Annotated in this window: 44 protein-coding genes and 1 pseudogene (1 of these 45 running past the window's edge); 22 read left to right on the forward strand and 23 right to left on the reverse strand. The window is 69.6% G+C overall.

Going from position 1 to position 57,671, the window contains the following annotated elements; all coding sequences use genetic code 11:
* The first annotated feature begins 169 nt into the window (after positions 1-169).
* From IZR01_RS03485 to IZR01_RS03505, 5 genes are all read left to right on the forward strand, one after another.
* Complete coding sequence (locus IZR01_RS03485) at positions 170-1,879, forward strand: ABC transporter substrate-binding protein (RefSeq protein WP_194891628.1); 1,710 nt, start codon at positions 170-172, stop codon at positions 1,877-1,879.
* 137 nt (positions 1,880-2,016) lie between these two features.
* Complete coding sequence (locus IZR01_RS03490) at positions 2,017-3,480, forward strand: GH1 family beta-glucosidase (protein ID WP_194891627.1); 1,464 nt, start codon at positions 2,017-2,019, stop codon at positions 3,478-3,480.
* A 54-nt stretch (positions 3,481-3,534) separates the two neighbouring features.
* Complete coding sequence (locus IZR01_RS03495) at positions 3,535-4,593, forward strand: LacI family DNA-binding transcriptional regulator (RefSeq protein ID WP_194891626.1); 1,059 nt, start codon at positions 3,535-3,537, stop codon at positions 4,591-4,593.
* 98 nt (positions 4,594-4,691) lie between these two features.
* Complete coding sequence (locus IZR01_RS03500) at positions 4,692-5,276, forward strand: hypothetical protein (protein ID WP_194922857.1); 585 nt, start codon at positions 4,692-4,694, stop codon at positions 5,274-5,276.
* A gap of 96 nt (positions 5,277-5,372) precedes the next feature.
* Complete coding sequence (locus tag IZR01_RS03505; RefSeq protein WP_194922858.1) at positions 5,373-7,088, forward strand: IlvD/Edd family dehydratase; 1,716 nt, start codon at positions 5,373-5,375, stop codon at positions 7,086-7,088.
* Between the two features lie 126 nt (positions 7,089-7,214).
* Here IZR01_RS03505 and IZR01_RS03510 read toward each other — a convergent pair whose 3' ends face one another.
* Complete coding sequence (locus tag IZR01_RS03510; RefSeq protein ID WP_194922859.1) at positions 7,215-9,260, reverse strand: hypothetical protein; 2,046 nt, start codon at positions 9,258-9,260, stop codon at positions 7,215-7,217.
* 228 nt (positions 9,261-9,488) lie between these two features.
* Here IZR01_RS03510 and IZR01_RS03515 point away from each other — a divergent pair, with 228 nt between their 5' ends.
* Positions 9,489-10,592 carry a DUF8094 domain-containing protein gene (locus IZR01_RS03515; protein WP_194891623.1) on the forward strand — a complete coding sequence of 368 codons (1,104 nt, stop codon included), beginning with the start codon at positions 9,489-9,491 and terminating at the stop codon, positions 10,590-10,592.
* A gap of 66 nt (positions 10,593-10,658) precedes the next feature.
* On the opposite strand, the gene IZR01_RS03520 is transcribed toward IZR01_RS03515, so the two are convergent.
* From IZR01_RS03520 to IZR01_RS03530, 3 genes are all read right to left on the reverse strand, one after another.
* Entirely contained in the window at positions 10,659-12,131 is a 1,473-nt protein-coding gene (locus tag IZR01_RS03520; protein WP_194891622.1) for a hypothetical protein, read from the reverse strand.
* Positions 12,124-12,714, reverse strand: coding sequence for a SigE family RNA polymerase sigma factor (locus IZR01_RS03525; protein ID WP_323746898.1), 591 nt, complete (start codon positions 12,712-12,714; stop codon positions 12,124-12,126). The genes IZR01_RS03520 and IZR01_RS03525 overlap by 8 nt, the downstream gene beginning before the upstream one ends.
* 149 nt (positions 12,715-12,863) lie before the next feature.
* Positions 12,864-13,670 carry a hypothetical protein gene (locus tag IZR01_RS03530; protein ID WP_194922860.1) on the reverse strand — a complete coding sequence of 269 codons (807 nt, stop codon included), beginning with the start codon at positions 13,668-13,670 and terminating at the stop codon, positions 12,864-12,866.
* Positions 13,671-13,840: 170 nt separating this feature from the next.
* On the opposite strand from IZR01_RS03530, the gene IZR01_RS03535 reads away from it, so the two are divergent.
* Positions 13,841-14,977, forward strand: coding sequence for a hypothetical protein (locus IZR01_RS03535; protein ID WP_194922861.1), 1,137 nt, complete (start codon positions 13,841-13,843; stop codon positions 14,975-14,977).
* Positions 14,978-14,986: 9 nt separating this feature from the next.
* Here the strand turns inward: IZR01_RS03535 and IZR01_RS03540 are convergent, their stop codons facing one another.
* On the reverse strand, positions 14,987-15,883 hold the full coding sequence (locus IZR01_RS03540; RefSeq protein ID WP_194922862.1) for an LLM class flavin-dependent oxidoreductase: 897 nt from the start codon (positions 15,881-15,883) through the stop codon (positions 14,987-14,989).
* Positions 15,884-16,083: 200 nt separating this feature from the next.
* Here IZR01_RS03540 and IZR01_RS03545 point away from each other — a divergent pair, with 200 nt between their 5' ends.
* Positions 16,084-17,352 (forward strand): ATP-grasp domain-containing protein, encoded by a 1,269-nt coding sequence (locus IZR01_RS03545; RefSeq protein ID WP_194922863.1) that lies wholly within the window; start codon positions 16,084-16,086, stop codon positions 17,350-17,352.
* A gap of 71 nt (positions 17,353-17,423) precedes the next feature.
* Here IZR01_RS03545 and IZR01_RS03550 read toward each other — a convergent pair whose 3' ends face one another.
* The 4 genes from IZR01_RS03550 to IZR01_RS03565 all read right to left on the reverse strand — a co-directional run bounded on the left by IZR01_RS03550 (position 17,424) and on the right by IZR01_RS03565 (position 22,658).
* The gene (locus tag IZR01_RS03550) at positions 17,424-19,958 is read right to left on the reverse strand and encodes a bifunctional lysylphosphatidylglycerol flippase/synthetase MprF (RefSeq protein ID WP_194922864.1); all 2,535 of its coding nucleotides are present in this window, start codon (positions 19,956-19,958) and stop codon (positions 17,424-17,426) included.
* Positions 19,955-21,265 carry an alpha/beta hydrolase gene (locus IZR01_RS52955; RefSeq protein WP_194922865.1) on the reverse strand — a complete coding sequence of 437 codons (1,311 nt, stop codon included), beginning with the start codon at positions 21,263-21,265 and terminating at the stop codon, positions 19,955-19,957. The genes IZR01_RS03550 and IZR01_RS52955 overlap by 4 nt, the downstream gene beginning before the upstream one ends.
* Positions 21,266-21,476: 211 nt before the next feature.
* Entirely contained in the window at positions 21,477-22,103 is a 627-nt protein-coding gene (locus tag IZR01_RS03560; protein ID WP_194891615.1) for a nuclear transport factor 2 family protein, read from the reverse strand.
* Positions 22,104-22,157: 54 nt separating this feature from the next.
* Positions 22,158-22,658: a winged helix-turn-helix transcriptional regulator gene (locus tag IZR01_RS03565; protein ID WP_228558882.1), complete on the reverse strand. Its 501-nt coding sequence runs from the start codon at positions 22,656-22,658 to the stop codon at positions 22,158-22,160.
* 125 nt (positions 22,659-22,783) lie between these two features.
* On the opposite strand from IZR01_RS03565, the gene IZR01_RS03570 reads away from it, so the two are divergent.
* The 4 genes and pseudogenes from IZR01_RS03570 to IZR01_RS03580 all read left to right on the forward strand — a co-directional run bounded on the left by IZR01_RS03570 (position 22,784) and on the right by IZR01_RS03580 (position 25,572).
* Entirely contained in the window at positions 22,784-23,392 is a 609-nt protein-coding gene (locus IZR01_RS03570; protein WP_194922866.1) for an NAD(P)-dependent oxidoreductase, read from the forward strand.
* Between the two features lie 133 nt (positions 23,393-23,525).
* A complete protein-coding gene (locus IZR01_RS03575; protein WP_194891613.1) occupies positions 23,526-24,356 on the forward strand; it encodes a MerR family transcriptional regulator in 831 nt (276 codons plus the stop codon).
* 193 nt (positions 24,357-24,549) lie between these two features.
* Positions 24,550-24,870 (forward strand): annotated as a pseudogene (locus IZR01_RS54045) (gamma-glutamylcyclotransferase family protein); the annotation flags it as partial.
* 6 nt (positions 24,871-24,876) lie between these two features.
* A complete protein-coding gene (locus tag IZR01_RS03580) occupies positions 24,877-25,572 on the forward strand; it encodes a M24 family metallopeptidase (RefSeq protein ID WP_438939687.1) in 696 nt (231 codons plus the stop codon).
* A gap of 1,552 nt (positions 25,573-27,124) precedes the next feature.
* On the opposite strand, the gene IZR01_RS03585 is transcribed toward IZR01_RS03580, so the two are convergent.
* Together IZR01_RS03585 and IZR01_RS03590 are read right to left on the reverse strand one after the other, a co-directional pair.
* Positions 27,125-27,928, reverse strand: coding sequence for an alpha-ketoglutarate-dependent dioxygenase AlkB (locus IZR01_RS03585; protein ID WP_194891611.1), 804 nt, complete (start codon positions 27,926-27,928; stop codon positions 27,125-27,127).
* Positions 27,912-29,165 (reverse strand): hypothetical protein, encoded by a 1,254-nt coding sequence (locus IZR01_RS03590; protein ID WP_194891610.1) that lies wholly within the window; start codon positions 29,163-29,165, stop codon positions 27,912-27,914. The genes IZR01_RS03585 and IZR01_RS03590 overlap by 17 nt, the downstream gene beginning before the upstream one ends.
* A gap of 239 nt (positions 29,166-29,404) precedes the next feature.
* Here IZR01_RS03590 and IZR01_RS03595 point away from each other — a divergent pair, with 239 nt between their 5' ends.
* A complete protein-coding gene (locus tag IZR01_RS03595; RefSeq protein ID WP_323746084.1) occupies positions 29,405-30,589 on the forward strand; it encodes an alpha/beta hydrolase in 1,185 nt (394 codons plus the stop codon).
* A gap of 168 nt (positions 30,590-30,757) precedes the next feature.
* Positions 30,758-31,474: a hypothetical protein gene (locus IZR01_RS03600; RefSeq protein ID WP_194922868.1), complete on the forward strand. Its 717-nt coding sequence runs from the start codon at positions 30,758-30,760 to the stop codon at positions 31,472-31,474.
* A gap of 229 nt (positions 31,475-31,703) precedes the next feature.
* Here IZR01_RS03600 and IZR01_RS03605 read toward each other — a convergent pair whose 3' ends face one another.
* From IZR01_RS03605 to IZR01_RS03615, 3 genes are read right to left on the reverse strand one after another with little or no spacing between them, the layout of a single operon-like run.
* A complete protein-coding gene (locus IZR01_RS03605) occupies positions 31,704-32,183 on the reverse strand; it encodes a hypothetical protein (RefSeq protein ID WP_194922869.1) in 480 nt (159 codons plus the stop codon).
* The gene (locus IZR01_RS03610; protein ID WP_228558883.1) at positions 32,180-33,157 is read right to left on the reverse strand and encodes a metallophosphoesterase family protein; all 978 of its coding nucleotides are present in this window, start codon (positions 33,155-33,157) and stop codon (positions 32,180-32,182) included. Before IZR01_RS03610 ends, IZR01_RS03605 begins: the two co-directional genes overlap by 4 nt.
* A complete protein-coding gene (locus IZR01_RS03615) occupies positions 33,154-33,654 on the reverse strand; it encodes a cupredoxin domain-containing protein (RefSeq protein ID WP_228553832.1) in 501 nt (166 codons plus the stop codon). The genes IZR01_RS03610 and IZR01_RS03615 overlap by 4 nt, the downstream gene beginning before the upstream one ends.
* A gap of 258 nt (positions 33,655-33,912) precedes the next feature.
* On the opposite strand from IZR01_RS03615, the gene IZR01_RS03620 reads away from it, so the two are divergent.
* Positions 33,913-34,464 (forward strand): RNA polymerase sigma factor, encoded by a 552-nt coding sequence (locus IZR01_RS03620; protein ID WP_194922870.1) that lies wholly within the window; start codon positions 33,913-33,915, stop codon positions 34,462-34,464.
* A complete protein-coding gene (locus IZR01_RS52960; protein WP_194891605.1) occupies positions 34,461-35,225 on the forward strand; it encodes a Rieske (2Fe-2S) protein in 765 nt (254 codons plus the stop codon). Before IZR01_RS03620 ends, IZR01_RS52960 begins: the two co-directional genes overlap by 4 nt.
* Positions 35,226-35,400: 175 nt before the next feature.
* On the opposite strand, the gene IZR01_RS03630 is transcribed toward IZR01_RS52960, so the two are convergent.
* The 9 genes from IZR01_RS03630 to IZR01_RS03670 form a co-directional block, all read right to left on the reverse strand.
* Complete coding sequence (locus IZR01_RS03630) at positions 35,401-37,161, reverse strand: NAD(P)/FAD-dependent oxidoreductase (RefSeq protein WP_194922871.1); 1,761 nt, start codon at positions 37,159-37,161, stop codon at positions 35,401-35,403.
* A 16-nt stretch (positions 37,162-37,177) separates the two neighbouring features.
* Positions 37,178-39,013 carry a non-ribosomal peptide synthetase gene (locus tag IZR01_RS03635; RefSeq protein ID WP_194922872.1) on the reverse strand — a complete coding sequence of 612 codons (1,836 nt, stop codon included), beginning with the start codon at positions 39,011-39,013 and terminating at the stop codon, positions 37,178-37,180.
* Positions 39,014-39,025: 12 nt separating this feature from the next.
* A complete protein-coding gene (locus IZR01_RS03640) occupies positions 39,026-39,802 on the reverse strand; it encodes a thioesterase II family protein (RefSeq protein WP_194891602.1) in 777 nt (258 codons plus the stop codon).
* A gap of 96 nt (positions 39,803-39,898) precedes the next feature.
* On the reverse strand, positions 39,899-41,488 hold the full coding sequence (locus tag IZR01_RS03645; protein ID WP_194922873.1) for an MBL fold metallo-hydrolase: 1,590 nt from the start codon (positions 41,486-41,488) through the stop codon (positions 39,899-39,901).
* Positions 41,485-43,302 carry an AMP-binding protein gene (locus IZR01_RS03650; RefSeq protein ID WP_194922874.1) on the reverse strand — a complete coding sequence of 606 codons (1,818 nt, stop codon included), beginning with the start codon at positions 43,300-43,302 and terminating at the stop codon, positions 41,485-41,487. The genes IZR01_RS03645 and IZR01_RS03650 overlap by 4 nt, the downstream gene beginning before the upstream one ends.
* The gene (locus IZR01_RS03655) at positions 43,299-44,420 is read right to left on the reverse strand and encodes a thioesterase domain-containing protein (RefSeq protein WP_194891599.1); all 1,122 of its coding nucleotides are present in this window, start codon (positions 44,418-44,420) and stop codon (positions 43,299-43,301) included. Before IZR01_RS03655 ends, IZR01_RS03650 begins: the two co-directional genes overlap by 4 nt.
* An 18-nt stretch (positions 44,421-44,438) precedes the next feature.
* Positions 44,439-46,304 (reverse strand): B12-binding domain-containing radical SAM protein, encoded by a 1,866-nt coding sequence (locus IZR01_RS03660; RefSeq protein WP_194891598.1) that lies wholly within the window; start codon positions 46,302-46,304, stop codon positions 44,439-44,441.
* The gene (locus IZR01_RS03665; protein WP_194922875.1) at positions 46,298-47,077 is read right to left on the reverse strand and encodes a hypothetical protein; all 780 of its coding nucleotides are present in this window, start codon (positions 47,075-47,077) and stop codon (positions 46,298-46,300) included. The genes IZR01_RS03660 and IZR01_RS03665 overlap by 7 nt, the downstream gene beginning before the upstream one ends.
* A gap of 61 nt (positions 47,078-47,138) precedes the next feature.
* Entirely contained in the window at positions 47,139-48,614 is a 1,476-nt protein-coding gene (locus IZR01_RS03670; RefSeq protein WP_228558884.1) for a B12-binding domain-containing radical SAM protein, read from the reverse strand.
* 369 nt (positions 48,615-48,983) lie between these two features.
* On the opposite strand from IZR01_RS03670, the gene IZR01_RS03675 reads away from it, so the two are divergent.
* The 6 genes in view from IZR01_RS03675 to IZR01_RS03700 are tightly spaced (at most 3 nt apart) and all read left to right on the forward strand, a layout consistent with a single transcriptional unit that may run on beyond the window.
* Positions 48,984-50,426 (forward strand): MFS transporter, encoded by a 1,443-nt coding sequence (locus tag IZR01_RS03675; protein ID WP_194891596.1) that lies wholly within the window; start codon positions 48,984-48,986, stop codon positions 50,424-50,426.
* A gap of 2 nt (positions 50,427-50,428) precedes the next feature.
* Positions 50,429-52,387, forward strand: coding sequence for a non-ribosomal peptide synthetase (locus IZR01_RS03680; RefSeq protein WP_194922876.1), 1,959 nt, complete (start codon positions 50,429-50,431; stop codon positions 52,385-52,387).
* Between the two features lie 3 nt (positions 52,388-52,390).
* On the forward strand, positions 52,391-52,657 hold the full coding sequence (locus IZR01_RS03685) for a hypothetical protein (RefSeq protein ID WP_194891594.1): 267 nt from the start codon (positions 52,391-52,393) through the stop codon (positions 52,655-52,657).
* A complete protein-coding gene (locus tag IZR01_RS03690; RefSeq protein WP_194922877.1) occupies positions 52,644-53,618 on the forward strand; it encodes a TauD/TfdA family dioxygenase in 975 nt (324 codons plus the stop codon). Before IZR01_RS03685 ends, IZR01_RS03690 begins: the two co-directional genes overlap by 14 nt.
* A complete protein-coding gene (locus IZR01_RS03695) occupies positions 53,615-55,321 on the forward strand; it encodes a condensation domain-containing protein (protein WP_194922878.1) in 1,707 nt (568 codons plus the stop codon). Before IZR01_RS03690 ends, IZR01_RS03695 begins: the two co-directional genes overlap by 4 nt.
* Positions 55,321-57,671, forward strand: partial view of a non-ribosomal peptide synthetase gene (locus tag IZR01_RS03700; protein ID WP_194922879.1) — the beginning only. 3,631 nt of this gene lie beyond the right edge of the window; the window shows 2,351 of its 5,982 coding nt (coding positions 1-2,351); the start codon lies at positions 55,321-55,323; its stop codon lies beyond the right edge, outside the window. Before IZR01_RS03695 ends, IZR01_RS03700 begins: the two co-directional genes overlap by 1 nt.

Raw genomic sequence — 57,671 nt, forward strand, 5'->3', positions numbered from 1 at the left:
CCCGCCCCCCCGCCAGGGGACGGGCGGCCAGGCTTCGCTCGAGGGGCAACTCGCGCGAAGGGGAAGTCAGACCCGTTCCAGATCCCGTACAGCCACAGTCATCACCCATGTCCGAGAACAGGACAGGCCGGCCTCATCGCCGGTCCGGATCTTTAGGGAAGTGTACGCAATGCGTCGTACAGCTATCAAAGGGCTAGCCCTGGTCGCGGCCGTCGGCCTCAGCCTGGCGGCCTGTAGCAGCAGCAAGAGTCATCCGTCGGACAAGACCAGCAGCTCCGGCAAGGTCCGCACGCTGGTGGTCGAGGACAAGCCGGTCGCCTCGTTCACCGACGACTTCAACCCGTTCGACGGCAACTCCTTCCTCAGCCAGGAGAACGCGCGCTCGCTGTTCTACGAGCCGCTGTACCAGTTCAACACCCTGAACTCGGCCCAGGCCCCGATGCCGTGGCTGGCGTCGAACTACACCTGGTCCAACGCGAACAAGACGCTCACCTTCACCTTGAAGCCGGGCGTCAAGTGGAGCGACGGGCAGGCGTTCACCTCCGACGACGTCGCCTTCACCTTCACCATGCTGAAGAACTTCAAGGCGGCCAACACCGACGGCACGCCGATCCCGGACAGCGTCTCCACCCCGGACCCGAACACCGTGGTCCTGAACTACTCCAGCCCGCAGGCCGCCAACTTCGAGGGCATCGCCAACCAGATCATCGTGCCCAAGCACAAGTGGTCGGCGATCACCAACCCGGACAAGGCCGTCGTCACCGGCGCCGACTCGGTCGGGACCGGGCCGTATCTGCTGGACAAGTTCACCCCGCAGAACATCACGCTCAAGGCGAACCCCGGCTTCCGCGACGGCGCGCCGGCGGTGAAGAAGATCTCGTTCCCGGCCTACGCCGACAACAACGCCGCGACCCTCGCCCTGGCCAACGGCGACATCGACCTGACCGGCAACGACATCAACGACGTGCTGAACACGTTCGTGGCCAAGAGCAAGGACAACCACCTGTTCCAGACCACGGCGCCGTACTTCCCGGCGTCCAACACGGTGGCCCTGCTCATGAACGAGAAGAGCCCCAGCGCCCCGGCCCTGGCCGACGTCGCGGTGCGCAAGGCGATCAGCGCCGCGATGGACCGCACCTCGATGGCGACCCAGTGCGAGACGAACTACGAGCTGCCGGCCACCTCCTCCGGCGGGCTGACCCTGCCGATCGACCAGAAGTCGCTGGCCCCGGCCCAGACCAACGACCTGAAGCCGGGCCCGGACCCGGACGCCGTCAGCTCCGCGCTGACCGCCGACGGCTACGCCAAGAACGCCGCCGGCAAGTGGGCCAAGAACGGGGCCACGATCAAGTTCACGATCATCGACCCCAACTCCTTCACCGACTACTGGTGTGACGCCGAGGCCCTGGTCAAGCAGCTGAACGGGGTGGGCTTCGACGTCAAGGACAACGGCGCCTTCGACTACAACAGCTGGAACAGCGCGGTCACCACCGGCAGCTATGACGCCACCCTGCACTGGGGTCAGGGCACCACGCCGTTCCAGCGCCTGCAGTTCGTCCTGGACTCCACCCTGGCCTCCCCGGCCGGGCAGACCTCCGCCGGTGACTACGGGCACTACCAGAGCTCGGCGGCGGACGCGGCGGTCGCCGCCTACGAGGGCGCGACCTCCCCGGCCGACCAGGCCGCGGCGCTCAACACGCTGCAAGGCGTGGTCTCCTCGGACGTGCCGGCCGTCCCGGTGCTCTACGGCGCCGCCTGGTACGAGTTCAGCACGGCGAACTTCACCGGCTGGCCCACCAGCGACAACCCGTTCATCAACCCCTCGCCGCGCAGCCAGGACTACGAGTACCTGATCCTGAAGCTCACTCCGAAGCCCTGATCACCGGCGGAAGACCGTGAGCGTCCCGGTCGGCCCGGCCCCGTCGGGCCGGGCCGGCCGGGACGCTCGGGCGAGCAGGACATCACCACCGCGGCCCGGTAGGGCGGCCCAGGTTTATCGCAAGGAGTTGTCTGACAATGAGAACAGGTACGCGGGCTGTGAGCGGTGACACGGCGTCCGCGGGCAGCCGGAGGGCCCGCACCAGGGCGTTCCCGACCGACTTCGTCTGGGGCGCGGCCACCGCCGCCTACCAGGTCGAGGGTGCGGCCTTCGACGGCGGGCGCACCGCCTCGATCTGGGACACCTTCAGCCGGGTCCCCGGCAAGGTCGTCAACAGCGACAACGGCGACATCGCCGCCGACCACTACCACCGGTTCCGTGACGACGTCGCGCTCATGGCGGGCCTGGGCCTGGGCGCCTACCGCTTCTCCCTGTCGTGGAGCCGGGTCCGGCCCGGAGGACAGGGCACGCCGAATCCCGCCGGGCTCGACTTCTACTCCCGCCTGGTGGACGAGCTGCTGGCCAAAGGCGTGCAGCCGGTGGTGACGCTCTACCACTGGGACCTTCCGCAGGAACTCGAGGACGCCGGCGGGTGGGGGAACCGGGCCACCAGCGAACGGTTCGCCGAGTACGCGGCCATCGCCGCGGACCGCCTCGGTGACCGGGTCGAGCTGTGGACCACGCTGAACGAGCCCTGGTGCTCGGCGTTCCTGGGCTACGCCTCCGGTGTGCACGCCCCCGGGCGGCACGAGCCCGAGGTGGCCCTGCGCGCCGCGCACCACCTCAACCTGGCGCACGGACTCGGGACCCAGGCGCTGCGCGCGTCCCTGCCGGCCGGCGCGCGCGTCGCGCTGACCGTCAACCCCGCCGAAGTCAGGCCCCTGAGCCAGGAGCCGGCGGACCTGGACGCCGCGCGGCGGGTGGACGCGTTGCAGAACCGGATCTTCCTGGACCCGGTCCTGCGCGGCTCCTACCCCGAGGACCTGATCCAGGACACCGCGCACCTCACGGACTGGTCGTTCGTCCAGGACGGCGACCTGGAGTCGATCCACGTCCCGGTGGACCTGCTCGGGGTGAACTACTACAACCCGGTGGTCGTGGGCGCGCCGGTGGCCGGCGACGCCCCCGAGCCCGGCGTGGACGGCCACGGGGCCAGCGACTTCTCGCCCTGGGTCGGCAGCGAATCGGTGCGTTTCGTCCGGATGCCGGGCGAGCCGACCGCGATGGGCTGGCCGATCGACGCCTCCGGGCTGCACGACCTGCTGCTGCGCATCCACCGCGACTACGGTCCGATCCCGCTGGCGATCACTGAGAACGGCGCCGCGTTCCACGACTACGTCGGCCCCGACGGCGAGGTGCGCGACCCGCAGCGGGTGGAGTACCTGCGCAGTCATCTGGTCGCCGTGCACGAGGCCGTCGAGGCCGGTGTCGACGTCCGGGGCTACTTCTGCTGGTCCCTGCTGGACAACTTCGAGTGGTCCTACGGCTACTCCAAGCGCTTCGGGGTGGTCCATGTCGACTTCGCGACCCAGCGGCGTACGGTGAAGGCCAGCGGGAACTGGTACGCCGACGTCATCGAGGCCAACGCCGTACAAGGCTGACGCCGGCGGTATCGGCGTGCCGTCGGCATGACGTGCAAGGAGCACTACGAACACATGACAGGCAAGGACGGGGGAAACCCGGAAGCGGTGGTGCCCGGGCCGGAGCCGGCGTCGGCCTCGGCGCCCACCCTGGAGACCGTGGCCGCCGAGGCGGGGGTCTCCAGGGCCACCGTCTCCCGGGTCGTCAACGGCTCACCCAAGGTCTCCGAGGAGGTGCGCGCCGCGGTCCAGGCCGCGGTGGCCCGGCTGGGCTACGTGCCCAACCGGGCCGCCCGCTCGCTGGTGACCCGCCGGACCGGTTCGGTGGCCCTGGTGGTCAGCGAGGCGGAGATGAAGGTCTTCACCGATCCGCTGCTGGCCGCCATGGTGCGGTCGATGGGCGTGGCGCTGTCGGCGCGGGACGTCCAGCTGGTCCTGATGATGGTCCGCGCCGACAACGAACGGCAGCGCCTGACCGGGTACCTGCTCGGCGGGCACGTCGACGGCGTGTTCCTGATGTCGCTGCACGAAGGGGATCCGCTGCCGCGCATCCTGCACGACTCCGGTGTCCCCGTGGTCCAGATGGCGCGGCCGCTCGGCGACGTCAAGCTGCCGTATGTGGACGTCGACAACGTCCACGGCGCGCGGCTGGCGGTCCGGCACCTGGTGGCCATCGGGCGGCAGCGGATCGCCACCATCGCCGGGCCCCCCGACATGGTGGCCGGCGTCGACCGCCTCGACGGCTTCCGCGAAGAACTCCTGGGCGCCCGGATGGCCGACCACCGGGTCGCCTTCGGCGACTTCAGCCAGTCCTCCGGCGAGCAGGCGATGCTGGCGCTGCTGGCCGACCACCCCGACCTGGACGCCGTGTTCTGCGCCAGCGACCTGATGGCCGCCGGGGCGCTGCGGGCCCTGCGCCGGCACGAGCGCCGGGTCCCGGAGGACGTCGCCGTCGTCGGGTACGACGACCTGGACGTCGCGCTGCTCACCGAGCCCCCGCTGTCCACGGTGAGCCAGCCGGTCGAGGCGATGGCGGCCACGATGGTGGACATGCTGCTGGCCCAGGTCGCCGGCCGTCCCCTGCCGAGCCCGGCGATCCTGCCGACCCGGTTGGTGCTGCGGGCTTCGGGGTGAGGCTGGGCGGCGTCGGGGTTGGGGTTGGGGTCGGCGTTAGCGTTGGCGTCGGTTAACTGGATGGACGCGAGGACGAGTCTGCGCGGAGGATGACTTTCGTGTCACAGCAACAGGCGAGTCCTCAAGCCAGCCTCGACCGGGTCTTGCACAAACTCGACCGCGCGGTCCGCGTCGGGTATCTGGTGCGGATCAGCCGCTCGTTCCGCGACGCCGACAAGATCGACGGCTTCGTGATCGGTGCCACTGAGGCGTGGACTCTGCTCGCATCCTGTGCCGACTTCGATCTCGACGGCTTCGTGGCGATCCGCACGGCCGACATCTCCCGTGTCCAGCGGCGTGGCGACGACAAGTCGATGACCGTGCGGGTGCTGCGACGCCGAGGTCAGTGGCCTGTGCAGCGGCCGATCGGCGGCGTGCATCTGGACGGCCTGTCAGACGTGGTGACCGCGGCGGCTGAAGGCTACGGGTTCGTCATCGTGCACGTCGAGGGCTGGGAACCGGATTCCTGCTGGATCGGGACCGTCGTCGGCCTCGGGCGCAAGAAACTCCGGCTGCACGAGGTCGACCCGGAGGCGCGCTGGCACGATGAGCCGACGAAGTTCTCGATGAAGGCCATCACGCAGATCGGCTTCGGCGACCGGTATTCCACGACGCTCCGCGAGTTCGCCGGGAGCCCCCGCTGACCGGCGGGATGCCGGCCACCGAGGACGCTCCGTCCGGCGGGTGGGTACGCTCCGTCCTGGCGACTAGATCATCGTCCCGACCATGGGAGTGAGCCGATGGGGAAGCTTCGTAGTGCGCAGTGGTACGCGGGCCAGGACCGCAATGCCTATATCCACCGGGCCTGGATGCGCAGAGGTGTTCCGGACGATGCTTTCGAGGGGCGGCCGCAGATCGCCATCGCGAACACCGCCTCCGACCTGACTCCGTGCAACGCGCACCTGGGCGAGGTGGCGGCGTCGGTGCGAAACGGCGTATACGAGGCCGGCGGTATTCCGCTGGAGATGCCCGTGGTCTCCCTCGGGGAGACCAACGTCCGGCCCACCGCCATGCTCTGGCGGAACATGGCGGCGATGGCCACCGAGGAGATGCTGCGGGCCAACCCGATCGACGGCGTGGTGTTGCTCGGCGGCTGTGACAAGACGATTCCATCCCTGCTCATGGCGGCCGCCTCGGTGGACCTGCCCGCGGTCGTGGTGCCGGGCGGACCGATGCTCACCGGTACTTTCCGCGGGAATCCGTTGGGATGCGGCACCGATGTCTGGCGACTCTCGGAGGAGGTGCGCGCCGGCACCCTGTCCCAGGAACAGTTCGTCCGCTCGGAATCGTCGATGATCCGCAGCCGCGGCCACTGCAACACCATGGGGACCGCGTCCACCATGGCTCTGGTGGCGGAGGCCCTGGGCATGGTCGTGCCCGGGGTGGCCGGCACGCCCGCGCCGGACAGCCGTCTGCTCCAGGCCGCCCACGGCACCGGGCGGCTGGCCGTGGACATGGTCACCGCCGAACGACGGCCGAGCACGTTCCTGACCAAGGCCTCGTTCCACAACGCGATCGTGGCGCTGGCCGCCGTCGGCGGTTCGACCAACGCGGTCGTCCACCTCCTGGCCATCGCCGGACGCCTGGGCATCGACCTGACCCTGGACGACTTCGACCGCATCGGGTCGCGGGTTCCGGTGCTGGTGGATCTCCAGCCGGCCGGCCGCTTCCTCATGGAGGACTTCCACCGGGCCGGCGGCCTGCTCGCGGTGCTACGCGAAGTCAGGGAACTGTTGGACCCCGAGGCCACGACGGTCACCGGACAACGGCTGGTCGACTCCCTCGATGACGCCTCGATCTGGGACGCCGAGGTGATCCGGACCCGCGCCCAGCCGTTGGTCGCGCAGGGCGGCATAGCAGTCCTGCGGGGAAGCCTCGCGCCCGACGGTGCCGTGATCAAGCCGGCGGCGGCCTCGCCGCATCTGCTGCGCCACCGGGGCCCGGCGGTCGTGTTCGACAGCGTCGAGGACTTCCACGCGCGCATCGACGACCCCGGCCTGGACGTCGACGCCGATTCCGTGCTCGTCCTGCGCGGCTGCGGACCGAAGGGCTATCCGGGCATGCCGGAGGTCTCCAACATGCCGCTGCCGAAGAAGCTCCTGGAGGCGGGCGTTCGGGACATGGTGCGCATCTGCGACGGCCGGATGAGCGGCACGGCCTACGGCACGGTCGTGCTGCACGTCGCGCCCGAAGCAGCCGCCGGCGGTCCCCTCGCGTTCGTGCGCACCGGCGACATCATCACCTTGGACGTCGAGGCCCGCAGCATCGACGTGGAGGTACCCGCCGACGAACTGCTGGCTCGCGGGCCGAACTCGGCTGCCGTCGCAGGGTACGCCGATCCGCGCCGAGGCTGGGAGCGGCTGTACATAGACCATGTGCAGCAGGCCGACACCGGCGCCGATCTGGACTTCCTCGTCGGATCCAGCGGCTCGGAGGTGGCCCGGGAGTCGCACTGAAGCGCACTGAAGCGGCGGCGGGAGGCAGGCTGGATTGGTCGCGTTTCGGTGCCCCTGATTGGCTCTTCCCCGCAGACCAATCGGATCCTAGCCGATCGATTCCTAGGGGTTCCGGCTAGCAGGACCTCAGCCGACGGTGTAGGCGTTGTCGACGGTCTGACTGATCGACCCGCCGAGCGCATCAGTCGCGGTCACCTTCAACCACGGCGTCACACCCTTGGCCGCGCCGTTCTTCCACAACGCCACGAACTGGTTCTGACCGGCCGGAACCACCGAGGCCGCGGTCCAGGTCGCACCCTTGTCAAAGGACACTGACACCGTCGCGCTGGTGGCTGCGGCCTGCGAGCCGGTCGCGCCGTAGGACTGGTGCCCGACGGTCAGCAGCAGCGAGGCCATCGGCCCGTGGGCGGTGTTCGTGTCGTCACTGGCCAGCTGGTAGTTCAGGTCCAGCACCGGCAGGACCGAGCACGCCGTGGTGCTGCTGCCCTGCGCGTCGCAGGAGTTGTCGGCCGGCAGCGTCCACTTCGCGTCCGCCGTCGGGTCGTAGGGCACTGTGATGTCGGTGTGCGTCACCGTGGACTGGGTGATCGGGGGCCCGGTGAGGTCTTCGTCGTACACCAGGCGGTAGGTGCCGGGCTGCTGCGACTGGTCGTTGAGGACGGCTCCTGTGTATCCGTCCTGCGAGAGGATCTGGGTGCCGTCGCGGTAGACGGTCACGTGGCTGACGTTCTGGTAGGAGAACCCGCCGTCGGTGTCCGGGTTGCTGTCCTGGTTCCCGTTCACTCCGAGGACCACCGTGCCGCCGTCGGCGCAGGCCCGGCACCAGGTGGCGGCCTGGTACCGGCCGACCTGGGGCGTGAGCGGGCCGTGGCCCCAGGTCCGCCAGGTCACGGTCGGACCGGCGTAGGCCGGGGCGTCGGTCATGAAGATCATGTACTGGGAAGCGCGGGACGGCGGTTCCATGGCGACGGCGGCCGAGATGCTCACGCCGTCGAGCGGTGCGCTGTAGTAACTGGTCAGGTGCTCCGGGGTGGTGATGACGTGACCGAGGCCGAAGCCGCCGATCGCCGGCCCGGAGAAGCTGATCATGTAAAAGCCCTGATGACCGGTGTTGCCGGGGTCGGTGTCGACGGTGTTGTGGATCGTGGCCAGTTTCGAGGCCTCGACCGGGTAGGTCTGGTTCGCGTCGATGTGGTCGGCCGGCGGGTACATCAGGTCGTAGCGGTAGGGATCCGTGCTCCCGTGATCTGTACTCCGGTGATCCGTGCTCCCGGCCGGGCTCGAACCACCCCAGTCGAGCAGCTGGTACGTGAACCCGCCGACCTGCGCCGGCGCCGTGGGGCTGACGTAGGTCGGTCCGCTGGAGTTCGCCATCAGGCCGGTGACCCGACCCGTGAGGTCGGTGCGCGTGAACATCATGAGGTCGCTGTCGTTGACCGTGGGCCGCGGGGTGTCCGCCAGCACCGGCACGGTCGCCAGGCGCTCGTCGGCGGTCACGGTGGTCACGCCGGTGTCGGCGACTGTGATGTCCGTGTTCACCACGATGTGCTGCGACGTGATGTTGTCCCCCGTCGCGTCGAACGTGGAGTAGAAGGTGGTGGCCGAGTAGTGGCCGGCCGGCACCGCGATCCGCGCCACGCCGTTGGTCAGCGGCATCGGGGGGATGAAGACCCGGTGGGCGTCGTCCACGTTGTTCAGGAAGGTCAGGCCACTGGCACCGGCCCCGTCCGAGTCCACACCGTTGATCTGCAGGATGTACAGGGGGTAGTGAGGAATCGCTGAGGGGGCGGCGATTGCCACCTCCAGTGCCGGGATCTCGTATTGCGACGCCACGAACTGCGCCGGCGCGGCCATCGCCGAGTCGGGGATGACGTAAACGTGCTGTGCGTCCGGCGCGTAACGCACGGCCGGGGCGGTCCCGCCGTTCGGATCCAGCACCATGACGGTCGCGGCCGGGCCGGAGCCGGTGACGAGTACCCGGTCACCGTTCGGCAGGATGCTGATCTGCGGGGCTGTGGCCATGTGGGCCGGGAACGCAGGGGTCCCGGAGGCCGGTGGCGGCGCGGTCGCCGCGGCACCGCCGACAGTGGCCGCTGAGGCCGCCGAGGCCGCGGTCAGGCCCAGAGCCATGGCCGCCGCCAGGATCGGGACACGACGGATACGTGCTAGCACAAGTGGTTCCTCCAGATCGTCGGATCGGCTCCGGGGTGGAACGTGTCCACCGGCGGAGCCTTGTGCTCTGTCGAACTACCGACGACATGGAGGCCGGAAATGTTATACGGGCATTCATCTCAGCTGGTGGATTCTCGGATTCCACAGCTATGATTGACGGCGCATAACCAAGCGCTGTCAATCGGGGGAGGGGCCGTGCAAGACACTGTCCGGGGTTTCAGTCGATCGGTGGCGGTCAGCGCCGTGCTGGCGGCGACGATGGCGGCGGCGGTCGCGTGCTCCACGAGCGGGACTGTCGTGACTGGCGGGGCCGTCGGAGGCGCGAATCCCTTGCCCAGCACCGCCTCCGGCGCCGCGACCTCCGGGAGCGGGCCGGCGCCGGCCAACCAGTCGCTCGTCTCGGGCCGGCCGGGCTCGCCGACCACGTCGGCCTCCGCGCCGGACGTCACCGTGACCCAGGGCGAGGCCGTGGCGGCGCTGGAGGCGTATCAGAGTGCGAACAACGCGGTCAACGCCGCTCTGGACATCCCGGGGGAGGCGAAGATCGAGAGCGGTTCGCTGCTGACCCTAGACCAGGGCAGCCTGCTCTATTACCAGGGGATCGGCGGCGCCAAGGCCGCCCAGTCCAAAGTGCCGGTCTCCTTCGCCGACCCGGTGTTCTACATCGCGCGCTCGGTCGCATACCCGCGCGGGTTCTACGTCACGGTGGACACGGTCCAGCCAGGCGCGCCCGGCTCCGGCACGCTCCTGCACTTCGCCCAGGAACAAGCCGGCGCGCCCTGGTTGGTGGACACCACGCTGAGCCTGACCGCGGGCCGGCAGTGGCCGGCCTTCGCCGTCGGTGCCGACGGGCTGTTGGACTACACCGCGACCCAGCTGACCCGACTACCTCTCAACACGACCGACCTGGCCGTGGCCGACCGGACCCTGCTCACCGCCGACAACGCCGGCACACCCGGCTCGCCGTTCGCGAGCGACGACGTGACCACCACCGAGCGGAAGTGGATCCAGGACGACACCTCCGGCGTCTCCCCGGCGACCGTGACGCTGACGGTGTCCACGACCACCGACCCGCTGCCAACCTACCTGCCGCTCAAGGACGGCGGCGAGCTGGCGATCTACGGTACGCGCGTCTCCTTGCGAGCCACCCAGGCCGGCCGCACCTTCACCTTCGCCGACCAGGGCTGGGCGAAGGTCGCCGGCGCCCAGACCGCCGAGGGCGGCTTCACCACGGATTCGGTGTGGATGGTCGCCGCCATCGACCCGCCGGAGAAGTCGGGGAAGATCCAGAAGATCGCTTACAACGGGGGTCTGGTGTCCGTGGAGCACTGAGGATCTTCCATCCTGATTCCGCAGGTGTTGCGGCCTGGTGTTACAGCCCGGCGCTCCGGCCCGGTGTCAGGGCAGATGCGCCGCCATGGTGGCCACGAATGCCGGGTCCCCGCTGGTGTCCTCGCCGGTGCTCGAACTCATCTCGATGCTGGTCACGGCGACCTGCCTGCCCTTGAACGCGACATAGATGTGGGAGTAGAGGCCGGTGCCGCCGGTGGTCTGGTGGACCACCAGGGAGAACCCGGTCGCGGTCACCGGTCCCGGCTTGACGGTCGAAGTGACCGGCTTGCCGTTCTGTTCGGTCTGGCAGGTGGTGAGCGCGGTGGCCTTCTGGCTCGCGCTGAAGGCCGAGGCCGCGCCCGAGGCGGTGGTGAAGACGTGGTCTGTCTCGGTCGCCGAGGAGTACAGCTCTGTCGCCGAGTACGGGGGTTTCACGATGGCGTCGTTGCCGTGCCACCACTGGCTGTAGGAGACGGAGTCGGTCCCGTTCACGAGGTCTGGTCCGAGGGCTTCGCACAGGTCCGGGTCCGGCGCGGAGCCGGGCGTCGACGGACCCCACAGGGACATCGGCACCCAGCCGTTGGAGCCGTCGGCCATGGGGTAGGGGAGCTGGTCCTCGGTGACGAAGCCCGGGGTCGCCGGCGTGGTCGTGACCGGTGGATCGACGGGCGGGTGTCCGGCGAGGCGGTCGGCCATGGCCTGGAGCGCGGCCTTGTCGTCGGCGGCGCTGTTCGCCGAGCCCTTGTCCAGTCCGCCGACGAATTTCGCGACGGTGTTTCCGTGTTGGACGATCAGCAGGAGCCGGTTCGCCGGAAACGTGGGGGAGTCGGGCGAGCGTGGATCGTCGGGTGTGCTTGTACCGTCCTCGAACCAGGCGAAGCCGTTGGGAACCGCAGCGGTCTGCTTGGCGGTGAGTGAGGTATAGCCGTAGGGTTTGGGGTTGTTCTCGCAGCTCGTGACCGACGGGGTGAGTCTGCGGTATTCCGCGTTCGCGGCGGCTTCGGAGTCGTAGTGGTAGATGAACTCGGTGGCGGTGGTGAAACCGGCTGCCAGGTATTGGACGGATGAGACGGACTGGGCCTGGCTCTCGGCCGTCGGGGAAGCCACGGAACCGCAGGGGACTTCGCCGAGGCTGCCGGGGCCGCCCGGCGTCGCCGTGTCGACTCCGCTCTGGTTGGCCTGCCAGTGGTAGGTGGCTTGCCAGGGGAGCTCGGCGGGCTGAAGGAACACCACCGGAGGAGTGCCGTCGATGAACTTCGTGAAGTTCGCCGGCGGGTAGTCCGGTGGCGTCGGCGTGGTCGTCGGGGCCGTGACGGTGGCATGGGTCGGCGCGACCGAACTCGCGTCGCCGGTCCCGAGCATCATGCTCACCGCGACCGCGGAGGCGGCGAGGCCCGACATCGCCACCAGCACGCCCCGACGACGCAGCCGCCGGGTGCGGCCCTCGGCGCGGACCGACGCGGCGGCCGGGAAGGGGCGCATCCGATCGCGTCCCTCGTCGGCGAGTTCTTCGAGAATGGTCGAGAACGTCTCAGGCATCGGACCTTGCTCCCTTCTTGGCGGTCATGACCTGGCTGAGCGAAGCAGCGCATGGTGGCGGGGTCTGTGGTGGCGGAGTGCGTGGCAGGCTTTCGTCGTCTGCGAACTCCGACACGTACGGCGCGAGGGCTTTGCGGCCGCGGGCCAGGCGGGCCTTGACGGTGCCGGTCGGCGCCCCGGTTTCCTGGGCTATCTCCGCGACGGTCATCCCGTACATGTGGTGCAGCACCAGCGCCTGCCGCTGCTCCACGGGGAGCTGCCGGAGCGCGGCGGCTATGGCGAGCCGGTCCGGAGAGAGCTCTGGAACGTCGTCCACGAAGCCGTTCCGCTGTGCGGAAATCCGGTTCTTCGCCTTACGCCACGAACTGACCGCGGCCCGGTAGGCGACCATCCGCACCCACGCCTCGGGGTCGTCGTAGCGGGAGACCTTCGACCAGCGCTGCCAGGCGCGCACATACGCCTCGTGCGCCGCGTCCTCCGCTTCGGCCGCGCTGCCCAGCACGATGTACATGTACCTCACGACCCGCGTGATGGTCGCCGCGTAGAACGTGTCGAAATCGCCTTGGCCAGGTGATTCGGCCACGGCACCTCCTGCTCTGATCTGCTCCGCCGGCGTCTCTACCGCCGGATCCGGTAACACACGTCTGGGCGTGGGATCCGGTTGCACGCGGGCCTACCCCGACCTGCCGGGTGCGGGCCGCGCGCGGAGATCAGACAGCTCAGACCTTAGCCTCAACCCCCGAGCCCGGCGGCGCGGACCTTGTTCTCCGCGGCTGTGATCAGCGAGGCGTCGACGGCGGGCGCCGGGCCTGAGGAGGAGCTCGCCGAGAACGTCACCAGCGTGCCGCCGACGCGATCGACGACGTAGCGGTCGCTCGGCTGCTTGCTGGGATCGGTGAGGTAGTAGACGACGCAGTCGCTGGAGACCGGGTCGGGCTGCGGCTGGATGACGTAGGACGCGGACGCCTCGCCGGCCTCGGGCGCTTGGAACGTTTGCTGGCACTGCGTTTGCATCGCGTGGAACACGTTCATCAGCGCCGCGGCCTCGGCGTCGCCGTAGTACTCCACGCTTTCCGCCAGGAGCCCCGGTCCTCCGTCCGCGCCGACCGCCGGCAGATCGAATCCGATCGACGCCGTGGGCGCCTCGAAGTCGGGGCCGCCGCTGTCCAGCTTCTGCGTCAGCTGGTCCATGGGTGCACAGCCACCGTTGGTCGGATACAGGTACATCGCGATCCGGAAATCGAGGGTGTGGTTCTGCCCGAGGCCCGGTACGTCGCTGCCGGCCAGGAGCGCTTGCTGAAGCTGGGCCGTCGAGGGTGCGTTGGCCGACGCGCTCGGACTCATGCCCGCGCTCGGGGTACTGATGCCCGACGGCATGACCGGCCCGGACCCGCTCATCTGCCCAGCCCCGCCGATCTGGCTCGACCCACCGATCTGGCTAGCCCCGCCGATCTGCCCGGACGACGAACACCCGGCCACACCGAGTGCGGTCGCCGCGAGCGCGGCCAGCAGCGAGGAACAACAGATGACCCGCCCCATGGTGACCCTTGACTCCGTTCACGCGCACTCGGCTTGACGAGTCCCGAGGCTAGGGGCTGCGCGAGAGGACCGGTCCTGACGGCGCGGCCCTAACCTTCGTGGCGGTTGGTGGCTGGTGGCTGGTGGCCGGTGGCCGCGAGTGTGGCCGGGCATCGACGGAGGCATGAGAAATGATGGACGCTGAGCAGCGCGCACAGCAGCGGATCCAGTCGATCTTCGCGGGCCTCGGCCTGCGCGAAGGGTTGGTCCAGGGGGCCTCGGACGCCGAGATCGACCGGTTCGCCGCGACCCAGGGCGTCACGCGGATTCCGGCCGCTGTGCGGGAAGCGCTCAGGCTGATCGGCAGGCAGCCCTACATGCTGATGGCGGGGACGGGTTTCGGGGTTCGCCACGAGTTCGCCCGGATGCGGGTGCGCGCGATGCCCGGTGAGATGTCTGAAGCCGAATCACGTCAGACCTCTGAAGCCGAGCCCGGCCGGCGGATCCGGGACGCCGCGGGCATGTTGGTGCTTTCCGAGCACCAGGGTTACGTGCAGGAGGTCATCGACGGCGCCGACCTCGACCAGCCCGATCCGCCGATATGGGTGATCATCGAGGGCGAGGTGACCGGCCGAGTCGAGAGTGTGACTCAGTGGTTCCGGCATTTCGAGGTCGTTGTGGAACGACATCGTCAGGAATTGGAACGCCGCGATGACCTCCGCGAGGGCAGGCCCAGCTGGGCCTCGTACGTCCTGCCCCGGGCAGCGCTGACCCCGCCGTCGTCCAGGCCGCGTGACCGGGTGCGGGAGATCGTGGAGGCGGTGTTCGCCGCCGGATTGCGCCGCGGCTCGGTTGCCGGCGCCTCGCAGGAGGAGATCGAGCGCTTCGCCGCCGCGCAGGGAGTGCCTCGGGTGCCGCCCGCCGTGCAAGAGGTCCTGCGGCTCATCGGTACTCGACCGGGCCTGTGGATGCCTGATGACACCACGGTGTTCGGCGTCGCCAACGGTGCGCAGGCCAAGGAGCGTGCTGTCGCCGCCCTGCACGGCATGGATCACGTCATGCGTGACCTTGACGGAATCCTCGTGTTGGCCGAAGAGCCGGAATATCGCTTTTATGTGATCGATGGGGCGGACATCCAAGAGGACGATCCGGCAGTGTGGGAAGTCCATGTCCATGACAGGCCGCGTGCCCGCAAGGATTGGGGCAGCACGACGGGCTGGCTGGACAAGAAGGCGCCGAACATCGAACGGGAACGAATGAATATTCGAATGCTTGAGAGCGGAGGGGAGCCCGCACCGGATTGGGCGCAGGACATCGAGCCCCGCTGAACTCGCCGGTCAGCGGTCAGCGGTCAGCGGTCGGCGGTCGGCAAAAGCCGCGAGTGTCGCGCCGAGCTGTCGCACCGGCCCCTCCCCGCTGAACCGGAGCACGACGCTCGTCGCGCCGGCCGCTTCGAGCTGCGCGATGCGTGCGGCGGCGTCCGCCGGGGTCCCGCTGACGGTGAACACTTCGGCCGGAGCGCGGTCAAGCCAGGCGGCCTGATCCTCGACCGCCGGGCGCAAGACCTCCGTCGCCTGCCGGGGGTCGTCCGCCACGGCGGCGTACGTGAACACGATCAGCTCGTGTTCCTGCGCGCCTCCGCCCTTGCGGATCAGCGTGAGCGCCGACTCCAGATCCGCCGGGCCGTGGCCTTCGGCGAGTACCGTGCCGTCCGCGACCCGCCCGGACAGTTCCAGCGACCGCGGCCGCACCACGCCCAGCACCACCGGGGGGACCTGCGCGGGCGGGTGCACCAGCCGCAGGTCGTCGATCCGGACTTCGCTGCCCTGCATCTGTACCTGCTCGCCCCGCAACAGCGCGCGCACGGCTTCGGCGGTCTCCGCCAGCAGCGCCAGCGCTGAGGCCGGCGCCGCTCCGACTGACGCCATCCAGCCGGTGACGCCGTGTCCGATGCCCGCCACGAACCGGCCGGGATACACGCGCGCCAGGAGCGCCACCTCCATCGCCAGCAGCGCCGGGTTCCGCAGGGGCGCCGGAGCGATTCCCAGCCCGACCCGCATCCGCGACGTCGCCGCCAGCGCGACCGTGGCCGCCGAGATGCCGCCGCCCCAGCTGAGGTCCTCCACGACCCACAGCTCGTCGGCGCCGAGCGCTTCGACTTCGCGCGCGAACGCCGGCAGCCCTTCGGGGGCCCAGGCGCGGTCGTACATGACACCGACTCGAAGACTCGACATGGACCGGGACGCTACCGGATCCTGGAGGTCTGAGCCGAGGCCCGGCGGGTTCGAAGCTGCTCGTGAGTTCGACAGAGTTCTGCTTCGGGAACCGGCATGTGTATCAGTAGTACTGAGGGGGAGCAATGCCGCCTGAAGCAATGCCGCCTGAAGCAATGCCGCCTGAAGCAATGCGATCTGGAGCAACGCCATCTAGAGCAATGCCGTCTGAGGAGCCGGTCCTGGCGGAGCAACCGGTCAGGCCCATCATCTTCTCCGGGTACAGCAGTATCTCCCTGTTCGGCTATGCCGAGGTGCTGCCGGCGAAGTCCGTGATCATCGTCGAGGAGTCGGAGTACGCGCGCGAGCGCGACGCGCAGGCGTCCCTCACCTGGTCGCCGCTGGTGCGCGAGGTCGTCGAATGGGACCTCGTCGGGGCGGGCCAGGCCGACGAGTTCTTCCTCGCCCACCGTGACCTGGATCCGGTCGCGGTCGTCCCGAACACCGAGGTCGGCACCTTGTTCGCGGCCCGGCTGGCCGAGCGTTACGGGTTGTCCGGTGCGGGTTTCGGTGCGGCGCGGGCGATGCGGGACAAGCGTCGGCTGCGGGCGATCACCGGGGCGGCCGGGATCCCGAACCCGGAGTCGGTGGTCGTGGCCGACGCCGGGCAGGCGCGGGCGTTCCTGGCGGCGGGCAGCGGCCCGATCGTGCTCAAGCCGGCGGCCGGTATGGGCTCGGTCGCCACCTGTGTGGTGCGCGATTCCGCCGGGATCGACGAGGTCTGGGACTCGCTGACGCAGGAGGCGGCGCGGCTGGGTCCGGAGCAGCCGATGCTGGCCGAGCGCTTCGTGGCCGGTCCGGAGTTCAGCGTCGAGATGCTGGTGCGGGGCGGCAAGGACGTGTTCGCCAGCGTCACCGGCAAGCTGCTGTACCCCGGATCGCGGCCGGTCGAGATGGGCCACGTGGTTCCCGCGGACATCCCCGCGGCGCTGACCGAACTGCTGGTCCAGCAGACCCGGCGGGTGGTCGAGGCGGTGGGCTTCGCCGACGGCATCGTGCACTGTGAGTGGATCGTCGCCGACGGTGTCCCGCATCTGGTGGAGTGCGCCGGCCGGTGCGCCGGGGCCGGGATCATCGACATGATCCGGCAGGCCTACCCGGTCGACATCGTTCAGGCCTACGTCGACATCCTGTCCGGCCGGGCGCCCTCGGTCGAGCTGCCGGCCCGGGCGCGGCGGGCGGCGTCGGTTCGTTTCACCAGCGCGCAGCCCGGTGTGGTCACGGCGATCCGCGGCGTGGAGGCGGCCGGCGCGTCCGAAGGAGTCTTCTACGCCGGAGCCGCGGTGGAGGTGGGCGGCCGGGTCAACAAGCTGCGCAGCTCCGGCGACCGCCCCGCCTTCGCCGCGGTGACCGCCGACACGCCGGCCGAAGCGCTGCGCCTGGCCGCCGCGGCCGCCGCGTTGATCGAGATCGAGACCCGCCCGGAGTGACCGGAGTGAGGGGGCGGGCTCACCCGACGGCCGCACCCGGCGGCATCCCCCGGCGGCATCCCCCGACAACCTCACCCCATCAAACGCCGGCTCAGCCGCAGCATCTGAGCGATCGTCGTCCGTGGCAGGTAGGCCCGCCCGATCGCGTTCGTGATCGCGGGCAGCGCGACCGGATCGGGGTAGGCGATATACAGCGGCTGATACTGCGGCTGGAACTTCGCCTTGAACGCCAGCAGCGAGCGGAAGCCGTAGACCGGCTCCAGAACGCGGCCGACGGTGTCCAGCATCCGCTGCAAGCCGTCGGCGGCCCGTCGGTTGTCCGCGGCGCGGGCCAGGGGAGCGCCGGACAGGCTCATGAACTCGGCCCCCTCCTCCTTGAAGCGCAGGGCCGCGGTGGCGATCAGGAACTCCATCACCCCGTGGAAGCTGTCGGTACCGCGCCGCATGAAGTCCAGCGTCCAGCCGACCGGTTCGCCGTCGCGGTAGCACGGCAGCCAGCTCGTGATGCCGTGCAGCCGGCCCTGGTCGTCGGACGCCACCAGACAGCGGACGTGCGGATCGTTCAGCTCGTCCAGGCCGCCGAGGGTGAAGCCCATCTCCGGCAGGCCCTTGGCGGCGACCCATTCCCGCGACAGGTCCCGCACCTGCTCACGCAGCAGCGGGGCCGCGGTCGGGAACGAGACCCAGGACGCCGCGACCCCGACCTTGCCGGCCTTGTTCAGCGCCGTTCGCACGTCCTGCCACTTCTTGCCGGTGAACGCCAGATCGGCCAGCGGTAGCAGCGTGTCCTCGGCCACCTGCACCCCGCGCCAGCCCAGCCGGTTGGCGACGCCCAACGTCTCGGCGGTGACGCCGTAGAAGCAGGGGGACCAGCCCTGTTGGTCGCAGTACTTTGCGAACTCCGCCAGCACCGCGTCGCGGGCTTCGGGATCGCCGTAGGGGCCGCCGGTGGTGAGGGCGACCTTGCCGATCACCCGGTAGGCCACAGCGGCCCGGGCGTCGTCGGCGATCCAGTACTCGTGGCCGGGCCAGGTCGTCATATAAGAGAGCGTCGACCCTCCGTAAGTCGTGAGCAGGGCGCGCGCCTCAGACTCCGACCCGGCCCGGTGCCGCAGCGGGGGCCGCCAGAAGGCCAGCAGGAGCCCACCGAGCGTCACAGCCCAGAACGCGGGCCCGACCCAGAAGTAGAGAGTGCGCGCGGCGCCGCCTTGCGGGAGGAAGTGGGCGCACGGCGCGTCGAGGATGCCCAGATAGACCGGCGGTATCAGACGTTTGATGAAGTCGGCCGCCAGGTTGCCGTGGCCGGGGACCGGGGCGAAGTCGCCGCGCACGGCGTAGCCGAACTGCACATACGCGGCGCCGATGACGACGAACGCCGCTGTCACCGCCACAGACACCCGCAGAATCGTCCTGCGCGGAACCCGCAGTTCGAAGTGGCGGCGCTTGACCAGAAGCAGCCCGATCACCAGTAGAGGCATCGCTACCAGAGGTATCGAGTACAGGACGACGAACCTGTGGGCGTCGCCATACCCCGGATCCGAAGGGTCGAGGAGCGACAGCCCCTGAGCCGCGTACCGCCAGGTGGCCAGGGCGGCTCCGGTCTCGATCAGAAGCGCGGCCAGCAGAGCCAGACGGCGTCCCCGACGCAGCCCCTCGGCGACGATCAGCAACAGGATCGCCGGCACGAACAGCATCAGCACCGAAGGGCTGCTCGCGAGCAGGGACTCAGAACGCACCTGAAGACAGCCCTCTGACATGTCCGCCGCGCTGGCGCAACTGCTCCGCAGATCATCGGCTCCGGGCCCGGTTCCCACGAACAAGTCGGAGTACAAGGAGAACGGCCCGTACGGCGCCCTCGTCAGAAAGGCGATCAGCGGCCCCAGCGCGGAGGCGCCGACCGTGATCGCGACCAGGACGCGGCTCTCGGCATGGGACACGACGCGCTCGTGCCGAGGTCGCCGGCGACCCCACAGAAGCGCGCCGCTCACCAGGCCGATACCGGCTCCGCAGAAGCGCAGGATGTCCTGGGCGGTGCCGTCGTAGAGCGTGAACAGCAGCACGCTGAAGCCCAGGACGAGCCGGAGCCGGCGGCGCCACAGCGAGGGCAGGCGCGCGCTGAGGGCCAGGCCCACGCCGACGATGCCGACGCTGGCCCCGGTGGCCGCGTCGGTCAGGTCCGAACTGAGCCAGACGTCGCCGGTGTCCGAGCCGAGCCCGATGATCCCCGCGCCGAGCAGCGCGCCGCCGGCCTGGCAGAGCACGAACAGACCCAGGGTCGTGCGCGTGCCCAGGCGGCGCTCCGCCGGGGCCAGCACGGCGAACGCGAGCAGGACCGTGGCGATCAGGGCCGTGGGACCGGCACTCCACAAGCCGTAGCTCAATACCGTCCACCACTTGCCCTCGGCGAGAATCGAGGCGCCGGTGCCGACCACCCGGCCCGGGCTGCCGTCCGCATCGGCGGGCACGCTGCCGCCCACCGCCGCGACGAGGACCAGGAGCGTGACGAGCGTCGCGGTCAGCGGTGCCCGACCCGCCGCCCGGCGGACCCGCACCGGCATGGCGCCGAACAGGCCGAGCCTGCCGGCCGGCACAGTCTCAGTACTCATCGTCGGGCCAGCCCGTTGCGCTCGGCGATCCACGGCAGCTGCTGCACGAAGCCGGCGCGCCACACCTGCCAGCTGTGTCCACCGGGCAGCTGGGTCATCTGCACGTCGACCCCGGCGTGCAGACACGCCAGGTACACGATGCCCAGCTGTGGTGTGAACTCCTTGTCAGTGGACCCGCTGAGGATGCGCCCGGCGAGCTCCGGAAACTTCCGCGTGGCGAGGATGGACACCGGGTCGGCGCGCTCGAACGCGCCTTCGTCGCCGCCGAACGCCTTCTTCACCGTGTCCTTGTGGTTGCCGAGCGTCGGTTCACGTTGCCCGGACAGGTCCAGGAACGTCCGGTAGAGGTGCGGAGCGCGGACCGCCAACTGGACGGAGCAGGTCCCGCCGAACGAGAACCCGCCGATGGTCCAGCCCCGGTCCGGCGGCGCGACCTGGAGATTGGCCGTCACCCAGGCCTTGAGGTCGGTGGTCAGGTAGGTCTCGGCGTTGCCGAGCTTGGAGTCCATGCACAGCGAGTTGCCGATCGTGGACCCGGTCGCGTCCGGCATCACCGTGACCGGGGCCAGGCCGTGGTGCGCGGCGGCGTAGGCGTCGAGCACCTTCTGCACGCCGCCGGCATCGATCCAGTCCCGTGGCGTGCCGGGCTGCCCGGGGAGCAGCACCAGCAACGGCAGTTCGGGGCGCGGGTCGGCCCGGTAGGCCGGCGGCAGGTAGACCCAGGCCTTGCGGGCGTTGAAGTGGGAGACCGTGCCCGGGATCGTGACCTCGGACAACGTGCCCGAGCTCGGCAGGCCCGCCGGTGCGGTCCACACATCGGCGAGCATGCGTCCCGGCGGCGCGGTGACCAGGGCGGTGTGGCCGCCGGCCGCCTTCTTGAAGTCGGTGCCGGTGTCGAGCCACGGGCCCAGGACGGAGCGCGTCGTCGTATAGCTCTGGAAGTAGCGGTTGACCTGGTTCAGGCCGGTCAGGCCCACGACCACCGCGAGGCCGAGCGCCCCGGCCCGGCGGCCCCACGACAGGGTCGGCAACCGCATCGCCGCGACGGTGCCGCCGAGGATCGCGACGCCCATCCAGAGCAGCACTTCGGTGGGCAGCCCTTCGGGGAACGGCTGCCACCACCGGTCGACGATGACGCCCAGGATCGCGGTGAGCACGACGCCCACCCCGACGGCGGTCGGGGCTTTCCAGACCCACCAGTCGCGGGCCCGGTCGGCCAGCAGCGCGGCGAGGGCCACTGCCGTGAGGACCAGGAGGATGACCGGGATCGGCCCGCTGAGCAGAGACCAGTCGAGAGGATTGCTCACCGGGTGCCCTGCTGAGCCGGAGCCGGAGCCGGAGCCGGAGCAGGGGCAGTGGCCGGGGCCGGAGCCAGGGCAGGTGCGGCGGGACGGCTGGAACCGGCGTCCTCAATTCGCCGATTTGTCGGTTTCAGGTCGTCGGCGTCGTTGGTGAGCATGTAAAGAAGATGCCTACGACCTTGCCCAGGTTGCCTCAGCGTCCGGTCGGCCTCGGTTGTCAGCCGCCGGACTGCGCCAGCCAGGCGCGTCCTTCGCTGAGGATGGCTCGTTCCTGTTCGCTGAAGCGGGTGGGGAACGGGCCGGTCACGGTGATGCCGCTCGATTCGATGAGGTAGGCCAGCGCGGCGTATTCGCGGGGGTGGCGCTCGCGCAGGGCGTCGGAGTCGATCTCCGGCGCGGCGGCGGGGCCGAAGGGGTAGGTGAAGCCGCCCAGGTCGTAGACGGCGTCCCGGCGCTCGATGCGCCAGGTCCCGGCGCGGCGGGAGACGCGGTCCAGGAAGCGGGCGTGGACCGTCGCGCCGATGCCGAGCTCGGTGTGGTCGGCCAGCAGGATCACGTTGGTCTCGACGAAGGCCCGGTCGCCGGCGAAGGCGATCGTCGGGTTGCCGATGAAGTGCTTGTTGCGCAACGGGCCCTCGGCCATCCGGCGCGAACCTTCGATGAAGTCGTGGGCCAGGCCGGAGAACCACATGACCCTGAGGGTCGCGTCTTCGTGGAACAAGGTGGCCAGGGTGTCCCAGTCCTGCCGGTCGCGGTGGATCCAGCCGGTCATCAGGTCGCTGATGGCCTGACGGTCGGCGAGGCGGTCGGCGGCGGGGTGGCTGTCGGGGTGGTTTTCGGGCATGGGAGCCTCCTCGGGATGGCTTGGGACTTGGGACTTGCTGCTTGGCGGGTTCGTTCACTGCCCCGCGACGACCGGATGCGCGGTGTCGTATGCGGTGTCGTGTGCGGTGTTGTGCGCGGCGTCGTACGCCTGCCGCGCGGCGGTGAACCGCGGCATGTTCACCTCGGCCCAGTCGCCGATCACCGCGATCGGCTCGGCCAGGGAGTGCCCCAGCCCGGTGAGCGTGTACTCGACCCGCGGCGGCACTTCGGCGAAGACCTGCCGGGTGAGGAGCCCGTCGCGCTCCATCCGGCGCAGCGACTGGGTCAGCACCTTCGGGGCGACGCGGCCGAGGTGCGTGCGCAGCTCGGTGAAGCGCATCGGGCCGTCGGAGAGCAGCAGGACGACCAGGACGGTCCACTTGTCGCCGATCCGGTCCAGCAGGAGCCGGGTCGGGCAGTCGGCGTCGAACAGATCCCCGCGTGGCTCCCCGTTCTCCCCGTCTTCCCCGTTCTCCCTGGTCTCGCGCTCGGCCCGGAGCCGGCCGACCAGCCTGGGTGCGGCAATAGTAACCATGAGGTACTTATAGCACGTTGAAGTAATCAGTAACTGATGGTTACTGTCGCTGCCAGTACCGCTCGGAACGGGCCGGTACCAGCCGCTGGAAGCACACTGGAAGCCAGAACGAGGGAGACACGAGCATGAAGATCGCGGTCTACGGAGCCACCGGCATGATCGGCAGCCGGGTGGTGGCCGAGGCGCTGTCCCGCGGCCACGAGGTCACCGGCATCACCCGCTCCGGCGGCGCGCTGCCCGAGGGTGTGCACGCGGTCCAGGGCGACGCCGGTGACACCGAGCTGGCCCGACGCGTCGCCGGCCAGGCCGACGTCGTGGTCTCGGCCATCGGCCCCAGCCGCACCGGCGGCGACCGGCGCGAGTACCTGGCCCAGCTGCGCACCCTGGCCGCGACGGCCGGCGAGGCCCGCCTGATCGTCGTCGGCGGCGCCGGTTCGCTGCTGGCGAACGGCCACCGCCTGGTCGACGACCCGGGATTCCCCGACGTGTACAAGGCCGAGGCGCTGATCGCGGCCGAGGGTCTGGACTACATTCGCGGGCTGGGCGACAGCGTCGACTGGACCTTCTTCAGCCCGGCGCCGGTGATCCAGCCGGGTGAGCGCACCGGCTCGTACAAGACCGAGGCGGACACCCCGGCCGGCGACACGATCTCGGCCGAGGACTACGCGGTCGCTCTGCTGGATGAGGTCGACAAGCCCGCCTACCGGCGCCGGCGGTTCACCGCGGCCAACTGAGGGACCCGCGGATTCGCGGACCCGCGGACTCGCACATCGACCTCGGCCTTGCCCCCGGTCTTGACCTTGACCATTGGGGAAGCCACAGAGTGGGGAGTGACCGGGCATCCCGCCCGGAACGAGGGAGCCGTCCATGGGCCTGCTCAGCATCGGCGAGTTCGCGCGCCTGTCGCGCCTGTCGCCCAAGGCGCTGCGCCTGTACGACGAACTCGGGCTCCTGCGGCCCGCGCGCGTCGACCCGGACACCGGCTACCGCTGGTACGCCGAGACGCAGCTGGAACGGGCCCGGCTGGTCACGGCCCTGCGCCGGGTCCGGGTCCCGCTCGCCGGGATCCGGGACATCCTGGCCCTGGAACCGGCGGCCGTGGCCGAGGAGATCCGCGCCTACTGGGCCGGGTCCGAGCTCGAGCATGAGGCTCAGCGGCAACTGATGGGCGACCTCGTTGACCACCTCCACGGAGAGAAGCCCACCATGTACGAGGTCACAGTCCGCGACATGCCCGCCCGCACCCTGCTCAGCAAACTGCGCCGGATCCACCAGGACGAGTTGCTGGCCGCGAGCCGGGAACTGTTCATCCACCGCCTGGCCCGCGGCGGCGTGCCCCGGCCCGAGGGGATCGCCGGAGCGCCGTTCACGATCTACTACGGCGAGGTGAGCGGGGACAGCGACGGGCCGGTGGAGTGGTGCTGGCCGGTGCCGGAGGATCAGGCCGAGCAGATCGCCGCCGGCTTCCCCGATCTCACGCTGCGCACCGAGCCCGCGCACCAGGAGGCGTTCATCCGCCAGAGCACACCCATCGGGTCGGGCAGCGGGACCGAGGTCGAGCTCGCCGTCGGGGCCCTGTTCGCCTGGGCCGTGGAACACCAGCGTGAGCCCGCCGGCGGTGTACGGCTGCTGCTGATCTTCAACCCGGCCAACGGGCCGGCCGGGCCCGACGGGGAATTCGCCATCGTCCTGAGCTGAATCCGGCCGGCGGCGAGATCCGCGACGAGGTCGGCGAGATCAGCCCGAACTCGAACACCGCTTCCTCGACGGTCAGGCCGAGTGCGTCCGCCACCGGCCCCCGCCCACCGATATCATGGTCACTCCCGAGCGCCGATGGACAGCGCGAACCACCCCCACCGAAGATGTCGGCCGAGCTCCAGGGGTTTGCACCATGCCCGATCAGCTGTTGTTCTCCTACGGGACCCTCCGCCTGCCCGGCGTTCAGCAAGCACGGTTCGGCCGTGAGCTGCCGGGTCGCGCGGACGGGCTGCCGGGATTCCGGCTGGAGACCGTGACCATCACCGACTCGGCGGTGATCGCCGACAGTGGAAGCGGTCTGCATCCGGTCGCTGTGCGGTCCGACGAGCTCGCCGATGTCGTCGAGGGCACCGTGTTCACCGTCACCGCGGCCGAACTCGAGGCGGCCGACGCCTACGAGGCCGACGACTACACCCGGTTCAGCCTCGCTCTGCGTTCCGGGGAACAGGCCTGGGTCTACATCGACGCCGCGACCGCCGAGGCGCTGCGCGTGGAACGGCTGGTCGCGGCCCAGGCCAACGCCGAAGCCTTGTTCGCGGAGGTCGGCAGGCGCGGCATCATCCGGGCCGGTGTGGCCGAACGACAGGCGAGCCAGGAGATCCGGGACCTGGCGAACGAACTGTTCGGCACCACCCGGCACTGGCACAAGCGCATCGTCCGGGCCGGACCCAACACGCTCCAGCCCTACCGCGAGAACCCGCCGGACCGGATCATCGAGGCCGACGACATCGCCTTCGCCGACTTCGGCCCGATCTTCGCCGAGTTCGAAGCCGACCTCGGCCGCACCTACGTCCTGGGCGAGGACCCGATCAAGCACCGGCTCGCGGCCGACCTGCCCCAGGTCTTCGCCGCCGGCCGCGCCTTCTTCGCCGAGCACCCGGAGCTCACCGGCGCCGAGCTGTACGCCGAGATCGGCCGGCTGGCCCGCGAGCGGGGCTGGACGTTCGGCAACGACCACTGCGGCCACCTCGTCGGCGAGTTCCCGCACGAGAAGATCGACGGCGCCGACATCGAGTCCTACATCGCCCCGGGCAACACCACGCCGATGCGCCGCACCGACCGGCTCGGGCGCAGGTGTCACTGGATCCTGGAGATTCATCTGGTTGATGCGGAGCGTGGGTTTGGTGGGTTCTACGAGCAGCTTCTTGACTTGTGAGGACTGATGACCCGCTGCTGAGGCAACGCTACTGAGGCAACGCTGCGGGGTTTCTTTTGGGGCTGGAGTTTGCGGGCCGGGTTGCGGTTTGTTTGTCGGTTTTAAGGCATTTTACGGCCTTCGGTCATGGTTGTGCCGGTTCGGGGTTCGAGTCGGTGGGTGTGTTTGTCGGCTGCCGGTCTTCGCGTTCACGACCCCGCCCCGCCTCAGGCCTCTTCCACTCCGGCAAGTTGGAACAAGAGCCAGATCAACAGCCAGATCAAGAACCAGATCAAGAACCAGATCAAGAACCAGATCAAGATCAAGGGCCAGATCAAGGTCAAGAACTGTGATGAAGAGCCCGGCGCCTCCGGCGGGGGCTCTTGGCTCCCTCGGGGAACTGGCGCGGTTCCATAGGGTGGTCCGGTCAGGGCCCTGCGGCGGCGGTTTGTGAGGTGGTTGCGGTTCGTTCCCCACGCTCGCGTCGTCAGCCCCAAGGGGTACAGCACCGGTGTCCGGGAGTAAAGTCCGCGCGCTTGCGGTCGGGCGTGGAAGCGGCGGTTTTGATAGCGCGAACTTGACTCCCGGCCACCGGCACTGTAGGCGAAGCCCTGCCGACGCGACCGAGGGGAACGAACCGAAAACCGACCGGATAGGTGCAAAGCCCAGTGGTGCGGTACCGGCGACTCGGCGAGCTCGGCCGCCGGTCCAGCGCCTGGCGACGCGGCAGTCCCAGAGTGCGCATTCTAGGCTGGCGAGTGCGAGTGCGAGTGCGAGTGCAGATGCGGGCGCGGGCTTGCCTGGCCGCCAAGGCGGATGCTGGCGGATAGCAAGGTGCGCGCTGGGGGGATGTCGGCAGTCGGCGGCAGACTGCTGCGAGCGCAGCCGGTCCGATGTTGGATGCCGCACCCGGGCATGTTCTCAACTAACTGACTACCGGCCCGTCGCCAGGGCCTCACCGGCGGCGGCACTGCCCAGCCCGCGTCTACGGGCCCTGCGGTTGCTATTCTTCCGGTCGGTTTTCGGTTCGTTCCCCTCGGTCGCGTCGGCAGGGCTTTGCCTACAGTGCCGGTTCTCGGGAGTCAAGTTCGCGCTGTACGCAGCCGCCACCTGCCCACTTACCGTAAGGGCGCGGACTTTACTCCCGGGGTTCGGCGCTGTACCCCTTGGGGCTGACGACGCGAGCGAGGGGAACGGACCGTAGCCACCTCAGGGACCGCCGCCGCTGAGACTGGCTCGGCCACCCTATGGAACCGCGCCAGTTCCCCGAGGGAGCCGAGAGCCCCCGCCGGAGGCGCCTGCCGTTGACTTTAGGCGCCCACCACACGCGCCGATTGCCGCTAACACAACGTGTGCGCAGTGACTCGGACTGCCGCGCACCACCTACACAACCGGCGGCCGCCTACGCGCATCGAGCGGCACAGCGAACTGCGTCTCGATCCGTGATTAGTCAATACCAGGTAGTTCCGTAAAAATGCCTTTAATCAACACACCAACCGCAAGCCACAAGCCACAAGCCACAACTAGGTCAGGTCGACCTGTGAAAACCCGTGAGAACCCGTAAGGACCGAGATCAGACCGGCGGCATCAGATCACTGTCGCTGATGGTGTACGTCAGCAGGGGATAGACGAAGCCCGTCTCGTGGTTCTCACGGCGCCGCAGCTGGTAGAACTCCTGCTTCTGCTCCTCGTCGGCCGACGTGAGGCGCGCGCCGTGTGGAAGGTACACGTCCCCGTCACGGAACCGAACGAGGGTCTTCGATGTTCGAAAGGTGACGCCCAGCCATCGGTTGTCCGCCAGCCGTTGGTTGTCCGGCGCCTGGCCGGGCGTGTCCAACACGATTCTGTGCTTGAGCCGTCGATTCGTGGCGACCGAGAATGCGACGACGCCGTTGTGAATGAGGGGGATTTCGAACTTCTCGTCATCGAACTTCTCGTCGCCGGGCTCCTTGGACTCGAAGATCAGCTTCCTTGGCGGGCCGGCTTCGGGATGCCGGTAGCAGGAGAAGACGGCGATGAACGAGTCGTCGGCCAGATCCAGGGCCTGGTCGGAATGGCCGCCCATGGTTTTGTAAGCGTTCGTATACGTCTCGATCAGAGCGTTGTTGAACCCGACCGGGAGCGCCGCGCGTTCCTGGATCTGTTGCGCCAACCGCTCGTGGATCGCCTGGAAACGCTGTGCCGGGCTGCCGTATCGAGTGGTGGTGCGCACGAGCGGTACCCCACCCGTCTCGTCGCTCTTGGCGAGCACCGCGCCCTGTCGGCCCTTTCCCACGTCTTCCCAACCGACCGAGGCGTACAGCTCCGTGAAGAGATCTTCCTCGGCCGGCAGAGCGCAAGAGATGATCTCCTCCGAGATCCTAGGCTCGCGGGGCAACGTAATCTCCCGCGTTCATGCTGAACAGGATGTCGTCGCCGTAGTCGATGAAGGACGAAGTCCTGTTCTCCTCGGCGTACAGCCTGCGCAGCTCATCCATGCCTTCCGGCGTGGGCGGTTCGAGCTTCACCAGATCCCCGGCCATCTTGAGGAACGTCTGGCCGTCCCGGTGAAGGGCTTCGGCGTTCGAGCAACGCACGACATATCCCAGGCGGGTCGGGAGCAGCTCGGCGCCCAGGGTCGAGGGCCGGATTTCGTGGGTGTAGAGGCGATTGGTGGACAGCGGCATGAAGAACACCGAGCCGGGATAGAGGGTGACAGAGAACTGCGAGGGCAACGCCGTGCCATCGCCATCGCCATCGCCACCGCCTTCTCCGATCGGATCCTTGAGACGGAACTGGAGTCTGGTCATCCCGCTGGCGTTCTTCACGCCGTAGTCGAAGGCGTCGCCGGCCAGGGGCCGCAGCTTGTCGAGCCCTTCGTAGAAGGTACAGAAGGCCATGATGCCGTTGCCGGGCATGTCCTTGGTCTTGTCGGCGTGCGAGGAGATCTTGGCCTTGGCCTGCTTGCGCTCGGCCGTGGCGAGCGTGTTGTGGTAGATCTGGGCCAGGACGTGGTTCAGCGGTGCCGGGTCCTGGAAGACGGCGGCGGCCTCGCGGTTCAGCGCCTCGACGATGCTCGTGTCGGTCGGGTGGAAACCCTCGGTCGGCCCCGAGAAGTTCGTGGAACACCGGAGCAGGCGGAAATGGAACTCGTCACCGTCTTGGGTGACAGGCGTCAGATAGATTCCGCTGCGATGGGCCGTTCCAGGCTTGGTGGACTCCGTCAGCGACTGGAACTCGTGCTCGGCACGGATCCGCCCGAAGTGATCGTCACCGGGGTCGAAGAAGCGGCGGTAGTACACGCCGACCCCGTGGACGCGGACGGGAACCCGGCCTAGGCCGACCACGGCCCAGGGACCGTCGACGTCCTCGCGGTACTCCGGTGACAGCTCCCGGACGACGAAGACGCGGTCGGCCGCATGCAGCCGGCGCTCGCTGACCGCCGAGATGTCGCCACACAGGTAGACGGTCTTGCGCGTGACATCGGACGAACCGGAGGCAAGGTCCTCTGGCGTGATCACGGATCCGAAGAAGTCCCTGACCAGGTCGAAGCCGTCGTCAGCCGACGACGAAGGCGCGACCAGGATGCTGCCCGTGTCGTCGATGCGGGTTTGGGTCAGCCGTGATGTCTTCATTGGACCTTGATGCTCTCACGGGTCCGACAGCCGGGCCAGGCGGCTGTCGCCCCTCAGGCGCTGTGTCTCATGCCGACCAGACGCGGCGGCACGTCAACGGCCTTGGCCGTGCGATGACTGTGCTCGGATTGTGAACAGCCGGGATGACACTTCGAGTTCGGCCACCACCGGCCGCCACCGGTCAACGCCGAGGCCTGTTCTATCAGCCCTCTGCGACATTCCCTGTTCAGGAGCGCTCCGTGAAACAACGGCTAGCCATCACCGCGGCGACGTTCGCCGCCGCCTCCCTCGCGGCCGCCGGCGCGATCGTCGGCCCCAGCGCCGCGCACGCCGATCCCTCCGGCCCGCCCGTTCTGACCGACGGCTACGGGCTGACGCAGGTCGACGATCCGTCCCTGTCCAATCCCGGCGTGCCCGCCCCGACCGCCACCGACTTCACCATCACGGTGTCGTCGGCGCAGGTCGCCAACGACACCGGGATGCTCGGGCACCACATCCGGATCAGCCTGCCGGCCGACTACTACAGCAACCCGACCAAGCGGTACCCCGTCCTGTACCTGCTCACCGGCTCTCCCGGCGACCCCTGCGACTACTTCGACAGCGCCGGCTTCCCGCAGCTCAACGCGCTGAAGGGGACGTCGGGGATGATCATCGTCATGCCCGACGGCGGACGCGGGTGGTTCTCCAACTGGCGCGACCAGTCCACCGCGCTCGGCGCCCAAAACTGGGAGAACTTCGAAGTCCAGCAGGTGGTCCCGTTCATCGACGCCAACCTGCGCACCGTCGCGGACAAGCAGCACCGGGCCATCGCCGGGGTCTCCATGGGCGGCTTCGGCGCGCTCCACCTCGCGCAGCTGCACCCCGACCTGTTCAGCCAGGTGGCGAGCTTGTCAGGGGACGCCGATCTGTCGCGCAACGAGATGGTCCTGCGCGAGATCGTCGTCGCCTCTCTCACCGATGCGCTCGGGGCGTTGTCCGGCGTCACCAGCGGCCTGCTCCCCGGCACCTCGGACTGGAGCGCGTGTCACCCGGTGAACGACCCCTACCAGCCGGCCGTCAGCAGCGACGCGTTGTTCGGCTCCCCGTATCCGGTGTCGGTGACCCCGCCGTTCAACGACTCCCTGTGGAACGCCGCCGATCCCACTCAGCACGCCGCGGCCTTCGCCGGGATGAACGTCTCCATCTACACCGGCAACGGCAACGGACCGGGAGGGGACTACCGGGAGTGGTGGCTGGAGAGCTCCTCCCAGCACTTCGCGGCCGCCCTGACCGCGGCGGGTCAGCACCCTTACTTCAAGGACTACGGCGGCGGCGCCGGATGGGGCCACTGCGACGGCGGTCATGACGTCACGTGCTGGGACGCGGACATGGCCGACCTGATTCCGCGCCTGCAACAGGCGTTCGGCATCACAAGCGGCAGTTGAACAGGCGCCGCCGCCCCGCACGAAGCCCCCACCTGGCCCGCTCAGCAGCGCGAACGGCGGCAGCGGGTGGATTCGACGCGATGTGCGATCGCTGTGTTCGGATTATGAAAAGGCGATGTGACACTTCCGGTCAATGCTTCATCATCAACCATTGAGAAGGGCCCAACTGTGAGCACCAACGAACCGACCGTCCGTGGCAAGCACGCCAAGACCGGCACCAAGCGCCTGCGGCGCGCCGTGCCGCTGGTCACGGCCGCCGCCATCAGCGCCTCGATGGTCGCGGCCGCCGCCGGCCCGGCCAGCGCCGCCGCCCGGCCCGGCGAGGGCGGCGTGTCCAACACGGCGATGATGGACGCGGCGCGCTACGTCCAGGTCAGCGACGGACACGTCAGCATCGACACGTTCGCCGCCCAGAAGGCCGGCGTCAGCGGCCAGGCGCTGAGCGCCGAAGGCACCATCGTCGCCGGCCTGAACCAGTTCCTGGACACCGGCACCGCCGCTGTCGCCGCTGCCGGCGCCGCCCACCAGGGCACAGCCGTCTCGGTCCCCATGGCCATCCCGGCCGCCGCCCAGGACAAGGTCATCCAGATCGCGCCCGGGGTGACCCTGACCATCGGCAGCACCTCTGTCGAGCTGAGCCTGTCCAAGGACGCCGTCACCGAGATCGAGAGCGTCGTCGCCTTCGGAGCGGCTGTCGCCGCGCTCGTCACCCCGGTCCTGGTCGCTATGGCAGTCCCGAACGCCGCCCTGGTCAGCGGTGTCATCGCGGCCGCGCTCGGCGTCGGCGCCGCCTTCCTCAAGATCTGCACGGCCCCCGACGGCAGCGCCAGCTTCTCCGTCTCGTTGAACGCACTCCCCTCCTGCAGCGGTTTGAGCTCCCTCTAAGTACCCGCTCACGTCGCATCAGCTAGGGCCGAGATCGATCTCGGCCCTAGCTGCTTTCGCATGCGGGGACGGAAGTCGTGACAAACGTCGTGGGCACCGGCGGCCGGGGGCCCAGACCATGGCGGTGCACGGTCGGTGACGGAGCACGGATCCGGACCGGCCGGGAATCGAATCGCGCCGTGGGCGTGGCGCGCGAGGCGTGCGCACCCAGCCATCCCGTGGCCGCAACCTACCGTTCGGGGGCTGAGTCCGCGCCCTCAGCGAATACCGATGCCGCGGCGCGGGTGATCGCTCCACGCCGCAAGAACGTCGGCGCCAGTAACAGCAGCGTCGCGACCTCGACCAGAACGCTGATCAGCGACTGCGGCGAGGGTTGCCATCCGTGCTCCGTGAAGCCGAACACGCCGATCGTGCGCGAAGCGGCGAATCCGCCGAGGGCGCCGGCTGCCGCGCCGGCCGCGCCGAGTCGTAGCAGGAGCGGGCTGTCGAGTAGTAGGAGCGCCGCCAGGGCGAAGGAGGCGCTGGCCTGGAGGAGGAAGAGGACGCCCACGATGTGGACGAAGCGGTAGCCGGTGATGTAGAGCTGGGCGTGGATGTAGCCGCTGATGGTCAGGGTGACGGCTGCCGCGCCGCGTAGGCCGATGTCAGTCAGGGTTCTGGTTCTGGTTCTCGTTCTGGTTCCGATTCCGGTCCGAGTTAAGGTCCTCATGCCAGCCTCGCGTCCGTGACGGCCAACGACGTGGCGCCGGACTTGTACGTCACAGTGCGGATGCCCAGCGCGTCCTTGAGATGCCCGGCCGGCAGGACCTGCGGGGTCGGGCCCGGAGCTTTGCCCGGAGCCGGAAGGGGATAGGCGGTGGTGGTGGCGGAGTGGAAGGTGACGTTGCCCTCGGTCTTGCTGAACAGCTGGTGGACGTGCCCGTTGAGACAGGTGACCGATCCGAACCTGCGCAGCAGGGCCAGGACCTGCATGGCGTCGTCGGTGCCCCAGCCCCACGCCGGATACATGGCGAACAGGGGGATGTGGCTGAAGACCACGATCGGCGTGTCCGGGCTCAGCCCTGCCACGTCCCTGCGGACGAAGTCGATCTGGTCGGCGCCGAGGTGGCCCAGCTTCTCCAGGCTCAGGGTGTTGACCAGGGCTATGAAGTGCACGCCGTGGGTGTCGAAGGAATACCATCCGTCGCCGGTCGTGCCGCGGCCGAATGTTTGGCGGTAGGCGCGCCCGGAGTCGTCCACCGAGTCGTGCTCGCCCGGGACGGTGAACACCCGTCCGGTGTGCACCCCGCTCAGCATCTGCCGGACCTGGTCGAACTGCGCGGCGGTCGACAGGTGCGTCAGGTCTCCGGTGTGCATGACGAAGTCCGGCCGGAAACCCAGGGTGTTGATCTGGTCGATCGCCTCGCTGAAGGAGGCGGTGACGTCGGTGTTGGCCGGCCCGGTGAACCCGATGTGGCTGTCGGAGATCTGGACGAATCGCAGGGCGTTGGCATCCGCGGCGGTCCCGGCGGCGGCTGCGGCGCTGTCCTGGTCGTGGGCGATGTGGCTGACCACCTCGCCGCCGGCGACGGTGAGGACCACGGCGGAGCCGAACCAGCCGGCGTGGCGCAGGAGTTGGCGGCGGCTCATGCCATGCGGGCCGTCCGAGCCTTCCGGCTGGTCCAGGGCGGAGTCGTCGGTCATGGTGTCACCGTCACCGTCGCGGTCATGAACGGATGGATCGTGCACAGGTAGGAGTACGTTCCGGGCTTGGTGAAGGTGTACGAGTAGCTCTGTCCGGTGGCCAGCGCCGCCGATCCCAGCGGGCCGCCCGCGCCCTGGCTGGTGACGGTGTGCGCGTCAGAGTCCTTATTGGTCCAGGTCACGGTGGTCCCGGCGGCCACGGTCAGGGCGGCGGGGGAGAAGGCGAAGTTCATGATCGACACGGCGTTCCCGGCGACCGGTGCCGCGGGTGCCGCCGGTGCCGTCGACGCACCACCGGTGGCGCCGCCGGCCGTGGGCATCGTCATCGTCATGCCCGGCATCGCCGAGGCGTCGGTGACCGGTCCGGTGGCGGTCGACCCGGGGCTGCCGGCCAGGGACTGCCCGCTGCCCGGCCGGATCGCGGTGGAGACGTTCGCGGCGGCCGGGTGGGAAGCGCCGCCGCACGCGGACGCCAGGGCGAGGGTGACCACCGCCATGGCGACCAGATCCGGCTTTCGCGACCGCCCGGGACTGCCGGGGCTTGGGTTGGCACTCGGATGGTTGGCACTCGGATTCATCTGATTCCGGCTCCTGGTTCCGTCTGCTCGATCGTGGTCGTAGACGGATAGCCGGCGGGGTTACAGGAGCGGCCGACAGGAGCGGGCCTCCGGCGGCGTCATGTAACCCGGATCCCTATCTGTCAGTGAGACTTGAACCTTCCGGCACCGACAGACGCTCTGCGAGGTCGATCACAGATGGAGCAGCCTGAGCGATTCGGGCAGCCCCGCCCCCTGCCCACCGCCGCGTATCCGGGCTGGGAGGCGATCTACGCCGACAACATCGAACGGATCTACCGGCTCATGTACGCCAAAGTCGGTAACCGCCAGGACGCCGAAGACCTGACGTCCCAGGTGTTCCTGACCGCCCTGGGACCGCTTCGCGCCACGGCCAGTGTCGGCGAGGTGCGGTCCTACCTGCTCGCCACGGCGCGCACCGTGCTCGCCGCGCACTGGCGGGCGACCCTGGGGCATCAGGTCACTGTGATCGACGTCGACGTCGTCAGCCTGGAAGACGTCAGCGAACCGGGCCGGGAGGAGCGCGCCGGCCGGACGGACGAGCGGATCGGGGCGATCCTGTCCGGGCTGACCGAACGGCACCGCGCGATTCTGACGCTGCGCTTCCTGCGGGGCTACTCCATCAAGGCCGCCGCCGCTGAGCTGGGGGTGACGGTGGCCAACGCCAAAGTGCTGCAACATCGCGCGCTGCGCCGCGCCGCGGGGCTCGACAAGGAAGGGGACGCGTCGTGAAGCGCCCGATCGACCGCTACGTGGAAAGCCTGCTGCGCCGGCGCCGTCCCGCGGACTTCGTCCCCACCGAGGACGACATCGCGATCGCCCGCGCCGCCATCGACCTGGCCGCCGCCGCGCCCGACGCCCAGCGTCCGCGCGAGGCGTTCGTCGAGGATCTGCGCCGGCGCGTCGCCGACCGGCAGGACGCCGCCCCCGAGCCGGCGTCGGCGGCACCGCGGTCAGGGGGATCGGGGTCACCGGCATCGGCGTGGCCACTGGCGTCAGCGTGGTCGCCGGCGGCGCGCCGGATCCGGGGCCGCCGCCGCTTTCTGACCGCGACCGCACTCACCGCGACCGGCGTCGTCGCAGGCGTCGCCGGAGTCGCCGTCGATCGGGCCGTCACCGGGTCCGAGTCGCCGGCCACCGACGCCGACCAGGAACTGACCCCCACCATCGGCAGCTGGCAGACCGTCGCCGGCGCCGCCGACCTCGCCGAAGGCGCGGTGCTGCCGTTCGACCTCGGCGCGGTGTCCGGTTTCCTCCGGCGAGCGTCGGGCCGGGTCCAGGCCGTATCAGGGATCTGCACCCACCAAGGCTGCCGCCTCCACCTCGACACCCCCGGCGACGGCTTCGTCTGCCCCTGCCACGGCGCCACCTTCTCCTTGTCCGGAGCCCCGCTGACCCGCCCGCACGGCAGCTCGCCGCTGCCCGCGCTGCCCCGGCTGCCGGTGCGCATCGAAGGCGGCAACGTTCAGGTATACGCGCCGAACCAGGCGTGACTCACGCAGCGCCGAGAACTGCTCAGCACCCAGAACCGCTCAGCGCCGAGAACCGCTCAGCGCCGAGAACCGCTCAGCGCCGAGAACCGCTCAGCGCCGAGAACCGCTCAGCGCCCAGAACCGCTCAGCGCCGAGAACCGCTCAGCGCCCAGAACCGCTCAGCGCCGAGAACCGCTCAGCGATCAGCCCGAATCCGATACAGCCGACGCATCTCCGCCTCCAACTCGGCCAGCTGCTCGGGGCGGGGCCGGCTCTGGGGTGCGAACAGTCCGTCCTTCTCCCAGCGGTCCGGGTTCAGGCTCAGCGCCGAGACGTTCAGCCAGCCGCGGCCGCGGAGCGGGGCGAGCAGGTCCGGGCGGGCGTCTTCGATCGCCAGGTAGAAGATCACGTGGGCCAGTTCCTCGATGCGCTCCAGGCCGTCGCGGATGCTGCGCAGGACGTCCGCGAAGGTGGGCGGCTGGTCGGTCGGCAGGTTCTGGCAGAACAAGCGGGCCAGGGTGGGAAGGTCGTCGTAGTAGTCGATGAAGTCGAACTCGAAGCGGCCCCGGTAGGTGTCGGCCCAGTCCTGGAGCAGCTTCACGACCGCGCCTTGGGTGGCCACCGCGTGGGCGCCGAGGGCACTGAGCGTGGTGCTGGCGGCGGCGTCCAGGAAGGTCTTGCCGTAGAACTGCGGGTCGGAGAAGGCCCAGCCGACGTAGTAGTCCCAGACGGTCTTCAGGGACATGACCATCGCGTTGCCGTGGAACGGGTAGGAGGACTGGATGTTCTGGGTGAGGCCCTCGGCCAGGGACAGGAACCACTTGTTGGCGTAGGCGACGTAGGCCGGGTCCAGGCGGCCCTCCAGGTCGCGGCCGATCATCTCGGTCACGAAGCTGTTCGCGTAGCCGATCAGGTTCGAGCCCACCGAGTAGTAGGGGTCGGCGAAGACCCCGGCATCGCCGACGCAGGCCCAGCGGTCGGGGGACAGCGTCTGCTGCGAGGAGTGGCTGTAGTTCCTCAGGACCTTGAAATCCAGGACGTTCATCGAGGCCATCGCCGGTCCGAAGCCCGGCACCCGGCCGGTCACGAAGTCGACGGCCTTCCCGATCCGGTTGAAGCCGGTGATCGGGTGCATCTCGTCCCGGGTCACGATGCCGACGCTGGTGTGGTGCGGCGCCAGCGGGATGGCCCACACCCAGCCGCCGTCGAACATGAAGTGATTGGTGGAGTGCCAGCGCGGACCGGACACGCGCTCGTGCCAGTCCCGGTGCTCGGCGCCGATCACGGCGTCGATGTCGAGCCGGCCGTCGAGCCGGAACCAGACCGCGTTGTGCTTCTTCGAGTACTGCTTCCCGAGCCCGAGCTTGCGTTGCAGCAGCCGGTGGCGGCCGGTCGCGTCCACCACCCAGCGACAGGAGACCGAGCGCGGTGCCGGTTCGGCGCCGGCAGTGGGTACGTGGGTGTGGCCATCAGCATCAGCATCGCGCTGGACGCTCACCCGGTGCGGTTCGCCATCCCGACCGAGCTCGATCGCCTCGACCCGGACGCCCTGTTCCAACCCGGCCCCGGCCTGGACCGCCACCTCCCGCAGGTGTTCCTCCAACGACCCGCGGTTGAGCTGATAGGACTTGGCCGGCAGGAACCGCTCGACACCGAACTCCGGCTCGTCCTGGATCGCGGGCCGGCCGCCGTAGAAGTAGCGGAGCCCCAGCTTCTCCAGCTGCTCGCTCTCCAAATACTTGTGCAGGCCCAAGACTTGTGCGAAGTAATACGCGCCGACCTCGACCGACGACTCGCCGACCTTGTGTGCGGACAAGGGGATCGGCGAGCGCTCGCGCTCAAGAACCAGGACCGAGGCTTGCGGGCGCGCTTGCCTGAGCTGTATCGCCAGACACAGGCCGGCCAGGCCGCCGCCGGCGATGACCACATCGAAGTCGACTCCCTTGAACGCCGTCACGGCAGCACCCCTTGACTCAAGAATCCGAAGGTTGGATACGGGGCGACGTCTCGACGACCCGTGCCAGATCGTGGATGGTCCGGCTGATGTAGGGCTGCGCGCTGTCCACGCGGACCCCGAGCAGGCTCTCCAGTTCGGCGACCAGGTCCATGACGCTGAGCGAGTCGCCGCCGACCGCGAAGAAGTCGTCGTCCAGGCCGAACCCGCCGTGGCCGAGGATCCGCTTCCACACGTCGAGCAGGCACGCCTGGACCGGGCTCGGGGCGGCGGCGCGGGGCGAGCCGTCGACCGGGCAGGCCAACGCGGCCAACGCTTTCTCGTCCACTTTGCCGTGCCCGGTCAGCGGCAGCTCGTCGACCGGAATCACGTCCGCCGGGACCATGTACGCCGGCAGCCGCTCGGCCGCCAGGCCCCTGAGCCGCGGCACGTCATCGGCCCGCGCGCCGACGACGAACGCCACCAGCCGGGGCGTTCCCGACTCAGAGTCCTGGCACAGGATGTACGCCTCGCGCACCGACGCGTCCTCGGTGAGACAGGCGGCGATCTGGGCCGGCTCGACCCGCCGGCCCCGGATCTTCAGCTGCCGGTCCGCCCGCCCCAGGAACTCCAGGGTCCCGTCTGAGAGCCGGCGCACGAGATCCCCGGTGCGATACACCCGAGAACCAGAACCCGTACAAGACCCAGACTGAGCCACAGCCCCAGACCCCGGCACAGCGCCGGAGGGGCGAGCCGTGAACTTCTCAGCGGTCAGGGCGGGTTCCCGGTGATATCCACGCGCCAGCCCGGCGCCGCCGAGATAGAGCTCCCCGACCTCCTCGGCGGCGGCTTCGGCCCCCTTCTCATCGAGCACGACCGCCGCGACCCCGTCGATCGGCCGCCCGATCAGCACCCGCTCGGCATCGGCGGCGAGCAGCTGGACCGTCGAGCACACCGAGTTCTCGCAGGGCCCGTACTCATTGAACAGCCGGGTCCCGGGAAGCCGCCGGTAGTGCTCCCGCACCAGATCAAGGGACAACTGCTCCCCGGCCACGGTGACGCTCCGCAGCGCCGAGGCGGTGGTCCGATCCAGACCGGAGAGCAGGCGGTGGTACAAGGACGGGGTGATCAGGAAGTGCGAGACACCCTGACGATCCACCAGATCGACCAGATACGACCGGTCCGTGATCTGGTCGCGCCGGGGTAGCAGCAGCCGCGCGCCGCAGGCCAGGGCGCAGAAAATGTCCTCGACCGAGCTGTCGAAGGTCGGACCCGGTATCGCGAGATGCACATCGCCCGGAGCGAAGCCGTAGTACGCGTTCCGCCAGCGCACGGTATTCAGGACCGCGCGATGCTCCACCGCCACCGCGCGCGGCGTTCCGGTCGTCCCCGACGTGTGCAGGATGTAGGCCAGATCGCCGGGGCCGGCCGCCGGAGTCGGGTTCGTATCCAGAACGGTCTGCGGGGCCATGACGTCCAGGACGAACAGGTCGCCGTCGAAGAACGCCGCGCCGGCGGCCGTGCCGGACTCGATGAGCACCGCCCTCGGCGCCACCGCCTCGATCATCCGCCGGGTCAGGCCCGGGGCGTTGTCCGGGTCCAGCGGCACGTAGGCGCCGCCGGCCTTGAGCACGGCCAGGACGGCCACCACCACGTCCGGCGGGTGCCGGGCCGAGATCACCACCGGGTCGTCCGGCCGCACCCCGCTGACCTCGCGCAGATGGCGCGCGAGCCGGTTGGCCCGGCTGTTCAGCTCCCCGTAGGCGATCGTCCGGCCCTCGTACTCCACCGCCACCGCCTCCGGTGCCCGGCCGACGCGGTCCTCCACCAGGCCGTGCAGCGTCCCCATGCTGTCCATCCCCATGTCGTCCCCCATGCCCTCGCAGCCCTATTTCTCCAGGTGCCGGGAACCGAGCGCGCGCAGTACCGCGTTCAGCGTCGCCTCCGGCTCGGTCTGCGGAAAGTAGTGCCCGCCCGGGATCGCCGCGACCTCGATCGGCGAGCTGCTGACCGCCTGCCAGGCCCGGACGGCGGCCCCGGTCACCTCGGGATCGCCGAGCCCGTACAGCGCGGTGACGCCGATCGCCAGTGGCGGGCGCGACGCGGGCAAGTGGTACGCGGCCCCGGCGGCCAGATCCGCCCGCAGCGCCGGGAAGACCCGGTCCCGGAAATCCTGACGCCGCAGCCGGGCCGGGTCGCCGCCGAGCCGGCGCCACAGCTCCTCGATCTCCGGATCGCCCAACGCCGGCGCCGGCTCCGGTCTCGGGACAGGCGCGGCGAGGACCACCAGCCGGTCCACCGCCCGGCCGCGCCGCGTCATCCGATACGCGAGCTCGTAGGCCAGATGGGCACCGAAACTGTGGCCCAGCAAACAGATCCGCCCCGGCAGGGCGAGCAGCGCCGGAAGAATGTCGTCCGCCAAGGCCTGGACCGAGTCCAGCGGCGGGCGCGCCGAACGGTCCTCACGCCCCGGAGCCACATAGCCATACAGGGCGAGCCAATCCGGCACCCGCCGCTGCCAGGACGCGAACGCGGTGGCACCGGCGCCGGCATGCGGGAAGCAGACCAGGACGGCCTGATCCGCCTCCCCGTCCGGCGCCCTGACCGGGCCGAGCCGACGTAAGGGAAGGTCTGCGGGCGCGTCGAGCGCCGCCTGCGTCGTCACTTGTCAGCCTCCATCGCCAACACGAGCGAGCCCAGACCCGAATCAGCCGTCCGGTCCTCGAAAGGGTCCGTCATGGCCTTCCTCCTGTGTCGGATCTCACCAGGACCGCTCCCCCTGACCGTGGAGCAACTCGGCCGGGACCCCGCGTCCGGCGCACATCTCCAGCAGCAGCCCGGTCTGGCGGACCTGTTCGGAGTCGGCGTCGTAAACGGAACCGGTCAGATGCCGGAGCCAGGGCTCGAAGCCCATCGCGTAGACATAGACCCGGCGCGCCCCGGTCAGCCGGGCCAGCGTGTCGGCCATCGCGGCGTCGGAGCCGGCCAGCCGCCGCCTGCGGTCGTTCTCGCGGCTCGGGCGGGCGGCGAGCAGCGGACCGTAAAGCCAGGACATCGGCGCGCCCACGCACTCCAGCCCGATGAACATCGCGTCGACGCCTTCGAGCAGGTCCGGGATCCGGCGGTGGAGTTCGGGCTCCAGGACGACCGTGTCGGTGGCGAACAAGAACCGGCGCCCGCCGATCTCCACCAGCGGCACCATCTTCGACCGGATGGCCAGGTCCGCGTGCTCGCCGAGGAACGGGATCGCAGTGACCGTGCAGGCCGCGCCGATCCGGGCGCTCTGGAGGTCGCCGAGGGCCGTCACGGTCTGGAAGCCCAGCGCCCGCAGCATCGCCTCCAGCGCGGGATCGAGTACGGTCCCGGCCGAACCGCCCGGCACCACCACCACATCGGTGCGGTGCCGCAGCTGGAGCAGCGTCTCGATCGAGACGTGGTCGGCGTGGGCATGGCTGAGCACGATCGCGTCTATGTGCCGGGGCAGGTCGACAAGCGTGAGGTGCTGATGGCCGTCGTCCCGGTAGCCGAGGATCGGGTCCAGCAGGACGCAGTCCTGCGCGGACTCCAGCAGGATCCCGGCATGCCCCAGGTAGCGCATGCGCACACCCGACTCCGGCTTCGGCACCGGTGCCGGCGGTGTATCAGTGCTATACAACGTGGCGAATCGTTCGGCACCGGACCCCGTCAGCCCCAGGCGCTCGGCCAGCGCGGCCGGATCCACCGCCTCCCACCGGGACTGGAACAGCTCATCGAGTAAGGGCGAGTCGAACGGCAGCGCCACATCGACCCGGTCGTCATCGGTGAGCAGCGGGCTGTTGAAGATGAACGGCTGAGCCGGGTCCGGCGCGCGCCGCAGCGAGATCCGCTGGAGCTCGCAGCGGTACTGCTCACTGCGATAGAGCAAGGGTTCGAAGAAGCGGTACGACGCTTGCCCGAAGTCGTCGTAGGTGAGCTCGACCAGTCCCCGCAGGCTCTCCGGCAGGCGCGGATAGAGCGACGGTAACGGTCTGCCGTCGGCCTCGGCCCGCAGCAGGGCCCGCATCTCCTCGACGTCATCGGCGAAGCGCAGCAGCGGCGCGCACTCCCGCACGGCCTGCTCCTGGAACTCCCGCAGCTTGTCCTCCGGAACCCCCTGGGCATCGAGGAAGGGCCCTGCGATACGAGAGGGATTCGAGATCGCCTCGTCGTGGAAGGCGGGATCGGCCAGGTAGCTCTCGAGGATCGCGAGCTGCCGGTGCTTCAGGTTGAAGCCGGCGGTCAGCGGACTGATCAGGTGCGGATAGGCGTACCACCGGTGGACCAGCGGCTGCGGGCTGACGCTGGCGGCCAGGTAGTGTCCGGTGCCGGTCATCGTGCCGCCCGCTGCTCGGCCGCCCGCGAATCGGCGGGTCGCTCATTGGTCGCCCGTGATTCGGTCGCCCGCTGGTCGGCCGGTCGGTGCTCGGTTGCCCGGTCCTCGGCCGGTCGCGGATCGCTGTGCGGGTCCGTCATCTGTTCCACCATCCGATCCAGGGCTTCGCGGTCGGTCTTGCCGTTCGGCAGCCTCGGCAGCGCCGGCACCGGCACGATCAGCCGGGGGACCGCGGCTCTGGGCAGCCGCCTCATCAGGTCGCGGCGGACCGCGGCCGGGTCGAACAGGCCGTCGGCGCCGGCGACGAAGCCGATCAGCGCACTGATCTCGCCGGTCTCGCCGGTCTCGCCGGGCCCGCTGAACCGCCGGGCGACGCCGACCGCCGCGGTGCCGGCACCGACCGCCGCGCTCAGCAGATGCTCGATCTCGCCCAGTTCGATGCGGGCACCGGCCAGTTTGACCTGTGTGTCGCGGCGCGAAAGGAAGGACAAGGCGCCGGAGGCGTCGACCGACACCAGGTCCCCGGTGCGATACATCCGGACGCCTGCCACCGTGGCGAACGGCGACGGCTCGACGGCCTCGGCGTACCCCAGGGCCACACCGGGCCCGCTGAGCCAGAGCTCGCCGACCAGACCGTCCGGCTCGCTGTCGCGCTGTCCGTCCTCGACCGGTTCGACGTGTACTCCGGTGCCGGGGATCGGACGGCCGATCGGCAGCCGCTCGCGCCCCGCATCAAGGTTCATACATTCGTGCACGGTCGACCAGACGGTGCACTCGGTGGGCCCGTACTCGTTGTAGGCGGTGGCGTGCGGGACGACCTTGGCATGCAGGGCCACCAGCGGTGGCGGGAACACCTCGCCCGCGACGATGACTACGCGCAGCGTGTCCAGCCGGGTGCCGTCAGACTCCTGTGATTCCGTCTCAAGCAGCAGCCGGTACAGCGACGGGATGATCGCCATGTGGGTCCCGCCGTACCGCGAGCAGGCCTGGGCGATCTGCTCGATGTCCATCGGGTTGGCGCTCGGGATCACGATGTGGCCACCGGCGGCCAGCGGCCAGTAGATGCCGGCGACCGAGCTGTCGAAGGAGATCGAGGAACACAGCAGGTACGTCGGCGGCAGCGGCGGGTAGTAGTCGATCCGGGCCTGCGTGGAGTAGCCCAGTGAGCCGCGGGACACGACCACGCCCTTGGGCCGTCCGCTCGATCCGCTGGTGTAGAGCGTGTAGGCCGGGCTGCCCGGTGCCACCGGCTCCGGGGTGAACCCGGACAGTTCCTCGGGATCACTCGGGTCCGCCGGTTCTCCGTCCGGCGCGGTCGCGGCCTCCACGACGTGTGCGAAGCCGTCGAGGCCGACGCTCGTCCCGGCGGCCGACTCCACGACGACCGCGGCTGCCGTGCTCGCTTGGATCAGGGCCATCCGGCGGCGCACCGGCAACGCGGTGTCGACCGGGATGTACTGGGCACCGGTGGCCAGGACGCCGAGCATGGCGGGCACCGCCCACCGGTTGAGAGGCAGGTGCAGTACAACGGCGTCGCCGGGCCCGATCCCCGCTGCCCGCAGCCGCCGCGCGATCCGAGCGGTGTGCGCGGCGAGCAGCCGATAGTCGAACGTCCCGGTCCAGTCCGTCACCGCCGGCCGGGTCCCGTCTTCGGCGGCTGTGCGCAGCACCGCGGCGAGCGGGTCCGCGACGTCTGGCGGTCCGGGTGTGACGTGCTCGTAGCCGAAACGCGGGTGGGCAGCCGCGTCACCTTCGGACCCTGCTTCGGACTCTGCCATCGGCAATATCGCGTCCGGACCCTCGTCCTCGCTCATCGTCCGGCGTCCGGCAGCCAGTCGCCGACGACGGCGGCGACGTGCGCGACCGCCGGCTCCCGCAGCATGGAATAGTGGTCACCGTCGACGAAGCGTACGGTCGCGGGCCGCTCGGACAGCTCGGACCAGCAGGCGGCGGCCTGGGCCCGTACCTGATCCTCCGCGCCCCCTGCGTAGATGAGCGCCAGTTGTTCTACCGGATCAACGGGCTTGTAGCGTCCCAGGGCTCGAACATGCGCGCGATACATGGCGAAGCGCTCCCGGAAGTAGCCCAGGTCGGATTCCACTGGGATTAGTCCCCGGGCTACCGCTTCCTGGAGCACCCGCTCCAGCCCCGCTGAGTAGGGCAGTTCGGCCGCCAAGGCTTCCGAGTCCGTCGAGTCCGCCGGGTCCGCGTGGTGGATCCGGATCAGCTCGTCGGTGTACATCGCCACGATCTCCGCCTCGGTGTAGTCCGGCAGCTGGTCGCCGAGGAAGCTGTCCAGCAGTGCGAGCAGTTCCACCTTCTCCCCGGCCGCCTGGAGCCGACTCGCGACCTCGAACGCCGTCGCGCCGCCCATGGACCAGCCGATCAACGCGTACGGACCGTGGGGCACCAGCCGCTGGATCTGCCGCACGTGGTGCTCGGCCAGGGTCTGCACCGCCTGCTCATCCTCGCCGGGCCGCAGCGGCGGGGCTTGCAGCCCGACGCAGCGGCGGTCGGCGCGCAGGGCTCGGGCCAGCGGGAAAAGCGGGGTGACGTCCCCACCGGCACCCGAGATGAAGAAGACGGAAGGCGTGCCCTCGGCCTCGCGCAGCAACACGCTGTCGGACAGGTCCGGCGTGGCCTCGGCCCGGTGCAGCAGGGTCCGTACATAGGCGACGTCAACCGGCTGGTCCTCCTCGACCGTCTGCTCGAACAGCCAGGCCAGCGGGATCGTCACGCCGAGGGTCTTCTTGATCCGGGCGAGCAGCTGCACGGCCAGCAACGAGTGTCCGCCCAGATCGAAGAAGCACTCGTCGATCCCGATCGGCGCCGTCTGGAGCAGTTCCTCGTACAGGCGCAACAGCTCGACCTCGATGCGGTCGCGCGGGGCGGCGGTCGGCCGCTGCCGGTGATCGGACGCGGACGCGGTCATGCGCGGTGCTCCTTCCGTTCAGCCTTCGACGTGGATGGCCTTGCCGAGGCGTTCGGCGGCGAGTAGATAGAGGTCGGCTACTTCCTTCCCGGTGATCTTCGAATACTGATGCGCCGTCTCGAAGGCCTGGTGCCGGATCAGCCTGCTGCGGTAGTCCGGCATCGGCCCGCCGGACTTCAGCATCCGCAGCCACTGCCGGGTCCCCGGATACGGGCTGTTGATGTTGAGTGAGACGCAGCCTTCCGGTATGCAGCCGTCCTTGTGCAGTTCGGCGACCAGATCCATGGTCTGGACCCGCTCCTGCCAGGTCTCGCCGAGGCCGAACTGGAGCGAGGTGCCGATCCGGACGCCCGCCTCGCGGCACCAGTGCGCGACCTGGCGGAGCCGGTCGGCCCAGTCGGTCGCCCCGGTCAGCATGCGCAGCTGCTGTACCTTCTGGACGCTCCTCTCCTGCGGCGCGGCGGATTCGAGCCCGAAATAGATGTAGCTGCAACCGTTGGCGGCCATGCGGTGCAGCATGGTCTCGTCGATGTCGTTGATCGTGGTCTGACAGCCCCACTCGATGCCGGTGTCCGGATCGCGCTTCTCCAACAGGTCCAGGAACCCGGTCAGCCAGCGGGGGTTCTGCGTGAAGGTGCTGTCGTCGAAGAACACCGCCTCGAACCCCTGCTCCTGGCGCAGCTCGATCTCCTTGACGACGTGCTCCGGGCTCCGCTGGCGAATCTTGGGCTGGCCGTAGAGGAAGGCGTCCGCCGACTCGTGGCAGAACTCGCAGGCGTACTTGCAGCCCAGGCAGGCGAGGATCTGCGCGGTGTTCCGGTTGCCGAAGACGGAGAACCGGTTCTCGTGGCTCAGCCGCGTGACGTCGATGAACGGCAGGGTGTCGCCGTCGATGGGCAGGCCGCTGAACGCGAACCCCTCGACGCGGCCGGATTCCGGATCGAACAGATGCAGGTCGCCGGTGCCCTGCAGGGCGGCGAACCGGTCCCGGCTGGCGAGCAGCCGGGCCTTGAGTGCGGTGGCGCCCGCGGGTTGGCACTCCGAGACGATCTTGAGGACTTCCAGGAGCGCGTACTGCCCGTCGCCGGCGATCACGAGATCGACGCAGGCCCGGTCGGTGTCCGCGGCCAGGGTCTGAAGGGCGGCCAGCCGGTCCTCCTCCTCGGTGGTGAGCCCGAACAAGCCGAGGCCGTTGGCCCGTCTGCCGACCATCGCCCGCACCCGGTCCGAGGCCCGGTGGTAGATCTGCGGATTCACCGCGTCCTCGTGTTGGCCGCCTAGGATGACCAGGGCCTGCGGCAGCACGGCCTTCACCAGCCGCGCGATGCGCAGCGCGTAGAAGTGGCCCTCTGACAGGTTGCTGATACCGACGACCACCGGACGTCGCTCCGTCAGGCAGCGGATCAGGTCGGCCTCGAAGTCCGGGTTGTAACTGGGCGGGTTCATGGTCGCCACGACGTCCGGGACCCGGGGGCCGGGGAACTCCTCGATCCGGAGCATCCGGTCCAGTACCGCGGTGGCGTGTAGGAGCGGAGTCGGGAGCCCCGGGAATGAGCCGGTCGCACCGTCCTCGATGTGCGGGGCGCTGATGAACAGCACCGGGAAGTACTTCAAGCGGTGGCGCGTGGCGAGCACGTCCGCGCTGTCGGCCGCGGGGCGCTCCGCCGCCGGCCATTCGGACAGCCAGGCCTGGAGCTCCTGTTCGACCGCCCATTCGCGCCGCAGCGCCGCCTCGGACACGACCCGCGGGTCCTGTCCGTCGCCGGGGATGAAGCGCCAGTCCCGTTCGTGCTGGTAGAGCACGCTTTCCACGTGCTCCTCGCGTTCCAGCCGGGCCTTGCGCGCGAACGCGGCCGGGATCGCGGTGGGCTGGCTGTTCACCATGGCCGCCCTCCGATGATCTCGGACACCCGGGCCGCGGCGTCGGCCAGCAGCCGCCCCGCTTCCGAAGGGAGCCGGACGACGTGACCCGCACCGTGTGGCTGACCGGTGTCATGGTGCGAAGACAGGATGACCGTGGCTTCGGCGAACGCCGCAGCCGCCGACGCTCGGGAGCAGGCGACCAGATAAGCGAGGTAGTTCGCGAATCGATCGGCTAACTGCTGCTCTAAGGCTGCGCAGACCCGCAACCGCGAGCATGCCCCGTGGATGATTGTTCGAAAGGCCTCTTCCAAGCGTACCGCCAGGGGCACGAGATCATCCCCGGTCGCCGTGGCGGCGTCGGCGGCCAGCGTGCCGACTGCGCGCTGCTGTTGTTGCTCGTCGTCGGTGATCTGCCCGGCGAAGGACTCCAACGCCTTGCCGAACTCCCGCGCCAGCACGTTGCCGTCGACCGGTGCCGGGTCGAAGACGATCACCTGCGGCTCGCCGAGGCCGGCCCGCCGGATCCCGGCGGCCAGCGTCACGGCCAGCGGTGCTCCGGCACAGACCCCCAGCACGGCCACGATGCGGTCCGGGCTTCCAACGAGCTCTTCGAGCCACGGCCGCGTATAGATCTCAGGGTCGCAGTCTTTGAGGTAGTCGCCGGTCGCGGGCGGCGGGACGCTTTCCCAGACTCGATGCCCGTCCAGGGCCGAGGCCAGATCCGAGAGCGACGCCTCGCCGTGCCCGGCCTCGAAATCGATCCCCAGGACGAGGTCGGATCCCGAGGCGGTCAACCGCCGCCAGTGTCGCGCGTCTGCCGTCGTGGGAGTCGCGGGAGCCGTGGGAGTCATGGGATCAGACATGGGCGTCCGCCCAGAAGGACCCGTAGCGTTCGTCGGCCCCGACGCCGACCAGCGAACCGAAATACGGGCGCTTGCCCATCGCCTCGGCCAGCATGCCGAGTCCGTCGAGGAAGACCTCGTACACCTGGTCCGGGGAGGCCAGCGCGGTGCGGTACACCGGCGGAAGCTCCTCATGGTAAAGCGCGAAGTCCTCGTGCAGGAGCTCCATGCCGAAGCGCTCCGGATGCTGGAACATCGCGCTGCCGGGGTACGGCACGAGCCCGAACAGGTACGAGGCCTGGAGCAGATCGCGATCGATGAGATCGCAGATCCATTCGATGGACCCGCGCATCTGGTCCGGGGTCTGGTCGGGGAAGCCGTTGACGGCGAACGCGCAGGCGGCCAGTCCCGCGTCCCGCACCCGCAGTAGCGTCTCCTCGACGCTGCCCAGCTTCATGTGGTGTTTGTGCACGTTCTGGCTGTCCTGGGCGCCGGTCTCCAGCCCGATCTCCACCCACCGGCAGCCGCTGTCGTGCAGCTTGTTCAGGACCCGGTCGTCTCCCAGACAGTTGAGGCGGGTCTGGCAGTCGTAGGCGATACCGCCCTCGTCTTCCAAGGCTGTGAGCAGTTCGAGGGTCCGCTCCGGATGGAGCGTGAAGGTCTCGTCTCCCCAGTAGATGTTGTGGTGTTCTCCGTAGCGCTCGCGATAGGCCCGGATCTCATTTATCACCCGGTCGATGGAGAAGTATTCGGGTTTCTGGCCGATGGTCTGAATGGTGCAGAACGTGCATTTATACGGACATCCGAGGGCATAGACCTGACGCAGATAACGGATGTCCTGGCCGGCATCGGGCGGAAACAGGTCGACCTTCGGCGGTGGGATATCCGCTGCCGACAGGTCCGGATACCGCAAGCCGCTGCGCGCGATCCTGCCGTCCGGCAGCCGGTGCACGAGATTGCCGACGCCGTCCACGCCGCGTCCCTGCGCGAGGGCGTCGATCAGGGCCGGTAGCGCGGTCTCGCCGCGCTCCACGACCACGAAATCAACACCGGGGTGCCGGGCGACCCGGTCGGCGAGCGGGGTGGCCACCACTCCGCCGAAGATCACCTTGGCCTGCGGCCGGAGCTGCTTGACCGCGTCAGCTATCTGATAGGCGAAGTGGAGGTTGACCGTCATCGGGGAGAAGAGATAGGCGTCGGCGGGGTGGGCGCCGACCATGGCCCGGACCACCGCCTCGTCCAGTTCGCCGCCGCTGTCGAGGGCACCCGGGGCGGTGTAGAGATCGACGACGTCCAGATCGGTGTGGCCGTGCCAGACCAGCACCCCTGCCAGCCAGTGCATCCAGTGCGGCAACTCCCACATGGCGTGCCGCATGTGCCGCAGGCCGGGGTGCGTCGAGTGGTACTGGATGTCGAAGTTCCGCCAGAACTGCCGGCGCTGCGGCACCGGCACGGTCGACATCGGCGTGTGGACGAAGGCGATACGCATTCTGGCTCCTCGGGCGTCCCGCATCAGGTGTTCGACGCGTCAGGCCGCGCTGCGGGACCCCGGCGCGGGCGGATGTGGGCCGGCACCGGTGCTCCCGGCCGCCGACGTTTCCCAGAGCACGTGTTCGGTAGGGGTCGGGTGAGTAGGTGGTTGACATCGGGCGGATGCAGGACCGCCTGCCCGACCGGCTCCGGCTCGGTCCGGATCGCGCCGCCGCGGCTTGCGGGCGGCCCGCGTCGGCCCGTAAGGGCCCTGACGGCAGCGAGCGTCGAACATATCGAGTATCAGTCCACGAATAAACTTCGCGCAAGGCCTTGACGGATCCGAACCCCTCGGTTTGAATCCTCACCATTGGCTACGGGGAGGACTATGTCCATCGGTGTCACGATGTCAAACCCGGTGTCGCTTTGGCGCAATCGCAACTTCATGCTCTTCCTGACCGCGCAGACCCTTTCCTCGGTCGGCGACTCCTTCTCCTATGTGGCGATACCGCTGTTGGTCCTGCACACCACCGGTTCGATCGTGCAGATGGGTCTGGTCACCGGTGTGACCGGGGTGGCCTCCATCGGCACCGGCCTGGTCGCCGGGGTCATCGCCGACCGGGTCAACCGCCAGGCCCTGCTGATGGTGTGCGACATCGCGCGGTTCCTGCTCTACGGCCTGATCCCGGTGGTGTGGCTGTTCTCCCCGCAGCTGTGGTTCATCTACGTGGTGGTTCCGCTCGGCGCGGTCTTCGGCATGCTGTTCCGGGTCGGCTACGTGACCGTGGTGCCCAAGCTGGTCTCCTCGGACCAGATCACCGAGGCGAACGGCCGGCTCTACAGCTCCTACGCGGTCGCCGCCGTGGGCGGCCCGACCGCCGCCGGCTTCATCTCGGGGATCTTCAATCCGTCCGTCGCGATCGCCGTGGACTCGGTCAGCTTCGCGGTCTCCGCGATCGGCCTGCTGCTGTTGCGCCGACGGACGGACGCGGCCGAGCGGGCCGCACAGAGCGAGACGGCACAGACTGAGACGGCGCAGAGCGAGACCGCACAGACTGAGACGGCGCAGAGCGAGACCGCACAGACCGACAGTGGATCCAAATCCGAGGAGAAGCGTCCCGCGCGCCAGGGGATCCGGACGGACTTCCTCATCGGCGCCAAGTTCCTGTGGGCGAACGAGATCCTGCGACCGCTGACGATCCGGCTGTCGATCCTGACCTTCCTCACCTACGGCGTGACCGACCTGATCGTGTTCCACATCAAACACGACCTCAAGCACTCGGACACCTTCGCCGGCTACGTGCTGTCCGCCGGGACCGTGGGCACGTTCATCGCCTCGTCCCTGGTGGCCCGGCTCCGCAAACGGTTCGGGTTCGGCAAGTGCTGGACCGTGGCCTTCGTGCTGTGCGGGGCGGCCGTGGCCGGGATCGGCCTGACCGGCGTCATCCCGGTGGTCGCGCTACTGGCGATGGTCATGCTGGCCTGCACCGGCGTCGCGGGCATCTGTTCCATGTCGTTCCGCCAGGAGGTCACGCCCAGCGATCTGCTCGGCCGGGTGACCGCCGCGTTCTGGACCATCCACTCGGCCCTGGGCCCGATCGGGGCGGCCGTGCTGACCGCCGCCGCCAGCGGATACGGGGTCCGCTCCGTCGGCCTGGTCGCCGGGATCGTCATCTCGCTCACCGCCGTCACCGCCGTGGCCACGCCGATGTGGCGCGGCGTGAAACCCCAGCCGGACGAGGCGGATCCCACCGAGCAGGAGCACACCGAGCAGACCCCGGCCGAGGCGCACGCCGACAGCGAAGCGGCGGTCAACCAGGAGGTGAACTGACGGTGCGTGCACAAAGCGCGGGCGCCGAAGTCGGACCCGCCGCCGAACGATCCGTCCTGGACCTGATCGAAGCCACCGCCGCCCGGACCCCTTCGGCCCCCGCCGTCGTCAGTGGCCAGACCCGACTCACCTACGGCGAACTCGACAAGGCCGCCGACCGCCTGGCGCACCGCCTCCTGGCGGCCGGCGTCGAAGCCCAGACGTGTGTCGGCATCCTGATGGAGCGCTCGGCCGCGGCCGTCGTCGCCGTCTTGGCGGTGTGGAAAGCCGGCGCCGCCCACGTTCCCCTGGACGTCGACAGCCCGGACCGCCGCCGCCGGCAGATCCTCGCGGACGCCGGAGTGCGCATGGTCCTCACCGATGCCGCGCTCAGCTCCGAACTCGCCGGCGCATCGGTCGCTGCGGCGTCGGTCGAAACAGCGGTCGAAACAGCGTCGGTCGAAACGCTCGTCGTCGACCTCGCCGCGCTCACCGCCGACGACCGACCGCCGCTCTCCCGGCCGGACCGCTCGATCGGCCCGGCCAGCCTGGCCTACGTGATCTACACCTCCGGCTCCTCCGGCCGCCCCAAAGGTGTCATGGCCACCCACGGCGGCCTGCTCGGCAACCACCTCGCGTGGGAGACCGCCTTCGGGCTGCGCGGAAACATCCGGGCGCACGCCCAGATGGCGAACTTCGCCTTCGACGGGTTCCTCGGCGAACTGGTGCGCGGCCTGTGTTCCGGCGCGGCGCTCGTCGTGTTCCCCCGTGAGCTTGTGCTCCAGCCCGCACAGCTGCTGGAGTCGCTGCGGGCCGAGGGGATCGACGTCGCCGACTTCGTCCCGCCGGTGCTGCGGGCGCTGGCCGAGCACGCCGAGAAGGCCGGGGAGTCGCTGGCCTTCCTCAAGACGGTGATCGTGGGCTCGGACGCCTACCCGGCCGCCGACCTGGCCCGGGTCGCCAGGCTTGCCGGGCCCGGCACCAAGGTCGTGAACTGCTACGGACTGACCGAGGGCACGATCGACAGCACCTACTTCGTCGTCTCGCCCGAGCAGGACTACGGCGACGCGGTGATGATCGGGCTCCCGCTGCCGGGGACCGAGGCCCACATCCTTGACGAGGACCTGCGACCGGTGCCGCCCGGAGCCATCGGCACCCTGTACATCGCCGGATCGACGTTGACCCGCGGCTATCTGGGCGATCCGGGCAAGACCGCGGGAGCCTTCATTCCCCATCCGTTCAGCGGGCGATCCGGCGAGCGGATGTACCGGACCGGCGACCAGGCACGCTACCGGCAGACGTCGCAGGGTCCGCAGATCGAGTTCATCGGCCGCCGCGACCGCCAGGTGCAGCTGCGCGGGTACCGGGTCGAGCTCGGCGAGGTGGAGGCGGCGCTGCGCGGTGCGCCCGGCGTGCGGGCCGTCGCAGTGGTCTGTGACGATGACGACCCGGCCCGCCTGCGGCTGGCCGCATACCTCCTCGCCGAACCCGGCTCCGAGACGACGGACTGGATCGCGCTCGCGCGGGAAAGCCTTCCGCGCTACATGGTTCCGGCCCGGATCGTCCTGGTGTCGGCTCTCCCGATGACCGTGAACGGCAAGGTCGACTACGCGGCCTTGAAGAACGGCGCCGGGACCGAGGTCGCCCCGGCGGCCGCCCGACCCACACCGGTGGCCGCGAGCACCCGCACCGAGGAGCGCGTGGTCGAGCTGTTCCGTGACGTGCTGCTGCATCCGGGGCTCGGGGTGGCCGACGACTTCTTCGAAAGCGGCGGCGATTCCCTGGGCGCGATGCAGATCATCGCTCAGATCCGCCGGGAGTGGGGCGTGCAGTCCTCGGTCCGGGACTTCTTCAAGTCCCCGACCGCGAAGCAGGTGGCCGCCGAGGTCGATCGACAACTCAGCCAGGGGAACGTACGACCCGCGTCCTTCGATCTGATCACCCCGGCGTTCCGGGAGACCGTCGAATATGCCGAGGAGTGAGAAGTGAACCTCTACTACCGGGGCTACCTGCTCGGCGACGTACGTCGGTTCCCCCACTGGTCCGAACCCTCCGATGCCGCCGGGGCCGAAGACGCCGCTCTGGCCGACGAAACGATCGTCTACCTGCGCGATGACTTCAGTGTGGTGCGCAGCCCGGTCGGGGCGGACCAGGGCGTGCTGTGGGACGCGATGACACCGCAGTGGCGTGAGTTCTGTGACACGGTGCTGCGCTTCCGGCCACCCCGGGAATCCGCCGATGGACCGGCCTGACCTTGGCGAACAGGAACGGGGGCAAGCGGTGGGACTTCCTTACATAGTCCAAGGCGGCGGCGAGAACCTGGCCGACCGGCTGGCCGAGGACCGGGCCGCGATCCGCGACCGGCTGCGCACCGACGGCGCGGTGCTGTTACGGGGATTCGACGTCGGCGGGACGGACGGGTTCGCCGAAGCCGTCCGAGCACTGTCCGGCGAGCTGCTGCCCTACGAGGAGCGTTCCTCGCCGCGCGAGACCATCAAGGGCCGGGTCTACTCCTCGACCGAATACCCGCCGCACGAAGAGATCTTCTTCCACAACGAGAACTCCTACCAGCAGTCCTGGCCGATGACGCTGTACTTCCACTGTGTCCAGCCGCCCGCTGCCCACGGGGCGACGCCCCTCGTGGACACCCGGCGGGTGCTGGCCGCCATCGACCCGGCGGTGGTCCAGGAGTTCAGCCGCCGGCGCTGGATGGTGGTGCGCAACTTCCACCCCGATTTCGGACTGCCCTGGCAGCAGGTCTTCGGGGTCGCCGACCGCGCGGAAGTCCTCAAACTGTGCGGCGACCGCGACATCGATGCCGAGTGGCGCTCGCCGGACCAGCTGCGCACCACCTCGATCCGCGACGCCGTACACGTCCACCCCGACACCGGGGAACCGGTCTGGTTCAACCACATCGCGGTCTTCCACATGTCCACGCTTTCCGCCGATCTCCGCGACGGGCTGCGAGAGTTGTTCCCCGAGCCGGACCTGCCCGCCAACAGCTACTACGGCGACGGCGGCGTGATCCCCGACGATGTCCTGGCCCACGTGCGGGACTGCTACCGGTCCGCCGCCACCCGGTTCGACTACCGGCGGGACGACGTGCTCGTCATCGACAACATGCTGACCGCGCACGGCCGCGAACCCTTCTCCCCGCCCCGGCGGGTCGCGGTCGCGATGGCGGAGCCGACGGATGCCGGGGCGCGGCCGTGACCGGCGCCCGGTCCGCCGCGACGGTGAGCGCGGCCTCGTTCGCCCAGGCCCGGATCATGTTCCTGGACGAACTGGCCGCCGGTGCGGGCGGCTATCACATCAGCAGGTCCTTCGACCTGGCCGGTGACCTCGATCTGGCGGCCCTGGACCGGGCGGTCCGGGAATGCGCGCGGCGGCACGAGAGCCTGCGTACGTGCTTCGCCGTCGTCGACGGGGAGCTCAAGCAGGTCCTCACCGCCCGGCTCCCGGCGGTGCCGATGGTGGACCTCTGCGACGTCCTGGCCGATGCCGACCCGGCCGCCGCCGAGCAGGTCATCGACGGCCTCGTCCGCCGAGAGGCCGCGACCCCGTTCAACCTCAAGCGGGCCCCGCTGCTGCGGGTGTCGGTGATCCGGACCGCGGCCCGGCAACACGTCCTGACCATCACCTTGCACCACATCATCGCGGACGCCCGGTCGTTGGCCGTCTTTCTGGGGGAGGTCGGCGAGCTCTACCGGGCGTATCACGGCGGCGTCGAGCCCGGGCTGGCACCGCCACCGCTCCAGTACGCCGACTACGCGGCTTGGCAGCGGCGCCGGTTCGACGGCGGCGAGCTGGACCGGCATGCCGAGTACTGGCAAGGGCAGGTCGCGGGCCTGGTAGAACTACGGTTACGTCCCGACAGGCCCCTGCCGCGCAGACGGTCAGCGCGGGCCGAAGGCCATCGGGTCACCGTGGAGCCGCAGCTCGTGGACCGCCTGCGCCGGCTGGGCCGCGAGGAGAACGCCAGCCTTTACATGACCCTGCTGGCCGGATTCAACGTCCTGCTTCACCGTGCCACCGGACGCGACGATATCGCCGTCGGCAGCACGGCTTCGGGCCGCGACCGGCCCGAACTCTCGGGCGTCATCGGGATCTTCATCAACATGCTGCTGCTGCGGACCCCGGTGCGGGCAGAGGATTCGCTGCGTGCCGTTCTGCGCCGGGCCGCCACTGTCTGCCAGGACGGTTTCGACCATCAGGAGTTCCCGTTCGAGCGGCTGGTCGCGCTGCGGGGCGGGGCGCGCGATCCCGAACGTCATCCGTTGTTCCAGACCGTCTTCCAGATGCTCGGCGGGCCCGAGTCGACTCTGGAGATGTCGGAACTGCGGACCCGGGTGCGTCCCCTCGACCGGCAGACCCCGGTCTTCGATCTCCTGTGCACGGCAGCAGTGGAGTCCGACGGCAGCCTGACCGTCGAATGGGGATACTCGACCGACGTGTTCCAGCCGGACACCGTCGCGCGGCTCGCGGACTGCTGGTTGCTGGTCCTGCGGCGATTGGTGGACGACCCGGACGGGCTCGTGGACGGATTCCCGTTGCCCACGCTGCCGGATCTCGCTGACGGGCCCGGTGTCGATGGCGAGGCCGAGACGGTCCAGACCGGGACCCATCCCACTACCGCACCCGATCCGGCCGCCGCACCCGATCCGGCTGTCGGGCCCACCGAGCAGAAGCTCGCGCAGCTGTGGGGCGAGCTGCTGCAACGGGAGGACATCGGGCGGCGGGACAACTTCTTCATCCTGGGCGGTCATTCGCTGCTGGCGCTCGCGGTGCTGTCCCGGATCGATGAGGACTTCGGTGTGAAGCTGCCCCTGCACCGGTTCTTCGAGCACCGGACCCTGGCCGATCTGGCCGCCGACATCGATGCCGCCGGTGCGCCGCGGTCCCGGGTCGGTGCGTGATGCCCGCGGAGGGCGGCCCGCTGCCCGGGGACGTCGCCGTCTCCTCGGCACAGCGCCGCGTCCTATTCCTGGACCAGCTCGTCCCGGGCAGCGCCTTCTACACCAGCGTCAACCCGTTCTCGCTGACCGGGCCGCTGGACGTCGCAGTGCTCGAACACTGTTTGCACGAGATCGTCAGGCGTCAGCAGGTATTGCGGACCACGTTCCCCACCGTGGAGGCGATGGCGGTGCAGCGGGTCGGGCCCGCGAGCCGGCCGCCGCTGCCGGTCCTCGATCTGCGGTCCCTGGATCCGGCGAGCCGGCAACGGGCCCTCGCCCGCCTGATCGAGCTTGAGCACACCGTCCCGTTCGCCCTGGCCGAGCAGCCGCCGGTACGGTTCCGGCTGCTCGTCCTGTCCGCCGAACGGCACATCCTGATCGCCACCTTCCATCACGTGGCGGTCGACGGCTGGGCGCTGGCGGTGTTCGGCGAGGAGCTGAACCGGCTCTACGACGCTTTCGTCATCGGCCTGCCTTCTCCGCTGCCGCCGCTCCGGCGGCACTACGTGGACTACAGCCGCGCCGAGCAGGAGTGGTCGCGCTGCGCCGAGGCCGAAGACCAACTCGCCTGGTGGGAAACGCAGCTGAGCGGGGCCCCACCGGAGTTGGAGCTGCCCTTGGACCGTCCCCGGCCGCCGGTGCAGAGCCATCGCGGGGCCACCCACTGTTTCTCGCTCGCCGCGGATCTGACGGCGGATCTGCGGCGACTCGGCGCGCAGGCCGGGGCGAGCCTGTACATGGTGCTGCTCGCCGGGTTCGCGAGCGTGCTGGGCCGGTTCAGCGGCCAGGACGAGGTCGTGGTGGGCGGTGCGGTCGCCGGCCGTCGGGAGGCGGAGCTGGACCGGCTCATCGGCTTCTTCGCCAACACGCTGCTGTTCCGTGTCGACCTGTCCGGCGCACCGACCTTCGACCAGCTTCTGACGCGGGTCAAGCGGACGTGCCTCGACGCGTACGCACGCCAGGAGACGCCGGTCGACGCCATCGCGGAGCGCCTGTTCCCGCAACGCACCCTGGGCCGCAATCCGCTCTTCCAGGTCAATTTCACGCTGCACAACACTCCGCCGCTGGCCGAGGCGATGGGTGAGCTGGCCGTCGTCCGGCTCGACACCGAGTCCGGCGCCGCCCGCTTCGATCTCGACCTCGGCATCCTGGAGTCGGCCGACGGGCTGGACTGCTCGCTGCACTTCGCCACCGACCTGTTCGACCGGGCGACCGTGGCCCGCATCGCCGATGCCCTTGTGCTGTCGCTGGCCGCGGCGGTCGGGAACCCCGCAGGCGCTGTCAGAGCTCTGCCGATCATGTCCGAACGCGACCGGCACCGGGTGCTGGTCGAGTGGAACGACACTGCCACCGACCCTGAAACTGACACCGCCGCTGACACCGCCACCGCCTCCGAGGCGCCTGCGCCGACCCTCGACGCGCTGATCTCGGCGCAGGCGGCGAGAACACCGGCAGCCGTGGCGGTCGCCGCGGGGGATGCCGAACTCACCTATGCGGAGTTCGACAAGGCGTCCAACCGGCTGGCCCGTCATCTTGTCGAGCTCGGTGTTCGGCGCGGAACGGTCGTCGCGGTGCTCTTGGAGAGTTCATCAGAGCTGATAGTCACGCTTGTGGCCATCCTCAAGGCCGGTGGCGCGTATCTGCCGCTCGATCCCGCTCACCCGCTGCTACGGCTCGACGCGGCCCTTGCCGACAGCGGTGCCGCTTTCCTGGTCACCCGCGGCGACGTCCAACCCGTCCTCAAGCCGGAGCACGCGCGCGTCGTGCGCCTGGACGAGGAGCGCGGCGCCGTCGCCGCTGGCCCGAACGCTCCGCTGCCGTCCGTCACCACGCCCGACGACATCCTGTACCTGATGTACACCTCGGGCTCGACCGGGCGGCCGAAGGCCGTGATGCTGACGCATCGCAGCGTCGTCAACTATCTGACATGGGCGGCGCAGGCGTACGCCGCGGAGTCCGGCCCGGACGTCGGCCTCAACTCCTCGCCCGCCTACGACCTGACGGTCACCAGCGTCTTCGTCACGTTGCTCACCGGTCGGCGACTGCTCATCCCGGCCCCGGCCGATCCCCGCGAGCCGGGCGCCGCGCTTGGCATGCTGGCGGAGGCCAAGGCGGACCTGGCCTTCCTGAAAGTCACGCCGGCACATCTGCGGCTGCTCGAACACGCCGGACAGTCACGGAACCTCGCAGCCCTCACGCGCACGCTGGTCATCGGCGGCGAAGCTCTGCACGAGGAAGCGATCCCCGACTTGTCCGGCGGGCTCCAGGCGGTCAACGAGTACGGGCCCACCGAGACCGCCGTGGCTTGTAC

It is taken from the genome of Catenulispora pinisilvae (genome assembly GCF_015356865.1).
Classification (GTDB): domain Bacteria; phylum Actinomycetota; class Actinomycetes; order Streptomycetales; family Catenulisporaceae; genus Catenulispora; species Catenulispora pinisilvae.

Coding starts and splice junctions, on each gene's coding strand:
- IZR01_RS03635 (WP_194922872.1), bottom strand. CDS start 39,013: ATGGGGGACGACATGGGGATGGACAGCATGGGGACGCTGCACGGCCTG.
- IZR01_RS03550 (WP_194922864.1), bottom strand. CDS start 19,958: ATGAGTACTGAGACTGTGCCGGCCGGCAGGCTCGGCCTGTTCGGCGCC.
- IZR01_RS03590 (WP_194891610.1), bottom strand. CDS start 29,165: ATGAAGACATCACGGCTGACCCAAACCCGCATCGACGACACGGGCAGC.
- IZR01_RS03610 (WP_228558883.1), bottom strand. CDS start 33,157: ATGACCGACGACTCCGCCCTGGACCAGCCGGAAGGCTCGGACGGCCCG.
- IZR01_RS03660 (WP_194891598.1), bottom strand. CDS start 46,304: ATGGTGAACAGCCAGCCCACCGCGATCCCGGCCGCGTTCGCGCGCAAG.
- IZR01_RS03520 (WP_194891622.1), bottom strand. CDS start 12,131: ATGCCTGAGACGTTCTCGACCATTCTCGAAGAACTCGCCGACGAGGGA.
- IZR01_RS03535 (WP_194922861.1), top strand. CDS start 13,841: ATGATGGACGCTGAGCAGCGCGCACAGCAGCGGATCCAGTCGATCTTC.
- IZR01_RS03675 (WP_194891596.1), top strand. CDS start 48,984: ATGTCCATCGGTGTCACGATGTCAAACCCGGTGTCGCTTTGGCGCAAT.
- IZR01_RS03505 (WP_194922858.1), top strand. CDS start 5,373: ATGGGGAAGCTTCGTAGTGCGCAGTGGTACGCGGGCCAGGACCGCAAT.
- IZR01_RS03485 (WP_194891628.1), top strand. CDS start 170: ATGCGTCGTACAGCTATCAAAGGGCTAGCCCTGGTCGCGGCCGTCGGC.
- IZR01_RS03690 (WP_194922877.1), top strand. CDS start 52,644: ATGGACCGGCCTGACCTTGGCGAACAGGAACGGGGGCAAGCGGTGGGA.
- IZR01_RS03490 (WP_194891627.1), top strand. CDS start 2,017: ATGAGAACAGGTACGCGGGCTGTGAGCGGTGACACGGCGTCCGCGGGC.
- IZR01_RS03670 (WP_228558884.1), bottom strand. CDS start 48,614: ATGCGTATCGCCTTCGTCCACACGCCGATGTCGACCGTGCCGGTGCCG.
- IZR01_RS03650 (WP_194922874.1), bottom strand. CDS start 43,302: ATGAGCGAGGACGAGGGTCCGGACGCGATATTGCCGATGGCAGAGTCC.
- IZR01_RS03570 (WP_194922866.1), top strand. CDS start 22,784: ATGAAGATCGCGGTCTACGGAGCCACCGGCATGATCGGCAGCCGGGTG.
- IZR01_RS03615 (WP_228553832.1), bottom strand. CDS start 33,654: ATGGCGGTGGTCACCCTCGCCCTGGCGTCCGCGTGCGGCGGCGCTTCC.
- IZR01_RS03645 (WP_194922873.1), bottom strand. CDS start 41,488: ATGACCGGCACCGGACACTACCTGGCCGCCAGCGTCAGCCCGCAGCCG.
- IZR01_RS03560 (WP_194891615.1), bottom strand. CDS start 22,103: ATGCCCGAAAACCACCCCGACAGCCACCCCGCCGCCGACCGCCTCGCC.
- IZR01_RS03565 (WP_228558882.1), bottom strand. CDS start 22,658: ATGGTTACTATTGCCGCACCCAGGCTGGTCGGCCGGCTCCGGGCCGAG.
- IZR01_RS03540 (WP_194922862.1), bottom strand. CDS start 15,883: ATGTCGAGTCTTCGAGTCGGTGTCATGTACGACCGCGCCTGGGCCCCC.
- IZR01_RS03545 (WP_194922863.1), top strand. CDS start 16,084: ATGCCGTCTGAGGAGCCGGTCCTGGCGGAGCAACCGGTCAGGCCCATC.
- IZR01_RS03530 (WP_194922860.1), bottom strand. CDS start 13,670: ATGGGGCGGGTCATCTGTTGTTCCTCGCTGCTGGCCGCGCTCGCGGCG.
- IZR01_RS03605 (WP_194922869.1), bottom strand. CDS start 32,183: ATGAGGACCTTAACTCGGACCGGAATCGGAACCAGAACGAGAACCAGA.
- IZR01_RS03620 (WP_194922870.1), top strand. CDS start 33,913: ATGGAGCAGCCTGAGCGATTCGGGCAGCCCCGCCCCCTGCCCACCGCC.
- IZR01_RS03655 (WP_194891599.1), bottom strand. CDS start 44,420: ATGACCGCGTCCGCGTCCGATCACCGGCAGCGGCCGACCGCCGCCCCG.
- IZR01_RS03575 (WP_194891613.1), top strand. CDS start 23,526: ATGGGCCTGCTCAGCATCGGCGAGTTCGCGCGCCTGTCGCGCCTGTCG.
- IZR01_RS03495 (WP_194891626.1), top strand. CDS start 3,535: ATGACAGGCAAGGACGGGGGAAACCCGGAAGCGGTGGTGCCCGGGCCG.